General features: G+C 41.9%; 52 protein-coding genes, 2 pseudogenes and 1 riboswitch. Of the genes and pseudogenes, 19 read left to right on the top strand and 35 right to left on the bottom strand.

Translation table 11 applies throughout. The features are described 5' to 3' along the window. Positions 1 to 255: 255 nt before the first annotated feature. Positions 256 to 1482, top strand: a pseudogene (locus F8R90_RS06475) (histidine kinase dimerization/phospho-acceptor domain-containing protein); the annotation flags it as partial. Positions 1483 to 1752: 270 nt separating this feature from the next. Further along, on the top strand, positions 1753 to 3171 hold the full coding sequence (locus F8R90_RS06470; RefSeq protein WP_190893801.1) for an IctB family putative bicarbonate transporter: 1419 nt from the start codon (positions 1753 to 1755) through the stop codon (positions 3169 to 3171). 62 nt (positions 3172 to 3233) lie between these two features. Here F8R90_RS06470 and F8R90_RS06465 read toward each other — a convergent pair whose 3' ends face one another. Both F8R90_RS06465 and smpB read right to left on the bottom strand, forming a co-directional pair. Next, entirely contained in the window at positions 3234 to 3515 is a 282-nt protein-coding gene (locus F8R90_RS06465) for a WGxxGxxG family protein (protein WP_196510062.1), read from the bottom strand. A gap of 181 nt (positions 3516 to 3696) precedes the next feature. Next, entirely contained in the window at positions 3697 to 4164 is a 468-nt protein-coding gene (smpB, locus tag F8R90_RS06460; RefSeq protein ID WP_190893799.1) for an SsrA-binding protein SmpB, read from the bottom strand. Between the two features lie 646 nt (positions 4165 to 4810). Between smpB and F8R90_RS06455 the strand changes: the two genes are divergently transcribed. Continuing rightward, positions 4811 to 5494 (top strand): response regulator transcription factor, encoded by a 684-nt coding sequence (locus F8R90_RS06455; protein WP_190893798.1) that lies wholly within the window; start codon positions 4811 to 4813, stop codon positions 5492 to 5494. A 68-nt stretch (positions 5495 to 5562) separates the two neighbouring features. Here the strand turns inward: F8R90_RS06455 and F8R90_RS06450 are convergent, their stop codons facing one another. The 4 genes from F8R90_RS06450 to murC all read right to left on the bottom strand — a co-directional run bounded on the left by F8R90_RS06450 (position 5563) and on the right by murC (position 9238). Beyond that, entirely contained in the window at positions 5563 to 6048 is a 486-nt protein-coding gene (locus tag F8R90_RS06450) for a low molecular weight protein-tyrosine-phosphatase (protein ID WP_190893797.1), read from the bottom strand. Positions 6049 to 6110: 62 nt separating this feature from the next. Continuing rightward, on the bottom strand, positions 6111 to 6458 hold the full coding sequence (locus F8R90_RS06445; protein ID WP_069070420.1) for a YbaB/EbfC family nucleoid-associated protein: 348 nt from the start codon (positions 6456 to 6458) through the stop codon (positions 6111 to 6113). Positions 6459 to 6651: 193 nt separating this feature from the next. Further along, positions 6652 to 7650 carry a UDP-N-acetylmuramate dehydrogenase gene (gene murB / locus F8R90_RS06440; protein ID WP_196510061.1) on the bottom strand — a complete coding sequence of 333 codons (999 nt, stop codon included), beginning with the start codon at positions 7648 to 7650 and terminating at the stop codon, positions 6652 to 6654. 124 nt (positions 7651 to 7774) lie between these two features. Continuing rightward, positions 7775 to 9238, bottom strand: a complete 1464-nt coding sequence (gene murC / locus F8R90_RS06435; RefSeq protein WP_190893795.1) for a UDP-N-acetylmuramate--L-alanine ligase — start codon at positions 9236 to 9238, stop codon at positions 7775 to 7777. A 403-nt stretch (positions 9239 to 9641) separates the two neighbouring features. Here murC and nadD point away from each other — a divergent pair, with 403 nt between their 5' ends. Together nadD and F8R90_RS06425 are read left to right on the top strand one after the other, a co-directional pair. Further along, positions 9642 to 10268 (top strand): nicotinate (nicotinamide) nucleotide adenylyltransferase, encoded by a 627-nt coding sequence (gene nadD / locus F8R90_RS06430; RefSeq protein WP_196510060.1) that lies wholly within the window; start codon positions 9642 to 9644, stop codon positions 10266 to 10268. A 116-nt stretch (positions 10269 to 10384) separates the two neighbouring features. Then, positions 10385 to 11398, top strand: coding sequence for a type I glyceraldehyde-3-phosphate dehydrogenase (locus F8R90_RS06425; protein WP_190893793.1), 1014 nt, complete (start codon positions 10385 to 10387; stop codon positions 11396 to 11398). An 87-nt stretch (positions 11399 to 11485) separates the two neighbouring features. Here F8R90_RS06425 and thiL read toward each other — a convergent pair whose 3' ends face one another. Continuing rightward, on the bottom strand, positions 11486 to 12508 hold the full coding sequence (gene thiL, locus F8R90_RS06420) for a thiamine-phosphate kinase (RefSeq protein WP_196510059.1): 1023 nt from the start codon (positions 12506 to 12508) through the stop codon (positions 11486 to 11488). 89 nt (positions 12509 to 12597) lie between these two features. On the opposite strand from thiL, the gene F8R90_RS06415 reads away from it, so the two are divergent. Next, a complete protein-coding gene (locus tag F8R90_RS06415; RefSeq protein WP_196510058.1) occupies positions 12598 to 13185 on the top strand; it encodes a Uma2 family endonuclease in 588 nt (195 codons plus the stop codon). A gap of 45 nt (positions 13186 to 13230) precedes the next feature. Here the strand turns inward: F8R90_RS06415 and F8R90_RS06410 are convergent, their stop codons facing one another. Further along, positions 13231 to 14337, bottom strand: coding sequence for a peptidylprolyl isomerase (locus F8R90_RS06410; RefSeq protein WP_196510057.1), 1107 nt, complete (start codon positions 14335 to 14337; stop codon positions 13231 to 13233). 204 nt (positions 14338 to 14541) lie between these two features. Here F8R90_RS06410 and efp point away from each other — a divergent pair, with 204 nt between their 5' ends. The 3 genes from efp (at position 14542) to F8R90_RS06395 (ending at position 16189) form a co-directional block, all read left to right on the top strand. After that, positions 14542 to 15099, top strand: a complete 558-nt coding sequence (efp, locus tag F8R90_RS06405) for an elongation factor P (protein WP_114083704.1) — start codon at positions 14542 to 14544, stop codon at positions 15097 to 15099. A 108-nt stretch (positions 15100 to 15207) separates the two neighbouring features. Then, positions 15208 to 15765 carry an acetyl-CoA carboxylase biotin carboxyl carrier protein gene (gene accB / locus F8R90_RS06400; protein WP_190893789.1) on the top strand — a complete coding sequence of 186 codons (558 nt, stop codon included), beginning with the start codon at positions 15208 to 15210 and terminating at the stop codon, positions 15763 to 15765. A gap of 76 nt (positions 15766 to 15841) precedes the next feature. After that, positions 15842 to 16189 (top strand): ArsR/SmtB family transcription factor, encoded by a 348-nt coding sequence (locus F8R90_RS06395; protein ID WP_190893788.1) that lies wholly within the window; start codon positions 15842 to 15844, stop codon positions 16187 to 16189. Between the two features lie 78 nt (positions 16190 to 16267). Here the strand turns inward: F8R90_RS06395 and F8R90_RS06390 are convergent, their stop codons facing one another. Both F8R90_RS06390 and F8R90_RS06385 read right to left on the bottom strand, forming a co-directional pair. After that, a complete protein-coding gene (locus F8R90_RS06390; RefSeq protein WP_196510056.1) occupies positions 16268 to 16879 on the bottom strand; it encodes a GerMN domain-containing protein in 612 nt (203 codons plus the stop codon). A gap of 297 nt (positions 16880 to 17176) precedes the next feature. Beyond that, positions 17177 to 18991: a proline--tRNA ligase gene (locus F8R90_RS06385; RefSeq protein ID WP_196510055.1), complete on the bottom strand. Its 1815-nt coding sequence runs from the start codon at positions 18989 to 18991 to the stop codon at positions 17177 to 17179. 150 nt (positions 18992 to 19141) lie between these two features. On the opposite strand from F8R90_RS06385, the gene F8R90_RS06380 reads away from it, so the two are divergent. Next, positions 19142 to 20524 (top strand): 1-acyl-sn-glycerol-3-phosphate acyltransferase, encoded by a 1383-nt coding sequence (locus F8R90_RS06380; protein ID WP_196510054.1) that lies wholly within the window; start codon positions 19142 to 19144, stop codon positions 20522 to 20524. 49 nt (positions 20525 to 20573) lie between these two features. Here F8R90_RS06380 and F8R90_RS06375 read toward each other — a convergent pair whose 3' ends face one another. From F8R90_RS06375 to F8R90_RS06330, 10 genes are all read right to left on the bottom strand, one after another. Further along, positions 20574 to 21155, bottom strand: a complete 582-nt coding sequence (locus F8R90_RS06375; RefSeq protein WP_196510053.1) for a Uma2 family endonuclease — start codon at positions 21153 to 21155, stop codon at positions 20574 to 20576. Between the two features lie 51 nt (positions 21156 to 21206). Then, on the bottom strand, positions 21207 to 22370 hold the full coding sequence (locus F8R90_RS06370; RefSeq protein ID WP_230966151.1) for a PD-(D/E)XK nuclease family protein: 1164 nt from the start codon (positions 22368 to 22370) through the stop codon (positions 21207 to 21209). A gap of 248 nt (positions 22371 to 22618) precedes the next feature. Further along, positions 22619 to 23164, bottom strand: a complete 546-nt coding sequence (locus tag F8R90_RS06365) for a (2Fe-2S) ferredoxin domain-containing protein (protein WP_196510051.1) — start codon at positions 23162 to 23164, stop codon at positions 22619 to 22621. 116 nt (positions 23165 to 23280) lie between these two features. Further along, on the bottom strand, positions 23281 to 23484 hold the full coding sequence (gene nifT, locus F8R90_RS06360) for a putative nitrogen fixation protein NifT (RefSeq protein ID WP_114083693.1): 204 nt from the start codon (positions 23482 to 23484) through the stop codon (positions 23281 to 23283). Then, positions 23459 to 23746, bottom strand: coding sequence for a nitrogen fixation protein NifZ (locus tag F8R90_RS06355; RefSeq protein WP_012407236.1), 288 nt, complete (start codon positions 23744 to 23746; stop codon positions 23459 to 23461). Before F8R90_RS06355 ends, nifT begins: the two co-directional genes overlap by 26 nt. Beyond that, a complete protein-coding gene (gene nifV, locus F8R90_RS06350) occupies positions 23733 to 24866 on the bottom strand; it encodes a homocitrate synthase (RefSeq protein ID WP_196510050.1) in 1134 nt (377 codons plus the stop codon). The genes F8R90_RS06355 and nifV overlap by 14 nt, the downstream gene beginning before the upstream one ends. A 371-nt stretch (positions 24867 to 25237) precedes the next feature. Next, positions 25238 to 25435: a DUF2949 domain-containing protein gene (locus F8R90_RS06345; protein WP_190732974.1), complete on the bottom strand. Its 198-nt coding sequence runs from the start codon at positions 25433 to 25435 to the stop codon at positions 25238 to 25240. A gap of 306 nt (positions 25436 to 25741) precedes the next feature. Continuing rightward, complete coding sequence (locus F8R90_RS06340) at positions 25742 to 26011, bottom strand: Asr1405/Asl0597 family protein (RefSeq protein ID WP_196510049.1); 270 nt, start codon at positions 26009 to 26011, stop codon at positions 25742 to 25744. 60 nt (positions 26012 to 26071) lie between these two features. After that, positions 26072 to 26821 carry a serine O-acetyltransferase gene (cysE, locus tag F8R90_RS06335; RefSeq protein WP_196510048.1) on the bottom strand — a complete coding sequence of 250 codons (750 nt, stop codon included), beginning with the start codon at positions 26819 to 26821 and terminating at the stop codon, positions 26072 to 26074. A gap of 596 nt (positions 26822 to 27417) precedes the next feature. Beyond that, positions 27418 to 27789 (bottom strand): zinc ribbon domain-containing protein, encoded by a 372-nt coding sequence (locus tag F8R90_RS06330; protein ID WP_196510047.1) that lies wholly within the window; start codon positions 27787 to 27789, stop codon positions 27418 to 27420. Positions 27790 to 28017: 228 nt separating this feature from the next. Here F8R90_RS06330 and F8R90_RS06325 point away from each other — a divergent pair, with 228 nt between their 5' ends. Together F8R90_RS06325 and F8R90_RS06320 are read left to right on the top strand one after the other, a co-directional pair. Then, on the top strand, positions 28018 to 29388 hold the full coding sequence (locus tag F8R90_RS06325; RefSeq protein WP_196510046.1) for an AAA family ATPase: 1371 nt from the start codon (positions 28018 to 28020) through the stop codon (positions 29386 to 29388). Next, positions 29388 to 30116 carry a hypothetical protein gene (locus F8R90_RS06320; protein WP_196510045.1) on the top strand — a complete coding sequence of 243 codons (729 nt, stop codon included), beginning with the start codon at positions 29388 to 29390 and terminating at the stop codon, positions 30114 to 30116. The genes F8R90_RS06325 and F8R90_RS06320 overlap by 1 nt, the downstream gene beginning before the upstream one ends. Before the next feature lie 138 nt (positions 30117 to 30254). On the opposite strand, the gene F8R90_RS06315 is transcribed toward F8R90_RS06320, so the two are convergent. The 6 genes from F8R90_RS06315 to F8R90_RS06290 all read right to left on the bottom strand — a co-directional run bounded on the left by F8R90_RS06315 (position 30255) and on the right by F8R90_RS06290 (position 34862). Further along, complete coding sequence (locus F8R90_RS06315) at positions 30255 to 31202, bottom strand: glycosyltransferase family 2 protein (RefSeq protein ID WP_196510044.1); 948 nt, start codon at positions 31200 to 31202, stop codon at positions 30255 to 30257. 80 nt (positions 31203 to 31282) lie between these two features. Further along, entirely contained in the window at positions 31283 to 32302 is a 1020-nt protein-coding gene (locus F8R90_RS06310) for an Npun_R2821/Npun_R2822 family protein (RefSeq protein WP_196510043.1), read from the bottom strand. 186 nt (positions 32303 to 32488) lie between these two features. Further along, a complete protein-coding gene (locus F8R90_RS06305; RefSeq protein WP_196510042.1) occupies positions 32489 to 32938 on the bottom strand; it encodes a hypothetical protein in 450 nt (149 codons plus the stop codon). 336 nt (positions 32939 to 33274) lie between these two features. Next, complete coding sequence (locus F8R90_RS06300; protein ID WP_196510041.1) at positions 33275 to 33916, bottom strand: TetR/AcrR family transcriptional regulator; 642 nt, start codon at positions 33914 to 33916, stop codon at positions 33275 to 33277. A 121-nt stretch (positions 33917 to 34037) separates the two neighbouring features. Beyond that, the gene (locus tag F8R90_RS06295; RefSeq protein ID WP_230966150.1) at positions 34038 to 34649 is read right to left on the bottom strand and encodes a GNAT family N-acetyltransferase; all 612 of its coding nucleotides are present in this window, start codon (positions 34647 to 34649) and stop codon (positions 34038 to 34040) included. Positions 34650 to 34682: 33 nt separating this feature from the next. Beyond that, a complete protein-coding gene (locus tag F8R90_RS06290) occupies positions 34683 to 34862 on the bottom strand; it encodes a hypothetical protein (protein ID WP_196510039.1) in 180 nt (59 codons plus the stop codon). 474 nt (positions 34863 to 35336) lie between these two features. Between F8R90_RS06290 and F8R90_RS06285 the strand changes: the two genes are divergently transcribed. Next, positions 35337 to 35816 carry a beta-lactamase hydrolase domain-containing protein gene (locus tag F8R90_RS06285; RefSeq protein WP_196510038.1) on the top strand — a complete coding sequence of 160 codons (480 nt, stop codon included), beginning with the start codon at positions 35337 to 35339 and terminating at the stop codon, positions 35814 to 35816. Positions 35817 to 35823: 7 nt separating this feature from the next. Here F8R90_RS06285 and F8R90_RS06280 read toward each other — a convergent pair whose 3' ends face one another. Further along, on the bottom strand, positions 35824 to 36114 hold the full coding sequence (locus F8R90_RS06280) for a hypothetical protein (RefSeq protein WP_196510037.1): 291 nt from the start codon (positions 36112 to 36114) through the stop codon (positions 35824 to 35826). A 185-nt stretch (positions 36115 to 36299) separates the two neighbouring features. After that, positions 36300 to 36396: riboswitch (TPP riboswitch) on the top strand. A gap of 7 nt (positions 36397 to 36403) precedes the next feature. On the opposite strand from F8R90_RS06280, the gene thiC reads away from it, so the two are divergent. Next, the gene (gene thiC, locus F8R90_RS06275) at positions 36404 to 37777 is read left to right on the top strand and encodes a phosphomethylpyrimidine synthase (RefSeq protein ID WP_196510036.1); all 1374 of its coding nucleotides are present in this window, start codon (positions 36404 to 36406) and stop codon (positions 37775 to 37777) included. 95 nt (positions 37778 to 37872) lie between these two features. On the opposite strand, the gene F8R90_RS06270 is transcribed toward thiC, so the two are convergent. Continuing rightward, entirely contained in the window at positions 37873 to 39861 is a 1989-nt protein-coding gene (locus tag F8R90_RS06270) for a S8 family serine peptidase (RefSeq protein ID WP_196510035.1), read from the bottom strand. Positions 39862 to 40211: 350 nt separating this feature from the next. Here F8R90_RS06270 and F8R90_RS06265 point away from each other — a divergent pair, with 350 nt between their 5' ends. From F8R90_RS06265 to F8R90_RS06255, 3 genes are read left to right on the top strand one after another with little or no spacing between them, the layout of a single operon-like run. Beyond that, complete coding sequence (locus tag F8R90_RS06265) at positions 40212 to 40796, top strand: hypothetical protein (RefSeq protein WP_196510034.1); 585 nt, start codon at positions 40212 to 40214, stop codon at positions 40794 to 40796. 56 nt (positions 40797 to 40852) lie between these two features. Beyond that, entirely contained in the window at positions 40853 to 41194 is a 342-nt protein-coding gene (locus tag F8R90_RS06260) for a hypothetical protein (protein WP_196510033.1), read from the top strand. An 11-nt stretch (positions 41195 to 41205) separates the two neighbouring features. Then, a complete protein-coding gene (locus tag F8R90_RS06255; protein WP_230966149.1) occupies positions 41206 to 41892 on the top strand; it encodes a DUF6745 domain-containing protein in 687 nt (228 codons plus the stop codon). A 55-nt stretch (positions 41893 to 41947) separates the two neighbouring features. Here F8R90_RS06255 and F8R90_RS06250 read toward each other — a convergent pair whose 3' ends face one another. Continuing rightward, positions 41948 to 43795, bottom strand: a complete 1848-nt coding sequence (locus F8R90_RS06250; protein ID WP_196510031.1) for a vWA domain-containing protein — start codon at positions 43793 to 43795, stop codon at positions 41948 to 41950. A 300-nt stretch (positions 43796 to 44095) separates the two neighbouring features. Here F8R90_RS06250 and F8R90_RS06245 point away from each other — a divergent pair, with 300 nt between their 5' ends. After that, a complete protein-coding gene (locus F8R90_RS06245; RefSeq protein ID WP_190893762.1) occupies positions 44096 to 44455 on the top strand; it encodes a Rieske (2Fe-2S) protein in 360 nt (119 codons plus the stop codon). Between the two features lie 259 nt (positions 44456 to 44714). Here F8R90_RS06245 and F8R90_RS06240 read toward each other — a convergent pair whose 3' ends face one another. Continuing rightward, positions 44715 to 45260, bottom strand: a complete 546-nt coding sequence (locus F8R90_RS06240) for an Hsp20/alpha crystallin family protein (RefSeq protein ID WP_196510030.1) — start codon at positions 45258 to 45260, stop codon at positions 44715 to 44717. Positions 45261 to 46108: 848 nt separating this feature from the next. On the opposite strand from F8R90_RS06240, the gene F8R90_RS06235 reads away from it, so the two are divergent. Next, complete coding sequence (locus F8R90_RS06235; RefSeq protein WP_196510029.1) at positions 46109 to 51808, top strand: PAS domain S-box protein; 5700 nt, start codon at positions 46109 to 46111, stop codon at positions 51806 to 51808. A gap of 101 nt (positions 51809 to 51909) precedes the next feature. On the opposite strand, the gene F8R90_RS06230 is transcribed toward F8R90_RS06235, so the two are convergent. The 5 genes and pseudogenes from F8R90_RS06230 to F8R90_RS06210 all read right to left on the bottom strand — a co-directional run. Then, positions 51910 to 53217, bottom strand: coding sequence for a CO2 hydration protein (locus F8R90_RS06230; RefSeq protein ID WP_196510028.1), 1308 nt, complete (start codon positions 53215 to 53217; stop codon positions 51910 to 51912). Positions 53218 to 53315: 98 nt separating this feature from the next. Then, complete coding sequence (locus F8R90_RS06225) at positions 53316 to 54812, bottom strand: NADH-quinone oxidoreductase subunit M (RefSeq protein ID WP_196510027.1); 1497 nt, start codon at positions 54810 to 54812, stop codon at positions 53316 to 53318. A 113-nt stretch (positions 54813 to 54925) separates the two neighbouring features. Continuing rightward, entirely contained in the window at positions 54926 to 55639 is a 714-nt protein-coding gene (locus F8R90_RS06220; RefSeq protein WP_196510026.1) for a carbonic anhydrase, read from the bottom strand. 71 nt (positions 55640 to 55710) lie between these two features. Continuing rightward, on the bottom strand, positions 55711 to 57375 hold the full coding sequence (locus F8R90_RS06215; protein WP_230966148.1) for an NAD(P)H-quinone oxidoreductase subunit F: 1665 nt from the start codon (positions 57373 to 57375) through the stop codon (positions 55711 to 55713). A gap of 19 nt (positions 57376 to 57394) precedes the next feature. Next, positions 57395 to 57629 (bottom strand): annotated as a pseudogene (locus F8R90_RS06210) (ISKra4 family transposase); the annotation flags it as partial.

Raw genomic sequence — 57629 nt, 5'->3', positions numbered from 1 at the left:
TTTTTTTCTTGATCATTCCCCATCTAATCTCTATTTGATAATGATAATCGAATAGGGGGAGGTGGGAGAGAAACGAGCGACGCTCGTTTCTCTCCCACCCTTTTTATGATTATCATTATTGTATTGTTTTCTGAATAGGTATACTACACAATAATTGTTAAAGGTCAGGATGCTTTAAGGCTGACAAGATAATATTTTTAACCTCTAATTTCTTTTGATTTGCGTTCTCTCCTATCGCTTTTAGTCTAAACTCCAGTAATTAATGATACGCATAAACTTACAGACCCAGTACTTGCTAGTAGCAAATTGGTGCAGGATTATGGTATTCGTGCTTACTTAGGAGCGCCACTGATTGATGCTGAGGGACATTGTTTGGGTGCATTGGCGGTGATGGATTTAGTACCGCGCAATTTTACAAACCGAGACATTGAGTTTTTACAAATTATAGCTCGTTGGAGCATGAGTGAATTTGAGCGTAACCGACTCCTGCAAGGGAAACTCGAATCAAGCACTCCCAAGAGCGCTCCTATATTTTCACTCAATGACGAACGTAACACAGAGATTAAAATCACCCCAGCCACTAAAGATAGCGACTCTGTTTCTACCAAGCAACTGAAACTGGAACTTTTGGATCAGCTAACTCAGGAACTACGCACGCCCTTAACATCTGTACTCGGTATGGCTAGTGTTTTAGGACGTGAGATTTATGGGCCTTTGACGACTAAGCAGAGAGAATATTTGGAAATTATCCAACACAGTGGTCGGTACTTACTTTCCCTAGTAAACGAAATTACCGAACTAGGAGCTATGGATGAAAACTCAACTGTGCTGAATATAGCTCCTGTGGATATTGAAATGCTCTGTCAACAAGCCATCAATACCCTAGAAGAAGCGGCTAATCGCCGCGAGCAAGATATTCGCCTCTCTATTGAACCGGGACGCAATCGCATTTGGCCTTTAGATAAAGACAAGGTGCGGCAAATCCTCTATCACCTAGTTTTCAGTGTGATTCAACTGTCGGCTACAGGTAGCATTGTTCGTATTCATGTCTCTTACAAGGAAGATACGCTCAACATTACTATTTGGGTTTCCCATCCTTGGCTGGGGGACGGCATCACTGAGGTTGATCCCTACTTCCGTCTCAATTCTTTGTCGCTGCTGGAGCTGACAGGTGAGGTAGCAACTTATAATACTTACACAGAAAGCCAGGAGCAACGAGATATTTCATCAGTAGCAGTGGATAATTCCCAAAATTTGAGTGAGAATCACTCAAATTTCTTTGCTGCTAGTTCAGGTATAAATTTAGCTAAATCACATGGAAGTATTTCTCGTGAAAGCTTAGGTCTATTGCTAAGTTGCCAACTGGCAGAGTTGCATAGTGGACACATTTTAATTCAAGGTTCACCAGAATCAGGATATCGTTATGTGCTTTCTTTACCACTGCAACTGGCGACTCCCTCACAAGCAATTGGCGATGTCTGATTAGAGTTAGTAGGGAACAGATTACAGGTGATAGAGGATAGGGAAATACAGATTCATGCTTTGTTATGTACTAAGTACGTGAAGGGTTGATCAACGGCTGTCTTCACTTAGTATTAATTGAAGTGCTTTAGATTACAGGTGGTGGCTGATGGCTATGAGTAAGAGCATCATCACTAAATTGCAATCTACATTATTACCTTTTTATAGCCATACGCATTATGATCAATTCCAAGTTCTGCGTCGGCAGGCTAATTGATCGCAATGTTTTTTATGAATTTAGTCTGGCAACGATTTACTTTATCATCTTTATCTGTCAAAGAATATCTTGCTACCAGTTACGTACACCGTTTTCTGGTGGGATTGTTAAGTTCTTGGCGGCAAACCAGCGTCTTGATTCAGTGGGGAGATGCGATCGCAGCTGCTTTACTCAGCTTAGTATATGCGCTTGCACCTTTTGCTTCGAGTACATTGGTGGGCTTGTTGCTGGTGGCTTGTGTAGGATTTTGGCTGTTGTTGACTTTATCTGATGAAGCAACACCAACAAATGTCTCTTCAGTCACTCCCATTCACCTACTGGTATTGCTGTACTGGGGAATTGCCGCAGTAGCAACAGCATTATCACCAGTAAAAAAGGCGGCGCTTAACGACTTGGCAACGTTGACCTTGTATTTGCTACTATTTGCCCTTTGTGCCAGGGTACTAAGGTCGCCTCGCCTCCGGTCTTGGATTATCATCGTTTACCTGCACATATCGTTAATTGTCAGTGTATATGGGTTGCGGCAATGGTTTTTTGGAGCCACAGCCCTGGCAACTTGGGTTGACCCAGAATCTCCTCTGTCTAAAACTACCAGAGTCTACAGTTATTTAGGTAATCCCAACTTATTGGCTGGATATCTCCTACCAGCAGTAATTTTTAGCTTAGTGGCAATTTTTGCATGGCAAAGCTGGCTCAAAAAAGCTCTAGCATTAACAATGCTACTTGTCAATACTGCTTGCCTGATCCTCACTTTTAGCCGTGGCGGTTGGATTGGACTGGTGGTGGCAGTTTTGGCTGTGATGGCATTGCTCGTTTATTGGAAAAGCGTGGAAATGCCTCGTTTTTGGCGTACTTGGTCGCTACCGATTGTCTTGGGAGGTTTGATCGGGGTATTAGTGCTAGCGGTAATATTTATACCAGCATTCAACCAGCGAGTCTTCAGTATTTTTGCTGATCGTAAAGATAGCAGTAATAATTTTCGCCTAAATGTTTGGGATGCTGTCTTTGAGATGATTCGCGATCGCCCGATTTTCGGCATTGGTCCTGGTCACAACTCTTTTAATAAAGTTTATCCCCTCTACCAACGCCCTCGTTTCACTGCTTTGAGTGCTTATTCGATTTTCTTTGAAGTGACTGTAGAAACTGGCTTTGTTGGTTTAGCCTGCTTTCTCTGGTTAATAATTGTCACATTTAATACGGCATTTCTACAAGTGCGACGACTGCGACAATTCAGAAGTGTAGAGGGATTTTGGTTAATTGGAGCGATCGCTATTTTGTTGGGTATGCTAGCTCACGGCACTGTAGATACTGTCTGGTATCGTCCTGAGGTTAATACCCTCTGGTGGCTCATTGTTGCCTTAATTGCCAGCTACTGGACACCTTTAGCTCAAAACCAAACAAATTCATCTAACTCAGAACCAACAGTAAACTAACATGAGTAAATTGTCAGTTGTTTTTCTACTCAACAACTGACAACTTTTAAATATTGAATTGTCTAGTCCCTGTAGGTAGTGGCTCCTGGAGCATTAGGGTCACGATAACGGGTCGGTTCATCGTCACGCTTTTTGCCAGCCAAACCAGCTAGACCTAATAGACCAATTAATCCTAGCCAACCCCAATCAAAACCGTCGCGATTATCGTAAGTGGTCGTTCTTGGAGTAGTATTTACTCCGGGGTCAGTTGTCGTCTGAGCTTGTGCGGATAGAGTTAAGGGTAAAATTCCCATACTCAAGGTAAGAACGCCAGCACCAACAGCTGTAATGAAATTACTTTTCATAAGTTGTGACAATTCCTTATGCCATCCGAAGTTACTCACCACTGTATCGATTCCCAACCCTAACAAAATCAATCTGCGGCTATAAACTGGGCATTTTCATAACTCACGCTGTGGATATACAACATACTTTTTACCCCAATCCGTTTCTCACTCTGGTGTGGTAGTTCGGCGATACTGATGCTTAATAGTTTTTCATTGCCCGTTGAATGTCACGCTGGTCTTGGCGTCGTTTCAGGTCTTCTCGCTTATCGTGGAGCTTTTTACCTTTGCCAAGGGCTATACTCACTTTTACCCAACCTCGTTTGAGATACATTTTCAAAGGGATTAAAGTTAAACCCTGCTGTTCTACTGTGCCAATTAGCTTGCGGAGTTCTTTGCGATGCAACAGCAGCTTGCGTGTACGCCGTGGTTCATGATTAAAATATTGTCCACTAGCGTTGTAAGGTGAGATATGCACATTGATCAACCATGCTTCACCATTGCGAAGCAAAGCATAGCCATCTTGGAGATTGACTTTACCTGCACGAATCGACTTAACCTCGGTTCCTGTCAATTCAATTCCAGCTTCGTAAGTTTCCAGAATTTCATACAAATAACGGGCTTGACGATTGTCGCTAATAACTTTGTAACCTTCGTTCTTGTCGCTCATTGATAATTTTGTGTGCTTTAAATGTACCTAAAAAATTATTTGGATTGGCTTGTGAATTATAGGGTGGATCTTAGAACCGCTATAAATGCTGAACTGTATATCACTAATTTAGCTTTTCTAAGTTCATAATTAAGAGTTTTCTGGCAACTTTTAAGTTATCTGATACCGAGATTACCTGTGAGGTTCGATAGAACCAGTTGCTCAAGCACCAAGTCTGACTAAGCCTGATTTTGTGTAGTTTCACAAAGAATTGGTATGATACCAATAATCATTAGTGATTGGCTAAGGATTAATTACAAAGGATAAAAAACAAAAGATATTTATCCTTACTTAGCTTTTGGGAAATTATTGATTAATTTAATATTAATTTACACTATAATGAGTATTTACTCTGGCTTATTGATGAGTTGTTACAAATTACAAAGCTCTCTATGCCTCCCAAACAGAGCGACTCAAAGGAGAGTTAAACTTCGTTAACCCTTCCTAAAGTTTTAAGATTTTCTTTATAAATCAACCCTGTAGGCAGTCATTAGCTGGTAATCCTGTCATAGGATGAAACATAAGAACACTATTTTTGCCTGTGTTCACTGATGAAGCGCGTAGAAGCAAATTTCTGGGTAAAAAAAATGCTAGGGGTGTATTGTCCATGCCCTTGACGATCCTTGTAGTGGATGATGATTTGGGCACTCGTCTGTCTGTTAGTGACTATCTTGAACTGTCTGGCTACTCGGTGATCACGGCTAATGACGGTCAAGAGGCTTTGGTCATGGTGGATGAGTATCATCCGGATTTGATTGTTACGGATATCGTGATGCCGCAGATGAATGGCTACGAACTAGTGCGTCGGGTGCGTCAACAACCAGTGTTTCGGTTATTGCCTGTAATTTTATTAACCGCCCGAACTAAAACTCAGGAAAGAATTCTGGGCTACCAATCAGGGTGTGATTTATATTTACCCAAGCCTTTTGAACTGGAAGAGTTAGCAGCAGCAATCCGCAATCTTTTGGAGCGATCGCAAATTATTCAATCAGAATATCGCTTTTCTCATAAAGAGAGTTTGGGCATTTCCGCCTCGACAAAAGCGGGGGATGCCCATAATTCTCTGTCCACTCAAATTCAGAAATCCCATCTGCACTCATCGCTGACTCATAGAGAACAGGAAGTTCTAGAGTTATTAACTCATGGTCTGTCTAATGCTGAAATGGGTCATCAGCTACACCTGAGTCCTCGAACAGTGGAAAAGTACGTTAGTAGTTTATTGAGAAAAACTTCAACCAGCAACCGAGCGGAATTAGTGCGTTTTGCAATGAAGCATGGTTTGGTGGAATAAAAAAGTTATGAGTGAGGAGTTAACAAGAAAAGAGGTAACTCTTAACTTCTAACTCCTCACTCATAACTTTAAATTATCGATTGTTGGCTATTAACGTATGTAAGCAGACCTTCACAAGCATCGATCAGTAAATCAATAACCCGATTAAATCCCTCTTGACCACCGTAATAGGGATCTGGAACTTCCTTCAGCGTATGTCGAGAGCAAAACTCGCATATCAAACGCACTTTATGCTGATACTGCTTAGTTTGATCAAGAGTGAGGATGTTCTCATAATTTTCTTGATCCATCGCTAAGATCAAATCAAAGTCTTGAAAGTCTAACTTTTGAAACTGGCGTGCTCGACCACGCAGCTTAATTCCCAACTTTGTAGCAGCCGCAGCACTCATGCGTCTGTCAGGTGGGCTACCAACGTGATAACTAGATGTACCAGCAGAGTCACAGAGGATGCGATCGCTCAGACCAGCCTGCTCAATTAGATGATGCATGATGTTTTCTGCCGATGGCGATCGGCAGATATTACCTAAGCAGACAAACAGCAACTTGTAAGCCATAGATATTTTTTGTCCTTTGTCAAGAGTCATTTGTCATTTGACCAATGACCAATGACTCTTGACTAAAATCCAGGAAGTTCCAGTCCACTGGTCAATTCTTCCATACGTTCGCGCATTGTTGCTGTGGACTTGTTATAGGCTTCTTTCATTGCCACTGTCACGAGATCAGAAAGTACTTCCGCACCTTCCCCCAGAGCATCTGGAGAAATTTCTACCCGCTTGGGTTCTTGGTTACCACTGACAATTACCTTCACCAGACCACCGCCAGATTCTCCTAGAATCTCCATTTGCTCCAATTCTTCTTGGAGTCTCTTTGCGCCTTCTTGAACTTGCTGTGCTTTCTTAAAAGCTTCGGCCAGTTCCTTCATTTTTCCTAAGCCAAAGCCGAATCCCTGTCCTTTTCCTGTCATAATTATTTGTACGCTTGTGCGTTGAATAACAAATCAAATTCAATTATAGATGCGGTAAGTAATTTGCCTCTTTTTTTACCAATAATTAATGCATTCTTGAATACGGAATAGGGAATAAGGAGTAGGGAGTAGGGAATAAGGTATAAAGTTTCTTCCCCAATTCCCCATTTCCTCATTCCCTGAATTAAAAGTTTCAACAAGCACCTTGAAACTCTCCGAGCATTTTGACTTCTGGCTCTAAATTAATAGACCAACGTTCTTGTACTTGATGTTGGATGTGGCGAATGAGACAGAAGATATCACTAGCTTTTGCCCCACCACGGTTAACGATAAAATTAGCATGGAGCAGTGCTACTTGTGCTCCACCAATTTGGTAACCTTTCAGACCAGTTTGTTCAATTAACCAGCCAGCACTGTAAGGTTTGGGATTGCGGAATACACTGCCACAACTTGGGAAATTGTATGGTTGGGTGCTCAACCGATGCTTTTTGTGTTCTTTGGTGATTGCCACAACTTTTGCTGGGTCTGCACCTGGCGCAAGTTGTAAGGTGGCTTGGGTAACTATGCGATCGCCACCTTGCAATAATGAAGTCCGGTAACTATAACCTAACTGTTCAGGGGTAAGAGTTTCCAGTGTACCATCGGGTGAAAGTACCTGGGCGCTAACTAACATATCTGCAATACAGCTATTATGTGCCCCTGCATTCATCACCACGGCACCTCCGGCTGTTCCAGGGATACCAACAGCCCACTCCAATCCTTGCCACCCTAATTCTGCTGCTGCCCATGCCAAGCTAGGAATTGATTCTCCAGCAGCAACGGTTAATTGACCTGTATTTGGGTCAAAGTTGCTGAAGCGGAGATGACGAGTAGCAATGACTAAACCTGATATACCGCCATCGCTCACTAGCAAGTTAGAACCTGCTCCCAGTGTTGTCACCTTTAAATCACGTTCTTTCGCGTATTTAAGACTTGCTTGCAGTGCTTCTAAGTTTCGGGGGGCAACGTACAAATCAGCTGCTCCCCCAACTCTATAGGAAGTGAACGCTGACAAGGAAGCCTGGGACTTAATTGCACAATCAGTACTGGGTAAGTAAATTACTTCACTGTCCACCGAATTAGCCGTTTGGTGTTTCTTTGTATTCAAAGCAGAAACTGTGCAGACGTTTCCAGCTGCCTGGGAAATGGTCATTTTTACTTTGTTTAGGTAAAATTTTTACATTTATTTACCGAAAAGATACGGTAATAGAGTTAACCTATGGAACCTTTGTTAGACGAGCGCTTTGCTCAGAAATAAAACCTCGCAAAGCTTCTACTTAAGATGTGGCTTTAGCAGGCTCACAAAGTGCCGTAATTATTTCAGGAATTACCTGATTCAAGTTCCCAGCCCCTAAAAACAGCGCCAAGTCTCCTGGGCGTAGTGTTTGCAGCAAGAACTCACACACTGAGGGTAAAGTTGGTTGATAAACTACCTGCGAATGCTGTTTAGCAATTTCCGCCGCCAGATCTTCACCACTAATTTGCCCTAAATTGGGTTCACCAGCACTGTAAATATCAGTCAGCACAACCAAATCAGCATGGGTAAACGACTCGGCAAATTCTTCTAAAAAGGTCAGTGTACGGCTATAGCGATGGGGTTGGAAGATGGCAACAACTCTTTGCCCTGGTCTTGCTTGTAAACGTGCTGCGGCGAGAGTAGCCCGAATCTCGCTGGGATGATGAGCATAGTCATCTATGAAGGTAATACCATCGACTTCACCCCGGAACTCAAAGCGGCGTCTTGCTCCTTCAAAGGTGGCGATACCTTTGGCAATTTCTCCAAATTCTAAACCCAAGGCGCGACCAACAGCCACTGCTGCTAGAGCATTGCTGAGATTGTGCCGACTTAGCAGGCGCAACTTCAACACGCCCAAAGCTTTGCCTCTTTCCCAAACTAGAGCCGTAGTGCCATCAGCACGATAATCGATATTAGTAACGGTGTAGTCAGCGTCGGTATCTGAGTGTAAGCTGTAGCTGATTGTGGGTTTCAAGCGATCGCGCACTGTAGCACAGTCAATGCTACCTATTAACGTTTTACAACCCTTAGCAAATGTCTGGAAGATATCAATGACTTCTTCTAATGTATCGTAATGGTCAGGATGATCGAGTTCAATATTGGTGATGATGCCAATCTCTGGAGCGTGTTTTACCAAGGAACCATCAGATTCATCTGCTTCGGCTACCAAATATTGGCTTTGTCCCAATCGAGCATTACCTTCCCAAGCATTGACTTCGCCACCTACTAAAATAGTTGGGTCTAGACCTGCTTCCAGAAGCATATAGCCAATCATGCTACTGGTTGTAGTTTTGCCGTGTGTTCCTGCCACTGCAATACTGTGATAATCGGCAATTAAAGCTGCTAGTACATCTGAACGATGTAGAATTGGGCAACCTAATTCCAAGGCTGCTTTGTATTCTAAATTATTCGTGTTAATTGCTGTTGAACAAATGACTTGAGGCAGTTTTGAGTTAGTAACAGTAGATAATTCTTCTTGTGAATTTAATACTACTGCATTCGCCAATACCTGAGGGCGAAAGAATTCGAGATTGCTTGCCTCTTGTCTACCAAAAATATGAGCACCGATAGATTCCAACTTGTGCGTAATGTGGTTAGGACGAAGATCCGAACCTGATACTGGAAATTGACGCTTGGCGAGAACGTATGCCAGAGCAGACATACCTATACCACCGATGCCAATGAAATGAAATGGTCTACCACTAAAATCTACAGAATTACTCATTTATTGCTCCTCTTACACCACACCACACCATAATCACAAATGACACGCGTATCATAACAGGAATTTGATTTTTACCGTAACTGCTCCTATATCATGTTCATGTTTAATGCCCAAAAGATGTTTCTGCTCTGGTTTTCCTTGTTCAGAATGATTTTACCTTGGTTAGAGGTTTTTGCTATTTCTGAACTGTTGTTAAGATTATTCTGAAAATTTTTGCAACATCGGGAAAGAAATTCTTGTAATGTCAAATACATATTTTTGGCTACCTTACTGGAATTGGCTACATAATACATTGTTTAGTGAAACTGATTTTAAATTGCATCAAGTATAGGCATGAATTGACTACAATAGTACATTGGTAATGAAACTATTTTTCAATTGCATAAAACCCACGCACAACTGGATGCAGCAACTAGCAATTTTTGGTGGCACATTTGATCCAATTCATTTGGGACACCTGCTTGTAGCCGAGACAGCAATGCAAGAAGTATCTCTTGAAAAGGTAATTTGGGTGCCATCCCTAAATCTTCCTCACAAAGAAGCAACTTTGTTTGAGCATCGTGTGGGAATGCTGCAATTAGCCATAAAAGATAACCCAGGGTTTACTGTCTCACTAGTGGAGGCAAATCGCTCTGGGACTTCCTATGGCATTAACACCCTGATAGACTTATCTGCTTCTTACCCAAATACTCACTGGTACTGGATTGTGGGCTTGGATACTTTCCAAACCCTACCCCGTTGGTACCGTGGACACGAACTAGCACAAATGTGTGATTGGTTAATCGCACCCCGACTGCTAGGTGGTGAGACTATAACTCAAAGCAAATTAATCTGCAAGCAAGTGGAGCAACAACTTAAGGAGCAGTCACATACCATTCACTGGCAACTCTTGAATATACCTTTAGTAGGAGTTTCGTCAAGTCTAATTCGCAAATTTTGCCGTGAAGGCCAGTCAATTCGTTATTTAGTCCCGGAATCGGTTAGATCATATATCACTAACAACAATCTCTACTCCCACAAATCTGAATAAATTATGTGTTTTTTTATTGATCTAACACTTTATGGTTAAAAGTGCCCCCCCCCTTTGCGATATGATTGGGGTCAACGATATCAACATATAAGCATAAATACAGAGGGCAAGACACTGTGATTAGAGTTGCAATCAACGGTTTCGGGCGGATTGGACGTAACTTTGCGCGTTGCTGGGTGGGTAGAGAGAACAGTCAAATCGATCTTGTCGCTATTAATGACACTTCAGACCCTAGAACCAATGCTCACCTGCTCAAGTATGACTCAATGCTAGGGAAGATCAAGGGTGCTGAGATTAGTGCCGATGATAACTCTATCATCGTTAACGGTAAGACCATTAAGTGCGTATCCGATCGCAACCCAGAAAACTTGCCCTGGAAAGATTGGGGAATTGACCTAATTATCGAAGCAACCGGGGTATTTACTAGCAAAGAAGGAGCACTCAAGCACGTAAATGCTGGAGCCAAGAAAGTTCTGATTACCGCTCCTGGTAAAAACGAGGATGGTACTTTTGTGGTTGGTGTGAATCATCACGACTATGACCACAACAAACACCACATTATCAGTAACGCTAGCTGTACTACCAACTGCTTGGCACCAATCGCCAAGGTGTTGAATGATAAGTTCGGCATCATCAAAGGCACGATGACCACCACCCATAGCTATACAGGTGACCAGCGTTTGCTAGACGCTTCTCACCGGGATTTGCGACGGGCGAGGGCAGCAGCGATAAACATTGTACCCACCTCTACTGGTGCAGCAAAAGCAGTGGCGCTGGTTATCCCAGACCTCAGAGGCAAGCTAAATGGCGTTGCCTTACGCGTACCAACCCCGAACGTCTCAATGGTAGATTTCGTAGTTCAGGTTGAGAAGCGTACTATTACTGAAGAAGTTAACCAAGCTCTCAAAGATGCTGCCGAAGGCCCACTTAAAGGCATTTTGGACTATAGCGAACTAGAATTGGTATCTTCCGATTATCAAGGTAGTGATGCTTCTTCGATTGTCGATTCCAGTTTGACTTTGGTTATGGGTAATGACTTAGTAAAAGTTATGGCGTGGTATGACAATGAGTGGGGTTACAGCCAACGAGTCTTGGATTTAGCAGAATTAGTAGCTGCAAAGTGGGTTTAATTAAAAAGTTAGGAGTGAGGAGTGAAGAATTAGGAATAAGGAGTCAACACTGAGGAATTAAAACTCATAACTCCTAACTTCTAACTCCTAACTCTTGAAGTGTTGAAATCCCTGGCTAAGACTTAGAACTTGGTCAGGGAATTTTTTATGTTCGTCGTGCAATAGTACTGTTGATCCGGGTGTAATCTTGCCTACGATCGCAGCACCTTGACCAAGATGTTGTACTAAGGCTAACGCTGACTCTTGTGGCAAGCACAACACTAATTCAAAGTCTTCGCCACCATACAGAGCATATTGCAACGCTTGCTCTTGTGTCAGCCAATTGTCAAAAGCTGCTGGCAAGGAAATTTGTCTGCGTTCTAAGACAGCGCCAACACAACTGGCGCGGCAAATTTGGATAATCGCATCTGCCAATCCATCGCTGCTATCCATACCAGCAACGGGGAATTGGGAGTTAGGAGTTAAGATTTTCCAGAGGATTGGCAAAACATCTAATCGTGGTTGTGGGCGCTGGTGTGTGCGGATTAGAGCCGTCTTTTCTTTATCTTTGAGGCTTAGTTGTAATTCGGGATGCAAGAGCAGTTCTAAGCCAGCATGGGAGGCTCCATGAACGCCTGTAACGACGATTGCATCTCCTACAACAGCAGCAGAACGGCGGATAATTTGGTTAGGGTTAACTTGACCAAAAGCAGTAATTGCCAGAGTAGTTACAGGCGATCGCACAACGTCACCCCCGACAATTGAGGTATTGTATTTTTGCAGGCATTCTGTCATTCCTTGGTACAATCGCTCAACCCAACTTACTCTAACTTCACCGGGGAGTCCCAACCCAACGGTAATTCCCAATGGGGAAGCGCCCATTGCTGCTAAATCTGATAAATTGGCAGCAGCAGCTCGCCAACCAGCATCTTCTGGGGAAGTGGTGACATTGCTAAAATGTACGCCGTCAATCAGCACATCTGTAGTCACCACCAAAGATTGCTTTGGTGCTGTCACAATTACAGCTGCATCATCGCCGATAATTTCTGGAGGACAAAAGCGCTGTAATCTTTCTAAAAGACCTTGTTCACCAATGTCTTTTACTTGTTGAGAAGATAACTCACTGTTCACAATCGGTTTTCCGTGTTGCAAAATTACTAAGAAAACTGATGATTTACTCTACTGTTTAAGATAAGGGTATCGTTTAGGAGACAGTTGGGATGGTCAGTACACCAGTAACCAGCATCACCTTTGAAGAGTACTTAACCTATGATGATGGCAATGATTTCAATTATGAATTGGTGGATGGCAAGCTGGAGCTAATGAACCCGCCTACTATTGAACATTTCTTGATTGCCAAATTTCTTGAGCAATTACTAGATGCAGAAATCAAACGTTGTAGCTCACCTTTGCTGAGTTTTCGGGAAAGTGGGGTGAGGACTGGTAGAAATAAATCTAGGTTGACTGATTTGTGTGTAGTTACAGTGGAACAGGCCAGAGAATTGTTAAATGCCTCAGCAGTATTTGAGTCACCTCCGTTACTAATTGTGGAGGTAGTCAGTCTAGAGTCGGTGAAACGGGACTATCGGTATAAGCGATCTGAATATGCGGCGTTAGAGGTTCCTGAATATTGGGTTGTAGACCCACTTGAAACGAAAATTTCGATTTTATTATTGGAAGATGGATTTTACGAAGAAACAGTTTTTACAGATAGCCAGCAAATTGTATCACGGACTTTTCCAGAATTAGCGGTTGCAGTTGATCAAGTGTTCACCGCCGGGAATCTGAGTCAGGAGAGACGCGATTAATCGCGTCTGTTAGGAGTTAATAATTATTCTCCCCCTGCTCTCTTCTTATGCTGCTTGCGGCTCAATCAGATTTTCTATTCCCTGAACGACTGTTGCCGATTCTATTTTGTCACCCGCCTTCAGTTTATCTAAAACTTCTCTGCCTTCGGTGAGATAGCCAAAAACGGCATAACGACCATCCAATAAGTTGCGTCCGGCGGGAGTGAGTTCTGGTTCAAAGAGGAAGAAGAAGAATTGCGATGAACCTCCATTCACTTCACTTTCGGGACGAGCCATCACCACTGCTCCAAAAGCAGAGAAAGGCAAAACTGGCATATCGATGTAACGACCAGCTTCTTCTAGTGTAATGCCGTATGTCGGTGCTTTATCACCCTGAACTAAGACTTCTAAAGGAATAGCGCGATATTTACCCGTTTTTGGATCAATAAAACCCACGTCTTTGCCGACAGGATCTCCAGTTTGCAGAAAGTAAGATTCTTCAGAACGGGTAAATTCTAAGCCATTATAAAAACCCCGCTGCACCAAATCTACAAAATTACCAGCAGTGACAGGGGCACTATAACCATCTACTACGAGGGTCAAATCGCCTTTGTTGGTTTTGATTTCTACAGTGGCACGACCTTTAAGTTGTGGCAGGTTGCTGTACTCAGTAGGCACTTCAAAAGGAAATTCTTTCACCATTGACTCTTCTAACTGAGTTACGAGATTCAGAAGTTTGCCTCTCTCTTGCAGAATTTGTTCTTTATCTTTGCTGTTTGCCAATTCTTCCAATTTACCCACCCCAGATTTCAACTCATTAATCCAAGCTTCGGCTTGGGGTTGGCGTTCTGCGGGAACGCTTGTTAAGATTTGGGAAGGTTTATCGAGAATGCGGGATGCTTTGCTGATGTCTTTGGAAATAGCACCCCAGCGCCGATTTGCCCGAAGTTGGGCAGAGATGTCCTCTAAACTGGCTTGTAGTTGCCGCACAGGTTTGTTATCTATCGGGAGTGCATACCGCAACAAAGCTTTGCCATCGGTAATTGCATTGCCGGCTGGCAGTGCGGCGCTACTGGAGGGAGTCCACCCAGCTGTAGTTATGCCTAAAAATATTGTTACCAGCAGTATTGCCATTAGGCTGTTCTTCAGCCAGGATTTTAATAAGTTAAGCATGGGATAACTCAAATGCAGCATTAAATTGTTGACTGGACGTAACCCATAAATAATCTTCCCACGTTAGGTGATGAGTGGAGCAGAGGTCTAGTCCAGGTGAACAAATGACAAATGACAAATGACAACTAACTAATGACAAATGCCCAATGACGACCCTAGAAGGGTACAATAAATGCCGATTGTCTTCCAAAATTTGAAAGTTTCATGATCTCCAGTAACGACTTTCGACCCGGTGTTTCCATTGTATTAGATGGGTCTGTATGGCGAGTGCTCGAATTCTTGCACGTCAAGCCAGGCAAAGGTTCCGCCTTTGTACGAACTAAGTTAAAAAATGTCCAGAGTGGGAGCGTGATGGAAAAAACGTTCCGAGCAGGGGAAACAGTGCCGCAAGCCACGCTAGAAAAAAGCACGATGCAGCATACCTATAAAGAGGGCGATGAGTTCGTCTTTATGGATATGGAAACCTACGAAGAAGGCAGATTGACCCGCGCACAAATTGGCGATCGCGTCAAATACCTGAAGGAAGGTATGGAAGCTGAAGTTATTAAGTGGGGCGACCAAGTGCTGGGAGTAGAATTGCCTAAGTCTGTGGTTCTGGAAATTGTACAAACAGATCCAGGTTTAAAAGGTGACACTGCCACAGGTGGCTCAAAACCAGCAACTCTGGAAACTGGTGCAATTGTGATGGTTCCTTTGTTTATTTCCCAAGGAGAACGCATCAAAGTTGATACTCAGGAAGATAAGTATATCAGCAGGGAATAACTTTCATCTCTATGGAGATGCAAGTCCCGATTGAAATCCCTACATAGGGATTAAATCCCTGCCACACTTAAGATGCTAATTTACAGATAGGTCGAGGTAATAAAAACTGTGCCATTGGACTTTAATGAAATTCGCCAACTACTGGCAACTATCGCACAAACAGATATTGCAGAAGTCACGCTCAAAAGCGATGATTTTGAACTAACAGTCCGTAAGGCTGTGAGCGTCAGCAATCAGATGTTGTCGGTAGGTCAAGCGACCTTCGGCGGTGTGGTAGGTTCTGGCTTGACATCGGGTTCATCTGGGGGAAACCAGGTGAACGCGAGTCAGGTAACGGAGGTATCCACATCTCGGGTGTTTGAGAATACTGGAACTAGCACACAATTACAGTTGTCAGTAAATGCCCCCTTAACTATTGACCAGAGATTATTAGAAGTGCCTTCCCCAATGGTGGGAACATTTTATCGCGCTCCTGCACCGGGGGAAGCGGCATTTGTGGAAGTGGGCGATCGCGTCCGCAAGGGTCAAACAGTCTGTATTATTGAGGCCATGAAGCTGATGAATGAAATCGAAGCCGAAGTCTCTGGACAGGTGATGGAAATTCTCCTCCAAAATGGTGACCCAGTAGAATATGGTCAACCTTTGATGCGAATTAACCCTGATTAAGTATTAATCTATATATCAAATGAGTCATCCCAAATGAGTCATCGTTAAAATTTTCAGTCCTTGTGGGTCAATCCTGATGAAACAAACGTTGCCTTTACCACCAGAAGTGGTGCAACAAGTAGCTGAATACTTCAGCCTGTTAAGTGAGCCAATGCGCCTGCGGCTGCTACACTTATTACGGGATGAAGAGAAATGCGTGCAAGAGTTGGTAGAGGCAACACAGACTTCTCAGGCAAATGTATCGAAACACCTGAAGGTAATGTGGCAAGCGGGTATTCTTAGCCGCCGCAGTGAAGGAACTTGCGCCTATTACCGGGTGGAAGATCAAATGATTTTTGATTTATGTAATCGGGTTTGCGATCGCCTCGCCACAAGGTTAGAAGAACAAGCCCGTAATTTTCGTGTTTTAAATAGCAAACGGTAATTGTAAGAGAGTTATGAGTTATGAGTTATGAGTTATGAGTGAAAACTCCTCACTCCTAACTTGTAACTCCTAACTTTTTTAAAGCGGATAGTTTTTCTGAAAGCTTTCACGAGTTAGCGGTTGTTGTAACTCTACACCTTCACCGCCTAAAACATCTAACGGTTTGCCGTTCACATCAATGTACACTTTGGCTTTGGGATTTAAAGTTGTCGCAGTATAAACAACTTGTCCCACGCGGCCCATCATTGAGGTGCTACCACCACCGCTGGTAAAATCTTCGGATAAATTAACGTGAACTTCGTCATTTTCTGTCTTCAGTCCCAATAGCTTGGTTCCTTTGGGGATGGTTGTTGAATCTGTTCCTTCTGTTGGGCCTGCTAACAAACTTTGAAAAGCTGATTCTAAAGGCTGATTGGGTCTTATAGAAGCTACTTTCAGACGCTGGGGAACCAAAACAACACTTTTATCTTTTGGTCTTAGCCAATAAACGTTAGGGGTTTGCTCATTACTTGGCTGCCTAGTTGATGGCTGTGCTGGTTGAACGATTCGCCCAGAGGGGTTTGACGGTGTGGGAGTATTGCTGGATTGTGAAGTAAACCAAGCCACACCGCCACCCACCGCTACAACCGCCGCTGAGACGGCTGCAATTACGCCTGAAGAAATACGATTAGATCCTTGTTGGTCTTTCATGTTCAAAACCTTCCTGACTAGGGCTGATATGGTAGTTATGTGAGGAGCAGCCTGGTTAAGGACGATACTTATAACTGAAGAGTTTCCCACTACCTGGAGGAGACTTTATGCCTTTCAATTCTGCAAGTCCCTAATTCAATTTTAGGATTTCTATTTCTAATCCGTCACCTACCAAATTATGTAAATCTCATTCTTTTTGGAGATGATTGAAGATTAAATTTACAACGCAGAGGAACGCTGAGTAAAACGCAGAGGAACGCAAAGTAAAGTATTGAGTCCTCTGCGTAGGTTAAGCGTTTAATTTTTTACCTGACTGGCGGCAGTAATCCACTGTTTGAGTGTAGTTGTCACTTCTTCAATGACAATTTCTTGAGATTTGCGGGTCGCTCTTTCCACAACTTCGACTTTGCCATTAGCGATCGCCCGCCCGGTTACAATTCTGTAAGGGATGCCAATTAAGTCAGCATCTTTAAATTTCACTCCAGCTCGTTCATCGCGGTCATCGAGTAGGGTTTCAATTCCCGCTTGATTGAGTTCTGTGTAAAGTTTTTGGGCGATTTCGATTTGTTGAGCATCTTTAATGTTGGGAATTGTGACGATCGCGTGATAAGGTGCGATCGCAACTGGCCAAATAATCCCATCTTTATCGTAAGATTGCTCTACGGCAGCTTGGGCTAGTCGTGATACACCTACGCCAAAACAACCCATAAATAGTGGCTTTTCTTCACCCTGTTCATTGGTATAAGTTGCTCCCATCGCTTGGGAATATTTAGTGCCTAATTGGAAGATGTGACCTGCTTCAATTCCACGGGCGCTTTGTAAGGTTTGTTCTGGGTTATGGATGGCGCGATCGCCTGGTCTTGCCTTTCGTATATCTACTACACCGCTTGGTAGTGGAAATTGCTCACCCCAATTAGCACCAACTACGTGATAATCAGTTTCATTCGCGCCTGTAACAAAGTTTTTTAAATCAACCCCTGTTTGATCCACCAAGCGCAAAAACTTGGGATTGATCTGTTTGTTGGCGGTAATATACTCATCTGCGATGTCTGGCGCAATGTAGCCTAAAGGGAGAGATTTAGCTGTCCATGCTTGTTGGGCTTCTACATTTGGTACATTCAAACTAATAATAGTTTTAGCCCCATATTCAGAAGCTAATTTGGTCAATTCATTTTGCAATTTGACTTCATTAACTTCCTGATCGCCTCGGATGCTCACCAGAACTAACACCGTTATACCATTATCATAAACGGTTTGATAAAGGACGTTTTTCACCAATTGAGTGGGAGAACAGTTGAGGAGTTGACACACCTTTTCAATCGTTTCTGTTCCAGGTGTATCGCGTTTCTCGTAGGTTGTAAACCGTGAGGTTTCGGCATCAATTGGTAAAGAAACAGCCTTTTCTACGTTAGCGGCGTATTTACCATCCTCAGTGTAGAGAACTTCATCTTCACCAGCTTCCGCTAGTACCATAAATTCTGTGGAACCAGAACCACCAATTGCACCAGAATCAGCCTCTACTGCCCGAAAAGCTAAACCAGAACGTCGCAGCATATTGCTATACGCTTTATACATATCCTGGTAAGTTTCTTTGAGACTGGCTTCATCGGTATGGAAAGAGTAGCCGTCCTTCATGATAAATTCTCGTCCGCGCATCAAACCAAAGCGGGGACGAATTTCATCGCGGAATTTGGTTTGAATTTGGTAGAGATGCAGGGGTAGTTGGCGATAAGAGCGAATCATATCACGAGCGATCGCTGTGATTACTTCTTCATGAGTTGGGCCTAATCCTAATTGTTGCTCACGGCGGTCAATTAGGGAAAACATGATCCCCTCGGCTTTGGTGTAAGTGTCCCAGCGTCCCGATTCCTTCCATAAATCAGCCGGTTGTAATTGTGGCAAAAGACATTCTTGTGCGCCTGTAGCGTTCATTTCTTCCCGCACAATCTGGGAAACTTTTTGCAGTACTCGCCACATCAAAGGCAAATAAGCATAGATACCACTACCGATGCGACGAATGTAACCTGCACGGAGTAATAATTTATGACTAGGAATCTCAGCATCAGCTGGATCATCCCGGAGTGTAACGAATAACATTTGTGAAAGTCGCATCGTTTATAGCCTTTCCAGAATCACTAATTTCTATGTCAACTAAAGTATGAAGTATTAAGGATGAAGTACAAAGTACACAGCGTTATTTCTTTTTCATTTTTACTTATAGCCTTCCGCCTTTTTTGATCGCAACTTTAGGAGAAAACTACCTTGGCAGATGTAATTTATCAAGCACAGGCACCCTTAGAATTTATTCCTCCGGCGTTTAACCCCTTATTTCTACGATTCGTCCATCTGTTGCTACCCAGTTGGATAAACTGGCAAACATCTATTACCCAAATTGAAGCAGACAACGTAGAGGTTCTGGTGGATCTCTATCGCCAGTTTCAGGAGGGTAAGATCCGTTTTATGCTGGCATTTCGCCATCCGAAAACAGACGATCCGTTTTGTTTGGCCTATTTGTTGTCTCAACTTGTACCAAAGGTAGCGCGATCGCAAGGTACAACACTACAACATCCCATTCACGCTCATTTTATCTACGATCGCGGCATTCCTCTATGGGCAGGTTCCCATGTTGGCTGGATTGCTTCTCATTTAGGTGGTACTCCGATTCAGCGAGGTAAGGCTGACTGGACGGGGTTACGTTCGGCGCGTGACTTGTTCGCCAATGGGAAATTCCCGATGGCTGCTGCGCCAGAGGGTGCAACTAATGGTTTATCGGAGAATATTAGCCCCTTAGAACCCGGTATTGCCCAATTAGGGTTCTGGTGTGCTGAAGATTTGCACAAAGCTGAACGCCCCGAACAGGTTCTAATTGTACCAGTTGGGATTAAATATAGTTACGTTGATGCTCCTTGGGGTGTGATCGCTAATCTTTTAAGTGAATTGGAAGCGGCTAGTGGTTTACCTGTGAATCCATCAGAACATGCTTCTATAGAGTCGCTTTATCCCCGGTTATTAACCTTGGCAGAACATTTACTTTCGTTGATGGAAAAATTTTACACGCGATTTTATCATCTAAAGCTAGCAGATGCCAAAACAGCAGTAGAAGGAATTGAAGATAGAAATGAAGCATTAGCAGTTCGTTTACAAGCTTTGTTAAATGCTGCACTACAAATATCAGAACAGTATTTTAATTTGCAGTCAAAAGGTAGTTTAAGTGACCGTTGCCGGAGGGTAGAACAAGCGGGGTGGAATTATATATTTAGAGAAGAATTTAAGGATGTAAAAGGGGTATCTGCTGTTGAAAGAGCTTTAGGCGATCGCGTTGCAGAAGAAGCGAATGCCCGGATGTGGCACATGCGGTTAGTAGAAAGTTTTGTGGCAGTTTCTGGTAATTATATTCGGGAAAATCCAACGGTAGAAAGGTTTGCTGAGACAACTTTAATTTTATGGCAAATGATTGCTAAAATAAAAGGCGATAAACGTTTACAGCGTCCGCAATTGGGTAAGCAAAAAGTAAAAATTACTGTGGGTGAACCTATATCTATTTCTGAGCGTTACCCGGCGTATAAGGAAAATCGTTTGGGTGCTAGACAAGCTGTTGCTGATGTGACAAATGATTTGCAACACGCATTGGAAGGATTGATTTAAATTGGTGTCCAGCGTAGACGCACAGTGACTTGTCATTAGACATAGCCTTTTATACATTAACTGGAAACACCTTAGATAAATCCAGAACTAAATCAGAAAAATATGGCAAATTAACTGACTCATTAGGCAGAAAAATTAACTTACGACGATAACCAAATTTACCTTGCAAATCTTTATAAGGTTCACTGTAAGATTCTAGATAGTTATCTAGTAAATTAAATATCCAATAGTCGGGAATACCAGCTTCTGCATAAACAGATAATTTTACATCTTGGTGATATTTCAAAGTGGAATTAGAAATTTCAATTACCAATAATACATCAGAGGGGCTAGGATGAGCTTCTAAATAGTCATCAGGACGATTTCGCACAATGACTAGATCGGGTTCTGGTTCGCTGTCATCAGGTATAATAATTGGTTCTTGTCCTCGAAGAACCGCCTCTTCTAGAACCAGCTTGAACAACTCCCGATATAAGCGGGTGCTGCAAACAGAGTGCGGTGTACCTTTTGCTGCCATCTGGATTATTTCACCCTTAATTAGCTCAACTCGGTCATTCTCCTCAAAGAAGCCGAGTTCAGCTAGACGGTGATATTCAGCTATAGTAAAGCGTTTAGCAGTGGTAAGGCTCATAACAACTATGAGAATGCAGAGTTATTTTTATCTTAATATAACTGTAGGTGATTAAAGTGATGCGATAGAAGATAATGAAGTGTCTGGGTATTCTTCTTTATCACCTTCTGTAGTTGCTTCTATACTTACACCCTTCCAAGGAAAATCAAAATATTGTTCCTGAACCGTTTTTAATTCCTTTATTGACTCTTGGAAAAATAATTTAATAGCAGATAACTGGTCTTTTTCAGATAAAAACTCTTGTAAGCTTTTGCGATAAAATATACCTGACCATGCTGGTAAAACTTTTAAATTACTAGGAATCCATAGATTTGGTTTATCGTTAATTATTTTTTGCATAGATTCAATAATTTTTGGGCGTTGTCCAAACCTATGAGAAACCTGCAAAAATATACCTAAATATGGATAATCAGTTAAATTACTTGGATTTAAATCGAAGTATCCAACACCACACCAGAAGTCCCATTTTAAGGGAGAAAGGTGGGTGTAGATAATATATCTCTCGTCCCATTTCCATTGAGTCCTACTTGCTGCACCGTTGATAACACCTCCAAAAGCTAGCTTGAATTCCTGCTGTACTTCTTCACTGAGAGTTGATTCCATGAGATTGAGAGTTTTGTTGTAATTCACCATTGTCAATAAATCAACCGATGAAAATTGATTAGTGGTAGACATTCCATTTCTCCTCATAAAACTTAATATTTCTTGTGCTAAGATATCAGCCCCGTGTTGTTGTAAACTGGCATAAAATTGATGCCACCTCAATTGATAAAAACTTACTTTTGGCTCTAAATTAAATGCTGGAGTTTTAATTTCTTTTTTTGGATCATAATCACGAGTAATGTAGACTAAAATTCGATGTCTAACATTTGGTAAATTACTCAAAATTTCAGCATATTTTTCTAACACATTTTTATCATCACGAGAACCAACTTTTGATTCAATAAATATTACATCTGTATTTAAACCATCTGATAGTTCAACTACAATATCCAATCTACTATCTTCAGTATGCCTTTCAAGTTTTTTGTGTTCTTGTTGAGTTGAAATCTTGATGCTGGAATAATTATCATCATTAATAATTGAGTGATGTTTTAGCCAACCAAGTAGAATATCATTATTCAGGGACAGAAAATAAGCAACAATCTCAGTAAAAAAATCTTCAAGCGGCTTGCTTGCTGAATGTAGGTTCAGTAAGTTGCTAAACAAGGACATTGATTTTTAGCTATTTAAGGTATTTGCAGAAAATGTATATACAATAACTATAGTTTTAGTCCAGCTTGAACAAGACTACTGGAACTTTTTATAAGTTCTGTTTGTATTCGGTATTACTAATGTTGCAGCAGTTATAAGTTAGCCGATCGCAGTTTGACAAGGGTGCTATACTATACCAACAAAAACAGGGGTAAAATTTTTACCCCTACAAAGTTGTGTATTATTTTAAGAATAGCTAGAGAAGCTTATTACTCTGAAGTTAAGTGACTTTCTAGCAAAGTTGCGATCGCATCAGGATGAATATTCTTGTATTTCTTTTTCCCAAGGTGTAAAACACAGTTGGGGGCGCTGCCACAGCATTTTTGACAACCAGTATGTTCAATAGTAACTTTGTCTAGTAAACCGCGATCGCACAAAGTTTTTTCTAAATCTGATAATAACCCTTTACCACCACGTTTCAGGCAACCAGACTTTTGACATACCATAATCCTCGCTTTGATTTGAGGCGGTAATTCTTGATTTGGACACGCATCAATTGGTGTCACTCGATAGGCTTTAATTTTTATTTTACTTGTACGCGAGTCTAGCTTACTATGACCACAAACGCGAATTTTCTGGCCAGGAACTAAGGATGAACTTAGTAAACGGCGCAATTCTTTAGGCAGTTTAATTTCTACATTTCCAGATGGAACTGCTAATTGCAAGTATTTATATTTTCCTGGTTCACCACCAACAAAACCTAGTAACTGTCCCTCAAGATTCAATTCTGATAACGTCAAATACTTGTTACCCATGATTGATAAAAAGTTAGGAGTAGGGAGTGAGGAGTTAAAAGTGAGGAGTTAGGAGTGAGGAATTAGGAGTTAAAGCTTATAACTCATAACTCATAACTCTTAACTCCTAACTGTTTTTAAGCGAGGCGTTTAGCTTCTACTGTTTGGGGTAAATTTGCTGTGTCTGGCAAATCACGAAATTCCAATTCCCAACCATTTGCTAGGGTAAGAATCTTGCCATCATTTCCATCGGTTTGTTTGACTACTTCTTCTTCAAGGTCTTTTTTAGCAACGTAAACTACTAAAGTACCGGCATCATTCATGCGTAGCATTACTTTCATGAGATTCCTCAACAGATTCTAGTTCTTTTTTCTTACAGCCGACGACGAATCCTGTTTCCAAGAAATGCACAGCATAGATATAGGAAGTCTGCAAATATGTTCCTATACTGGCTATGTAGCCGATATCTCCTTTGTTCACTAAAACTTGCCCGACTTCTTTACCAGGAAAGGTACCATCGTTTTTGAGCAGTTTCCGAACTCTGACTTTTTCACCAATTTCAAAAGCAGGTGGCAAGTTTAGTTCTAATTCATCGCGTTGCATGAGAGTACCTCTGTTCTCTGACCAAATTCAATAGTTCTTCTGTCGTCAGGCTGCGTTTTTTCTGTACCGATTGATGGCGCACTGCGTCTAAAACAGATTGGGTTTCTTGGGAGTTCAAGAAAATTCCATGCTGTTCTAGCAAGTTTGAAACCAAATGCCGTCCAGAATGTTTGCCTAATACTAAACGCCGTTCCCAACCCACCTCTTCGGGAGCAAATGGTTCATAGGTAATAGGGTTTTGTAGTACCCCGTGAGCATGGATGCCAGATTCGTGAGCAAAGGTATTTTCGCCAACGATCGCTTTCCAAGGTGGTACGCTAGCTCCTGATGCGGCTGCAACTAGTTGAGACAGTTCCAGCAAACTGGGAGTGTCGATGCCTAAATCAACGCCGTAGATGCGTTTGATCGCCATGACAACTTCTTCTAAAGCTGCATTTCCCGCCCTTTCACCTAATCCGTTGACTGTGGTATTCACTGATAAGGCTCCGGCTTTGATACCCGCAAGAGCGTTGGCAGTTGCCAGACCAAAATCATTGTGGGTGTGGATTTCTAGGGGAATCATCAAAGCTGAAACCAGCCGTTTAACCTTGGTATAGGTGGTGAAAGGGTCGAGAACTCCTACGGTGTCGCAGAAGCGGAACCGGGATGCACCCCATTCTTGAGCATAAAGCGCTACATCTAAGAGGAAGTTTTCATCGGCTCTGGAAGAATCTTCTCCGCCGACTGCTACCCAAAGACCTTGATCGACAGCGAAGCTGATACAGTCTTTGAGTTTTTGCAAACTTACTCGCCATTGACCGTGGAATTTGGCGGCTATTTGGATACCAGAAACGGGAATGGCAATATGCACCCGGTTCAGACCGCAAGCGATAGAAGCCTTAATATCTGAGATGACAGCACGGTTCCAGCCCAGGAGTTTTGCTTGTAAACCTAAATCAGAAATTGCTGCGATCGCACGGGTTTCTTCTTCACCCATTGCCGGTATACCAACTTCTAATTCGGGAATACCAATGGCATCGAGAAATTTAGCGATCGCTACTTTTTCTTCTAGGTTAAAAGCAACACCTGCTGCTTGTTCACCATCACGTAATGTAGTGTCATTAATTATGATTTGATTCATTGCAAATATCCCTCTCTTGGAAGTATTCTTAATATCCTTTCTCTCTACAATTCCCCGCGATGGTAAATGCTAAAAATATCACAATTCATAATGTAGGATACATGATCCTTAATTATTGACCTATTAGCAGCATCACATCTGTATGGCAGGGAACTAAAACCATGTATAATTTACTAATCGTTTTTACCGATGTCAGGTGAAATTTGTTCGAGTAGCAATGAACTAATATAACTATTAGCGAACCCTGAACAAAGTAAAACACAGAATCCAGCAATTAATGATGTAATCATCTTAGTAACCTCAAATTTTCTAGAGCATTGGTGTGTAATTTAGGCAGGTAATGGTACTTCAAGTTAAAGGGTTCAAATTAGCTAACTTTGTTCTGCTAGCCAATCAAAAATCTTTCCTAGCTGCTCCAAGTCAACTAAACCATACTGCCAGAGGAGCATCGGTAACGGGCCATTTTCTAATTCACGGTGTCGCAGAGCTACAGCAATATCGGCATTTGAAAGTTCAAGTTCGTTGTGCAAAAAAGTGAGGAGTTTTATATCTCTGTTACGAGTCGCCATAATTGATTGAACTTTCAATTTCTTAATTTGGGAAAAAATTAAAAATCAGAAATCCCCAGTCTGGTTTGGTAATTTCGCCTTTTTAATTGTTGCTATATGTCAGGGAAATTTCAGATTTAGTAGACTGGATAAAATCTAAAACTCGGTTAATCTCCCTCAGTCTGCAACAAATTCTGCTAGCTTACAGTAACTTCAACTTCTAAACCTATTCGAGCTTTGTGCATCTATGAACAAAAAGGATGAAGTGCAGTCATTGCGTCATGAATTCAAGATTAATCGTGTCTGAATTAGATATTTTTGAAAGACTCATGACTCATCACTGTAATCCCAGCAACGCTCTAACCACTCTAATAATTCATGACGAGAAGCAAGAAATTGCATAACAGTACTGCGAATTAAAATCGCTTCTACCAAATTGTTCACTTGCACTCGTAAAGAACCATCGGGGGGACAGGAACTCTGAATTTTTAACTCTTGCAATCGGTGATGGATTCGCCAGCGATCGCTCAAAGGAATCTGCAAAACTTGATCGCCTAAAGGATCGGAATTAAGTTGTGAGGCGTTTAATTTTCTCATTTTGGCAGTGGGGGGAGTGAGGTAGATGAGGAGGATAAGGGAGATGAGGGAGAATAATTACTAACTCTTAACTCCTAACTCTTGTCTTAAAGTTTGCAGTTGTTTTTCGAGTTGCTCAATGCGCGAGAGCAAAGAACGAATCACGGTTGCTTCCACATCGGGTAGCTTTCCATGTTCTAAAGGAGAAAGGCTGGCGTTTTGATTCCGAGAAATAATTCGACCGGGAACTCCCACAACTGTGCAATCGTTGGGGATATCGCGCAAGACAATGGAACCTGCGCCAATACGGACGCGATCGCCAATTTGCAGATTACCCAAAACTTTCGCACCCGCCCCAATCACTGCATTTTTACCCACTGTGGGATGACGCTTACCAGTTTCTTTACCAGTTCCGCCAAGGGTAACGCCCTGGTAAATCAGTGTGTAGTCGCCGACGATCGCAGTTTCGCCAATGACAACACCCATTCCGTGGTCGATAAACACACCCTGACCAATCTCTGCACCTGGGTGAATTTCAATTCCCGTCAAAAATCGTCCCAAGTGGGAAATAAACCGGGGGATAAAACCGACTCCTCGACCATGTAACCAGTGAGCAAGACGATGCAAACAGAGTGCGTGCAATCCTGGATAGCAAAACACCACCTCTAGCCAATTCCGTGCTGCTGGATCGCGCTCAAAAATAATGCGAAAATCACTCAATAATGGCTCAAAAAAAACGCCAGAGAGTAAATTTTTCAGCATGGATGTATGTGCAGAATCCTGCGTTTTAGTAGTTGGGGGATCGCTAATACTGTCTAAAGACTGTTGCATCGGTAATGTCTATCTGGTAGAAAGAGCCATGTGCTATTTTTATGCTTATATCAGGCGACTTCCAACTGGATATAAAACCCAATGCTGATTGGATTTATTGGATTTATTAAGGTTGTACTCAAACGCCGAAACCCCCACTCAAGATAAACTTAAAATTTCTCTTGGGGTAGGGGCGCTAGTGTTTAAGGATAGGGGTGCTAGTATTTTGGGGGCAGGGGTTAAGAATTTCTGTGCTCGCTACAAGAAACTTTACCTGTAAGCTTTTACTTAAGATTTCGTCAAGATATTTTGCAATATATTAAGCTGTACTCAGATGCACTCAAATATGAGTTTTATGGGGCTACAAATTGATTTTCTGTATATGCTACTACTATTAGTATCTTATTATTTGGTGAGGCGAAAGACAGGTTTCTTTATTTTCTTTTATGATTTCCTGTCTGTATGTATATATACGTTTCAAAATATAGCGATCGCTCATAGTGACTATTTTACTATTATATAGATGTATTGGAGTTGCGAGGACTGGGGCTGGGGGTTAGGTCTGTATTGGACTCATCCGATAAGCGCTATATTCCCCAATTCCCAGTCAACACAAATCAAGACCTTAATACAACAAACAATAAACAAACCAATAATAAACCTAATATCAACAGTAAACTCTGATTGCGTTTTACCCAAGTTTTCACAGTTACCGCAAAACTGTTAGTGTAACGCTGCTGTTGCAAATCTAACTTTGTCTCTTCAATATTTTGGTAGAGGGTACAGTCTTTGGCATAGGGACGCTGGGGAAAATTGCAAGTATCATCAGCGTGATAAGTGCAGGTGTCGCACAGATACCCGTCCCCAGTGGCGCGGTGCAATGGAATACCGGGATGACCGTAAGCTTTGAGTGTCGTCCGGCAATAGGGACAACTAATAGCTTGTCTATCAACGAGTTGATGGCAGTGGGGACAAGATACAGTAGCCAAAACTTTTAGCGCAAATAGGTAAACACTTTGATTCTATCCATTTATAAAGGTAATGGGGAAATACATACGTAGCCTGTTTCTTTTGAATATGGCTAGCTCTCAGAATATGATAATTATTTATATCTTTCTAAGTGATTTATATCACTCAATACAATTAAGGCTATGTGATAATCTAGCAAATATCAGGTTTTATCCCAAGTCCAATAATTATTTTGAGGTAGAAAAATATTGCCTTTTAATCCTGAGCTATGCCGTAACGAAAGCGAAGTTGAAAGCAAACTCATAGTGCAATATTTGCTACCGCAGCTAGGTTATACTCCTGACACCTGGCATCAAGAAGTTGCCGTTGGTAGCATCCGCTTAGATTTCTTAGCATTTGCCGCACAAGTGATTCCCTTTGTCTTAGATGCTAACTCGCCGTTGAGTGTCGTTATGGAGGCAAAGCATCCCAAACAAAACTTAAATAATCATGTCCCCCGACTCAGGCATTATTTAACCAGCTTGAATGTCAGGTATGGATTATTGACCAATGGCAAAGAGATTAGAATTTATGAAAAATTACAGACTGATATTAAATTAGTATTTCAATGCTCTGGGAAAGAAGTCGAGCCGAAATTAGAAAAGATTAAAGGTGTAATTGGTAGAGAGAGTTTGAAAGAAGGACAGTTAATAGATAAACCAGAAGTTCAAATAACTGAAGAAAAATTGATTTTTGAAACTAAGAGGAAGAGGCAACATATAATGAAAACAATTGCGATTTACCATAATAAAGGCGGCGTAGGTAAGACAACTACTGTAGTTAATTTAGCTGCTGCTATTAGAAAAAAAGGTAAAAAAGTTTTGGTAATTGATCTTGACAGTCAAGCAAATACAACATTTGCTACAGGTTTAGTCAAATTTGATGATGAAGAATTCGATGATATCAAAGATTCTAATATTCGTCATATTTTGCAATCAGAAGATTTTTATCCTATAGAGGAAGTCGCTAGAAAATCTCAATTCACAAATCCAGAAATTAGTGTTGTTCCTTCTCATATTAGTTTAATGAATTATGAAAATGAGTTAATTCAGCAAGAAGACAGTAAGATGATGCTTGCTCAAAAACTCAGTGCAGTAGCAGAACAATATGATGTAGTATTGATTGATACCCCACCTTCATTAAATCTGTATGCTAGGATTGCTCTAATTACTGCTGACTACCTTATTATTCCTTCCGATCTAAAACCATTTGCTAATCAAGGACTAATAAATGTTAGGGAATTTATCAAAAAAATAAATGGATTTAGAAAACAAATAAGAAAGCCTCAACTTGAAATTTTAGGTGTACTTGCTTGTAAAATATCTACTAACAATCAATTTGTAAAACATACTTTACCTAAAAGATTAGAAGCTATTCCAAAACGATATGATTTCGAGGTCATGAATACAGTGATTTATGACAGAGATGACTTAGCAAAATGCGCTGAAAAGTTTCTGATTATAGGAGATATGGAAGTAGCTGATCCAATTTCTGTGCTTGATTTTAAGCCCGATTCAACTGCTGCACAAGAATTTGAATTATTGGCAATAGAAGTTTTACAAAAGATAGGGTTGACTTAATGAAATTATCTACATCACTAGTTGCTATTAAAAAAATTACTTCTACTGTAGCTCGATCAAGTTTTATAGATGATCAGCTAGAACAAGCAGCAAATCTTATTCTAGAAGCGGCGGGAGTTATTAACCCTATAATTATTCGTCGTTCAGGCATCGATTCCTTTGAGGTCGTTGATGGACATTTTGAGTATCACGCTGCTACTAGGGCAAGAGAAATAGATCCTCGTAAAGCTGAAATGATTGGGGTATTTATTATTGAGTCTGAAAATGAGGAGACTTTAAAAAAGCAAGTTGAATTATTTAGACAGTCAAAAGCTGATTTTTCAGAAAAAGTAGCATTGGAATCAAAAGATATTGAACAGTTTTTAATCAATTTGGAGTCACGTTTTGAAAAAATAACTAAGCAACTATTTGAGCAAGCAACTACTAATGCAAAGTTAGAAAATGAAGTCAAAGATATTAAAAAGCAAATGGCTGATAAGACTGAACTGATAGAAGTTTTTAAAACGTTTAGTCCAGTTGAAATTGCTTCCAAATTACGTAATGCTGGTTTTAATCAGAAAAAAGCTTCTCAGATAGCAGAAATAGTAGAAAATGAACGAAATGATCAACAGTTTAAATCCTTGAATGATATAGTAGAAAGGATTAAAATACCACATGGTAAAAAGATGATTAAAGCCATAAGTAGTGAAAAAATGCTTGAAATAGTTGATCAGTGGTCAGGAAAATAATTGACTGAGATTAATTTAGTAAAGTATGTTAACGCAGTGTAAAATAGATAATTTTCTTTGCGCTTTTGTGTGAGACATTATCTACTAGGATATAAAAAACGATGCCTGCGGTGGGCTGCACTAACACATTCCTATAGCTTAACCCCGCACCTGTCGCAGTGCATTAAACGCCTTACCTCGCCACCCAACTGGTAACAATGATAATCCTAAACCAGTCCAAGCTTTAATAGTTGAAAAAGACTGTCCTGCCAAAACTAGCTCTCTGCCTCTATGCGTTTCACCTTTTTCAATTAAACGTAAACCTAATAATAACTGCGTTTCAGTTAGACGATTTTTTCTGATTGTTTCTATTTTTTCAGATTCAAATTTATAACTTTCTAAATATCGGATTTTATCAAATAAATAAGGAATAGCTCGATTGATACCTTGCTGTTCTGCATGTGAGCGATATTCCATCAATAATTCTGGTAAGTAATAGCCATTTTTGCCAGCCAAGGCCAGACGCACAAATAAATCATTGTCCTCACAATTTTGCAGATTTGGCTGCATATATCCTAATTCTTGCAATGCTTTACGGCGAAATAATGTTGCTCCAATTTGAAAGCTTTGTTGAATAAATACAACTTCCAACAAATTATCTACAACACCTGCTGGTAAATTCTTCCTACCCCAGCGATGAGAATTTTCTTGAGTTTTTACCTCATCTCGCACATTGTTAATATCAATTATCCAATGGTCTGTGCCAACAAAATCAATGCTAGAGTCTTGAGTAAGAATAGCTGCGGTACTTGCGAGAAAATCTGGTGTTAACCGATCATCATCATCAAATTTAATAAAATATTTGCCACTGGCAGCATCAAAGCCAGAGCGCATATTATTACTTTTACCAATATTTTGCAAATGACGGATATATTTAATGCGTTGGTCTGTGTACTGTGACATCAACTCAGGTGTACCATCGCTAGAACCGTCATCACAAACAATTAGTTCAAAATCTTGCTCAGACTGATTGAGTACACTCTCTATGGCATAAGGAAGGAGATTAACACGATTAAAAGTAGGAACGCAAACAGTAATTTTAGGCATATTACATATTAATCTATAAAATATACAAAATAGAAAGTTTAATCAATTGTTAATTTAATCTATCGCCAATAAAGCTATATTTAGCGGATAGCTCTTTGAATTTTATTCATTGTTCTGTTGAGAAAATTATTAGTTTTTGCAATCATACTAAGTGGTCTTAGCTGTTTTGGCTTTTGTTCTGGCTGTTTGAGAAAGCGATAGTGTAAAAACTCATTTGCATAACAGATATTAATATCTTTTCCTTGGCATAAGTAAGCAAAATCACGAGAAGAATAACTCATATAATGGATGCGGTGAACTGGTTTTAAGCCATCTTGATTATAAAGAACATTATTAATATTGACGAAAGGATCTGCATTGGCACAGTTGCCTGTTCTATCTTTGCCATTGGGGCTAAGTGTAAAGTTAAAAAGCGGGCGATCGCAGCACAAAGTCATATAATTAAACAAAAAAGCATCATCCCACCATCCATGTCCATTAATCCATTCAACTTCCCTATGGGTAATTAATCGCTCCTTCATTATTTCAATTTCCTTAACAGTAAATAATCCCCGTTTAGATCCAAAAAAGCTAGAACAATGCAGCTTAGGACGTATATCTGCTTCTGTATATAGTCCAGTTTTTTCTATAACGGAAATATTCAACGCTGCAACAGGTCTATCCTTAAGGTGTTCCCAATCATCAAAAATAAAATCGTATGTTTCTAGCTTGTCAATTACATTATTGACTGGCTTCATTGCCAAACTATCACCGTCATAAAATACAAATTTATCAAAAATACCCTCAAAGGCAACAAACTTTCTTTGTAAATGACTTTTGTACCAACTAGGACGTGATAATTTTTTATCTTTTTCTCTGGGATGAGCAGCCCAAACCTGATGAGCAAATTCTTCCCAGCGTTGAATTACGTCCCAATTATCAAACAGGATTACATTCTTTCGAGCACTAACTTCTTGCCTAACTAGGTCTAACCGCTCATCATAGGGAATAATACAAATAGGAATATCTGCGCTAACATTTACCTCAATGCTGTTTAGCAAAGCTACTAGTTGGTCAAACACCACATCATTAGCAAGTGTGTAAATACCGAAAGAATCCATTTTGATCAAACCTTTTTATATTTAAGTTACAGAATAACTCAAATAATATTATCGTTATTTTCTGAGCTAAGTTAAGTTGGCATAATAAAACCAAACTATGTAAAGAAAGATAAACTAGGCTAAAACCCTCTTCCCTCCTGTCTCATCCCAACGATAAATTTTACGCGGGACTACTTGCTAATAAGTCTAGCTGTTGAATAATTGCCTTCTAGAGAATAATTTCAGCAACCCGGCGGTTCCAACACCCCAAGCACCATTAACCAATAAACCTGTGACTATTCCCACAAGTTTCCAGCCTCCAGCGATGGGCTGACCCTTGAGTGGTGCGACTACAAACCAAGCCACTACTGTCGGGAAAATTGCACCAAATACCAATGCAGCTAACCAATAGCTTTTATAATGTCGAAAACGAGGCGCGAATGCCACCCAAATCAGTCCCCAAACCCCTCCCCAGAATGCGCTTGACCAAATTTGCGGGATTCCGAATGGTGGTGTCGGTGCAGTTGGATAGGGGGCGCGAGGCGTGAAATTCACTGCATGTAGCAGCGCCAACATACCTTGGTGAAATAGCAAAACAGATACAAAGCCTGCAACAAATGCTAATGCAAATCGAGATAAGGCAGCTTTTTGAGTCATTGCTTATACGAAAACCTCTAGAGCTTGCTTCTTGGAGTTGTCTATGATAGTTTGCTAACTAGCATAAATACAGTAACTCCATCAATTTACCGGATTTTATTGAAAGCTATCGTTGATATAGTCGAAGGAGTCTGGAGTTAAGAGTATCTAGGTACTCTACCAAATATATGACAAGTAGAAAAGCCAGTCTTGCTGATTGAGAAGTCGATGTCTCTGAATTTTTCAATTCATCTAGAACATTTCTGATTAACGAAACACCTGCTGCGTAGGCGTAGCCCGTCGTAGACATCGTTTATGCCGTTACCCAGCCATCGCGCGTTAGTGTCAACGAAATCCTTATTCGACCGACGGGACAAGAACACTAAATTGAGAGCTGGGAGTAGCACTGATACCGCGCACAAAAATATCTACACAGGTTTCGATATAATCCTCACAGCTATAGCTGCCCTGATTGAATTTTGCACTGCGGCATAGCATTCCAGCTAACAGCATTCCTGTAAACATATCGACTGCTGGAAATGGATCAAGGTCTGCTCTGACAGTGCCTTGTCTCTGGCTCGATTGCAGGTAAGCTACTAGTTTTTCTCTTAAGGGTTTGGCAGCTTCTTGAATCACTTGTTTTGCTGCCTCAGGATGACGTTTTGCTTCTCCAATGAAGGTACGAATTAAGTCTTCCTGTGCCTCAAGCATAGTATTGTAAAGGTGGGCATACTGTATTAAATCAATTTTTAAATCCTGCGTCCACGCTTGGGTGTGTGCAAGGGCTTCTGTCTGGAGTGCCAAGGCATTTTTGATTACTGCTCCCAGAAGTTGTTCTTTGCTAGCAAAGTGGCGAAATAAAGTCACCTCATTCACACCAGCAATACGAGCTATTTCACGGGTAGTTGCTCCTTGAACACCTAAACTGGCAAATACCTGCGAGGCGGCTTCTATCAAACGTGTACGGGTTAGAGTTGATGAACGGATGGTTTTATTCATTTATGCTGGCAAGTACTTACTTACATCATAGGTTATGTGGAAAAAGCGGTTGTAACTTGAGGAAAATAATCTTGATACCAGAGTATTTTTAAATTTATTGAAAATCTTTACCCTGTCAAATTTATTTCGGTGCGTTAGTTAATGTTTTACTCATTTTAGTAACTGGAACAACTACCCCACTTCTTAAATAATGAGGTGCTCTTTGGATGGCAGTAAATCCCAGTCGTAAATAAAACCCTTCAGCATAAAGGCTAGCAGTTGTAATTACCTTATCTATACCTTGCTCAGTTGCTTCATTGCAAAAATGTTGAACTAAAGCACGCCCGATCCCTTTACCTTGATATTTAGGATGGACATACAGCCCGATGAGTTCATCAACAATAAAACGAGCAAAACCTATAACAATATCTCCTTCGATCGCAACCCAGAAAGTTTCCACTTTCATATTCTTTAAGATATTTGAACCATCAGGTTTGTCGCGGTTATTACGCCAAGCTAAAAGTTCTTTTCTGGTGTAAAAAGTTGCAGGCAGAGCTTTAATAGCAGCAATATGAATTGCACTCAGTACCCACGCATCTGTTTCCTGGGCAGGTCTAAGAGATATTTCGTTAGTGCTCATAGATTCAAAACTAGCATCCAGATTACATGCCTGTTTGAGTTTTTGGTATGTTATAAGAAATTTTAGTTGCGTGGCGTAGCCCGTCGTTCGCGTAGCGTCTCGTAGAGAAGACATCGCAACAGATCCACTAGCTAAATTCTCAATGCTTTACTGAATATTAGCAGTTTGTAATTGAGTTACAACTCGCTGGACAATTTGCCGTCTGATTTCCTGAACATTGTGACTCCCTGCGGTAACGCTAGCAATTACAGCCGCAGTGGCAGTTTGGGGAGAACCACTGTTAAAAGAGGGTTGAGGATTGTATTCAATATTTATGTCCTGGTTCACTCTAATAAATAAGAAAAATTACTGATGCTTAAAGCCTAAAATTTCTTGCATGGTTGATTAAGTATCATTAGTGCTTAATCTATGTGAACTTTCGCTAAAGTTGTTAGTACTGATTTACTACTATTGATAATAATTTGGGCAAATTTTATTGTATACAATTATACTATGTTGCGAAAATTTTGAGCCAATTGCTCACCCAACTTGCTTAATAGTATAACCCCCAAAGTATAAATTACTGTAAAAATATCGAGAAAACGTATAATATGTTTTAAACAGCACAAACTCTATCGACAAACCGGATATTATAAATAAAGCAATAAAATAACCAACTTCAAGAGTCATATTTTGAAGTAATCAAGCAATATCATTTGATATTTAGCTAATTTTGCCGTGTTTAATTGAATATCTTCCCAAAGCTTGCTGATTCAAGTATCTATCAAGCTGGAAGCCATTAGAAAGTCAAAAGGAGTGAATGTGATCAACGCCATACAGATTAACGAAAACCTGACAACAACAGGACAAGTTATCCCAAAGCAGCTTGAGCAAGCTATCCAAGAAGGTTTTAAGTCCGTTTTAAATCTGCGATCGCCTGATGAGTTAGGATTTTCCCAAAATGAACAAAAAGTAGCGGAATCATTGGGGTTGCATTATACGAATGTTCCACTCAAGGTGGATTTAAAAAATTTGAATGAAGAGGCCATTACCAAAATCCTCACGATACTAGAACAAATTCCTAAACCAGCAGTTGTGCATTGTGCAGCCGGGATGCGATCGACTGGAATTGCGCTTTTAAGTATCGCTATCCAGGAAGGATTAACACCAGAAGAAACCTTAGCAAAAGCTAGAAATCTGGGTTTTGGATTCTTTGAACACGCTGGCGTTAGTCCCCGACTGAAGCAATTATTTGTGGACTACGTTAACAAACACGCGAAAGTAGGTGTGCCTACTCGCTGAAACAGATTTACTCAGCTAACAGTAATGTGAGTTTGACAAACCAAACTTCTCCCTGCCTTGAACTTTCGTTCAAGTCTGTCCCTCTCGCCCGTCGCAGAGGGACGGTTTTGCGTAGTAAAACCAGGGAGAGGTTTCTTTTACTCAGGTACAATTCGCGCAACTCAGCAGTGGATGAGCCAACGCACAAAGTAAAGGCGATCGCTCCACAATACCCATAGTTAAAAGCTTTTGATTTAAGGGTGTGAGAGTGCGATCGCTGTTGTTGGATGAATGAACATTTGCTATAAAAGTTTCTCAATAATCCCTTTCATAGATAGTAAAGCAAAGGCAGATTGCGATGAAAGAATTTCACCAGTATATAGATTAGGCATTATTCAACAGAAACAGCGATGTCTACGACGGGCTGCGCCTACGCCAGACTCCGAAAAAACAGCATAAATTGTAAACACCCTTGCTCCCAGATATAACGAAGGTGATACACTACATCCATGCTAGGGGTGCCTACATAACCAGGCTGAGATCACACCCTTAACACCTGAGTCTGGGTAATACCAGCGGAGGGAAGCTGTTTATTGAGGAATTATAATATGCGGACAGAATGGGTTGCTAAACGGCGTGGGCAGGGTAATGTATCTCAAATGCATTACGCCCGCCAAGGTGTTATCACCGAAGAAATGCACTACGTCGCCCAACGGGAAAATCTCCCTGCTGATCTCATTCGTGATGAAGTAGCGCGGGGACGAATGATTATCCCGGCTAATATTAATCACACCAATCTAGAGCCGATGGCTATTGGCATCGCCTCTAAATGTAAAGTAAATGCTAATATCGGCGCTTCCCCCAACTCTTCTAATCTTCAAGAAGAAGTTGATAAGCTGAATCTGGCGGTGAAGTACGGTGCTGATACCGTGATGGATTTATCTACAGGTGGCGGTAACTTGGATGAGATTCGTACCGCAATCATCAAGGCTTCACCTGTTCCCATTGGTACAGTGCCGGTTTACCAAGCTTTAGAAAGTGTCCACGGCACAATCGAGAACCTGACTGCTGATGATTTTCTCCATATCATCGAAAAGCACGCCCAGCAAGGAGTAGACTATCAAACTATCCACGCTGGGATTTTGATTGAGCATTTGCCTTTGGTGAGAAACCGCATCACTGGTATTGTCTCTCGCGGCGGCGGTATTTTGGCGCGATGGATGCTACATCACCACAAACAAAACCCGCTTTATACCCACTTCCAAGACATTATTGAGATTTTCAAAAAGTACGATGTCTCCTTCAGTTTAGGAGATTCCCTGCGTCCTGGCTGTACCCATGATGCCTCAGATGAAGCACAATTAGCTGAATTGAAAACTCTTGGACAGCTAACTCGCAAAGCCTGGGAAGATGATATACAGGTGATGGTTGAAGGGCCTGGACATGTGCCAATGGATCAAATTGAGTTCAACGTCCGTAAGCAGATGGAAGAGTGTTCTGAAGCACCTTTCTATGTTTTGGGGCCATTGGTGACAGATATCGCTCCCGGTTATGACCACATCACTTCAGCCATTGGAGCAGCGATGGCTGGATGGTACGGAACTGCAATGCTGTGCTATGTAACACCAAAAGAACATTTGGGTCTACCAAATGCCGAAGATGTGCGGAATGGGTTGATTGCCTATAAAATTGCAGCTCATGCGGCTGATATTGCTAGACATCGCCCTGGTGCAAGGGATAGAGACGATGAACTTTCTAAGGCGCGTTACAACTTCGATTGGAACCGTCAGTTTGAGTTATCACTCGACCCAGAAAGAGCTAAGGAATATCACGATGAAACTTTGCCAGCAGATATCTATAAAACTGCTGAGTTTTGTTCGATGTGTGGGCCTAAGTTCTGTCCAATGCAAACTAAGGTTGATGCTGATGCGTTGACAGAATTAGAGAAGTTCTTGGCGAAAGAGCCTGTGGCTCAAAGCTAACAGACGCAGTAAGGGCAATTTATGAATTGCCCCTATATGGCGTGAAGAAGGCAGGAGACAGAGGACAATATACCTCCTGCCTCCTGCCTCTCTTGTTAAAATCCAATTTCAATGGTCAAGCTGCGAATTTTTCCTGTATCTGCGTTAGCTTTATCTGCAACTTCAAGTGTCCAGGTTCCTTGGGGACTTTTACCTTTAAAGGCAGCAAGTTTTGGGGTGTTTACCTCGTCATAAGTTGTTTTGATATTATCTGTAGCTCCGCCCTGGCGATCGTGCAGAATGATGGGAAGTATGCCTATTTGCACTGGGGGAAGGAGAGTAACTACAAGATCGCCAATATAAGTATGCTCGATGTCTACATTAACTTTGATGGATTTCATCAGGCTGGTATTAGCGATCGCCAACGACAATGTTGATACTTGCAAATCGCTAATTGGGATATCTTGGACTGCCTTGAATATACTGATGGGCGATGTTTGAGGTGGCTTGGCCAATTCTACAGCTTTGAGAGCATTGATTCGACCGTAACCGTAGAAGGGGCTACGACCACTGGCATCATATTTACCTCCAGCTTGATCAATGCGATCGCACGAGCGTTTAATAATGTCTCGCACTTCGTCCCAACGCAGATTTGGGTTTCTGGCAATAATCAGGGCTGCTACACCAGCCACACCTGGACAAGCACTGGAAGTTCCGCCGAATTCGTTCGTGTAGTTGCCTCCGGTGTCACCCAGATTCAGATTACCCGAATTATAACCAAGTACACCAGAGCGATCGGTTGTCCAAATTCCAGGGGTTTGAGAACTATCACCATTGTTACTGGGGAAGGCGCACCAGACCGCCTGACCAAAGTCACTATAAGCGCTTCTCGTACCGAAGTCGTTACAAGCTGCCACAGCAATCACCTTTTGATAGCTGGCGTAGCCGTCGTTATCCACGCTTTCGTTACCATTGCCAGCCGCGAATAAAATTACACATCCCTTGCCGTTGCGCCCTTTATTGATTGCAAAGTCCATAGCAAGTCGTGTGGAGTCAGGCAAAGGTACTTTCTGGTTGTGTACAGGATCGTTTGGCTCAAACCAAACACCATCTGTTGGCCCCCAGCTGCAAGAGATGACATCAGCTCCATTTTGAGCCGCCCAAATAAAAGCATCTGCTTCATCCTGTGACCCCAGCGCCGAAGCTAAACGAATCGGCATGAGCTTTGCACCAGGTGCCACACCAGATGCACCAAAGTTACCGTTTCCACAAGCTACTCCGGCACAAGCTGTCCCGTGGTTATTGTCGTTTCCCGGTCTGGGATTGTCAGTTTTACGTGTGACATCACGCGGGGCAACAATTTTTCCAGAGGAACGGAACTCTTCATGATCGAGATCCACACCGTCGTCGATAATTGCAATAATCGTCCCTGTGCCATCGCTCAACTTCCAAGCGGCCTCAACGTTGGCATGGGCGTTAATTACCTTACCATTAATTGTTGTTTGCTTTAAGTGCCACTGCTGTGGGAAAACCTGACGTTGGCGTAATTCACGCACTAGTTCAGGATGGCACAGTTCAACTGATTCTTCATTCAGAAGTCTCTCGGCGATCTCAAAGACGGCTATACCAGTATTTGCAGGTGTACTGACAAAGTAAGCATTTCGTGCATATTCAAGTTGGCGTTTAATTGTTAAGCCGTAACGTCCTAAGACCTCTTGGCAGACCCTTGACTCTTCTTCGTTATCGAATTTAACGAAGAGGTTTTCTGTATAAATTACAGGTTGTTTGGATACTGGATCTACAAGGACACGTCCGGCAAATTGGACTTCAGACTCTTGGTTGAGAATTTCCCGGGCGCGATCGCGCAAAGCGACTCCCTGAGCCGGAACTTTCACTCGCAAAATTTCTACACCCGCTTGCCGAAACCGCGTTGCTAACTCGAATTGATTGAGAATGCTACGAGCTGTAGTTGATACAGGTGCGACTTCAAACGGTCTTACACCGAGAAGAGCACTGCGGCTTGCGGTACGCACTACAACATGTTCCTCACTAATAGCAAGTTCATACTGTTTACCGTTCTGTCCACCATAACGAACCTGAACCATAATTTAATCTCCTGGGATATTTGTTTTGAAAATTGAGTATTGGAAAACCGTATTATGCACTACTTTTAAAGCTTGCTATACGCAGCGTGCGCTTACATTTAGTTTATGGATGCTTTTTATTTCATGTGTTATATGTGTATTACGGCATCAAAAATATACAGCTTAAACAAAATTTAATCTCTCTAAGTTCATACAAGCCTTTGATTCGTCTTTCCAGAAAAGAGGGGATTCAAAATCAGCTTGCTTTAAGAATCTTCACTATCAATAGAGCCGTATAGCTTGCATCCCGATGAAAGATTTGTAATCAATACCACTAAAAAACGCTATAACATCATTAGAACTTGAGAAAAATGTTTTATTTTCCGGCTGAGTATTTTCTACAGGCGTATTCTTTACCCCTGATTGCTGAAGTGAAATTTCAAAACGATTATTTTTCTGAGTATCCTGAACAAATTCGGGTTGGCAGCGATCGCACTGCTGTATCTTATACTCGTAAGCCTGGGTACTATGCAATACATTACAATCAACCCAGCACCGTGGCATCAGGAGCAATTTTACAACTTAACGACGGTGCAATGTCTACGACGGGCTACACCTACGCAGTTTATCCAGGCGAACCCAATCAATCAGAACAGGGCACACTAAGCCCAATTTATACACTACAACCCAATGGTTCCCTAGCAGTACCAACTGGACTGGTTTTCATCCGTTTTGCTGAAGGCGTTGATGTAGAGTCTCAGCGTGAGGTAATTAATCGAGCGGGTTACGAAATAGCACAAAGCCTTGACTATGCACCTCACACAGCTTGGTTGCGTGCCCAATCAGGTAAAATTGCTGATGCGATCGCTGGAATTCCTCGGTTAGAAGCAATACCTAAAGTTGAGAATATTGAACCTCAGATGCTTATGGAAAGAGGTTTGAGGCTAGGACGTTAATAATTCGTAATTCGTAATTCGTAATTCGTAATTATTTGATGAGCCGATAAATAAAGATGTTTAACAACAGCAATAACTCCCAAGCTAACCAAGCTAATGTTCTCTACAGACATGGCGACATTCTGATCAGACGTATTTCTAGCTTACCTGTTGGTGTTCAGAGGCGTGTAGGTGCTACTCTCGCTCATGGTGAAATCACAGGACATAGCCATCGCATTCAGCAATCCAATGCTGTTCAGTTGTGGGCACATGGTAGTGACCTTTTTCTTGAGGTTAAAGAACCAAGTGCCACTTTAGTTCATGAGGAACATCGGGCGATTGAATTACCCCAAGGGCTTTACCGCGTCTGGAGACAACGTGAATATCGCCCTGATGCTTACGTCGAGGTGATGGACTAATGCTCAAAATCATGTCGAATGGACGTGTGCCGAATAAACCAGTTCAGCAACGCCCAAACCAAAGCCACGAGCCTGTATCGGCTGAACATGCTCGAAAACTCATCCTTGAGCATCGCGCTTGGGATGGAATGCGCGTTTTGGGTCATCTGGATTTAAGCGGTGCATTGGATCTTTACAATCTACCTGAAAATCTCACTTGTGAAAGTCTTGATATCAGCGACTGTGTAAACCTCACTACCCTTCCCACAGGACTCCACGTCACTTATTGGATTGAGTTGGCCGGAAGTGGGATTAGCAGTGTATCTGCGGGGCATGGTTTTGTCTGGCGCTGGCGAGGCGTGCAGGTGACAGATAAAATTGCCTTTGAATCTCAGTCTATAACGGGGCAGGATATCCTCAATATAGAGAATGTTGAGTTGCGCCGCGTACTGATTGAGCGTCTGGGATACGAGACATTTTTGCAGCAAGTGGGAGGATTGATCCGCGATCGCGATCAAGACGCTGGTGGAGAACGTCAACTAGTCTACATTCCTTTTGAGGATGACGAGCCGTTGATGGTCTTGAAAGTCACCTGTCCATCCACAGGACATATTCATATTTTGCGCGTTCCCCCTCACATGCGAAGTTGCCATCAGGCAGCCGCCTGGATTGCAGGGTTTAATAACCCAGATGATTATAACCCTGCGATCGAGGCGTAATGTCAAGGAGGCAGGAGGCAGTTGGTCAGTTTAATACGGTTCGGTTAACTTCAACTTAATTAGTAGTGTTGGGTTGGACAAATCGCTTAATTTCACCACACGCAATATAAGATTTGCCATCAGGTGCTGTTTTGACTTCATCAACGACATAAAGCATCCCTTCCTCACGAACCGATCGCGGAAAACGCATGTTCCAATCTGGTTCATATCCATCGGAAACCACCCTAGCGCGTAGCTTGCTGCCATCTTTGACACACTGAACTAAAATGCTCTCCCCGACAATATCAGTTGTGGGAAGATCGGCGGCACTCGCTGGGCCTTTAGAAGCTTTGCCTGTGTTAGTTAGATTCGATTGTCTAGGCGCAACAAAAATATCTGCTTCACCGGGTTGAGCAAAACGGTTAATATTACCACATACACGGTAGAAAGTGCCTTCGCTTGAGAGTTCCAGCCCTTCAACTACATAGCGTGCTCCCTCGGCACGAATGGCGCGGGGAAACTGGACATTCTTTGTTGAATCGTAGCCTTCGGAAATGACTTTGACCCGGAGTTTACCTCCTTCACGAGTGCAGTATAATTCAACACCTGAACCAACTTCATTAACAATCGGCATCGCGTACACTTCATCGCCAGCCGTGACACCGCGACCTACCAGATCGCTACGATTGCGGTTCATCGTTTGGTAACTCTGATCTCGCAGTTCTTTACGTCCGGCATTACCTAGAGCTTTTTGGGCGATTCGACCCGCAAAATACTCAAGCTGATCGATCTCCTCAGCAATTTCAAAATTCTCGTTTAACCCTTTATCCCGAAGCTCATTCACAAGAGTACGGAGGGTTTCTTCCGCTTCCTGATGCCTGCCATGTTCAGCTAAATTTAGGGCAGTCTCTTTAGCTTTAGCGATCGTGAGGCGACTCAGTTCAAGAATGATATGGCTTGTAGAGGCAAAAGCTGCTTCCTCGACGGTGCCAACTTTAGCGATGATATCTGCTGTGCCTGACACACTTTGAATGAGGTCATCTTGCACAACATCGGCGCTGTAATGCAGTTTCATCAGAGGTAACTCACCAACTTGAGCGCTTGATATCTCCAAACTCAAACCGAGAAGTTTGTCTTCGCCCTCGTAAAGCTCCCCCAAGGTGATGACAGCTTGACCAGCGTCATTTTGGCTAACTTTAGCAAGACTTAAGGTATCAACAAGGCTGACACCATCAGCCAACTCAATTGTTACCAATAGGTTCTGTCCTACTACTGCTCTGAGACTGTCTAGTTCAATACTAAAAACTTCAGTTGCTTCGTCGATGCTCTGAATGAAGTAGAAGTTGCCCGTAGCAGCTCTTGCCATACCAATCAGCAAGTCTTCATTGAAACCCTGAGCAAAACCTAACGTAGTTGTGGTAATGCCTTCCTCAGCTTTTTGCCCTGATGTCGCCGTCAGTACCTTGGGGTCTTGAATGCCCATATTGGCGTGACCATCGGTAAGCAGGAGAACACGGTTTATTTTTTGCGGATCAAGTCGCGTCTTCACATGTTCACAGCCTTTGAGCCATCCCCCCGATAAATTGGTAATACCGCCTGCTCTCACCTTGCGAATAGAATTTTTCAGTGCAGCCTTGTTAGTCACAGCCTGGGGTGGTACAACGCTATCCACTTCATCGTCGTAAACAACTACTGATAGAATGTCATCTGGCTCAAGTTGATCCACCACAGACTCAGCAGCTTTGAGTGCATGATGCAAGGGAGCGCCTGCCATCGAGCCAGAACGGTCAATTACAAGAGAAAGGTTAAGGTTACGTCGGGGAGATTCAGCTATGTCAGCACGAAAACGTAGCAGAATATTAGTCTTTAATGAAGAGCCTGCGGGGAGGATAGACTGGTCAAATTCGTAACTTGTCTTAATCATTTTTTATATCTCTCAAAATTGTCTGTTATAAACTACAAACCTTATGATGCAAGGATAGGAAGTGCTCCCTTTAGTTTACCCAGAAATCGCTTTCTTAAGTGTCAAAATGAAATTTTGTGTAAGATTTTATAGTTATGCTCTTTCACCACCGTAAGCAAACCCCATCGTAAACATCGCTCTTTTGGGAAAAGTTTGTGATCTTGTGATTTTATCCTTCCCCACTCCCCAGTACTGAAAGGCGATCGCAGTGGTCACAATTGCGAGAAACTGAAAGCAGATCAATTAGGAAAGGAGAACCTAATGAGTTGGACTAAAGTTCTTGCAGTCGAAGCACTTTCCCCAGGTACGCGACAAGTAGTGAAAGTTGGCAACCGGAAAATTCTGGTTTTGAATCACGAAAATCAGCTTTATGCTGTAGATAACAACTGTCCCCACTTAAAATTACCGTTGAAAAGTGGGAAAATTAATGAAAGTGGAGCAATAGTTTGTTCCTTCCATCGCAGCGCTTTTGATCTGCGGACTGGTGAGGTACAAGACTGGTGTTCCTGGCCACCTGGTGTAGGTAAGGTACTCTCGTTGGTTTCGCCACAAAAAGCATTGCCAGTATTTCCTATTCGTGTAGAAGAAGGCAGTATCTGGGTTGATGTGCAAGAGGAATAGCTCCTTCTCACTCAATTTACTAGCATTGAGCAAATATCTGAAGTTGCGAGTAGGCTCAAAAATTTTACGAGTCGTGATGCGTAAAGCCCCCGGTTAGATACCGGGGGATATAAGCGAAAAAGCTGAATTTATTCAGCAATAAAATGGTTTAAGAGTTAAGCGACAAAAACCCCAGCCGATGAGTTTAGCTGGGGTTTCTATCAAAATTTAGCTATTTCAGAGATATAGAAACTATTGATTGAGAAAATCGAACATCTTCTCAAACAGTTTGAACGCTTGGCTGTGATGTAGTGTTGTTGGGTTGTGTATTTCTATTGCCACCTTCTATAGAAGCTGTAGCACTTTGAGATTGACCTAAATTAACTTTGAATACCTTGTTCTGCTCTTGCTCCAGTTTGGGTAAATTCAAAATTAAAATCCCATCTTTCAGGTCTGCCTTAACTTGTTGATTCTGAACTTTGCTTGGTAGAGGTATTATTCTAGTGAACTTGCCATACCGGAATTCAGAATGAACTTTAGCGTTAGATTCGGAATGTTTTTCGTAACGATGCTCACCAGTAATCGAAACTGCATCTTGAGTAACTTGAACATCCAAGTCTTTAGCTTCCACGCCTGGAATCTCAACTCTTAATAGGAACTCTGAACCATTGTCAGATAATTCAACAGCAGGAACCCACGCTGTTCTCGGTGATGCAGAAATATCGGAACTGCTGCGCTCGGCTGCTGTGATATCAGAGAAAAGTTGATCCATTTGACGACGCAGAATCTCCATTTCACGGAATGGTTCCCAACGGATGAGTGCCATATCTCAATCTCTCCTTAACTTTCTAATTTACTTTTGAGTAATCAAACAAAGTTTTAGAGGTATTTAGAGGTCTTTCAGTAAATATCAAACCTCTAATTTTTTTAGAGAGAAGCTTTATTTGCTTTGTTTTTTCTCTCTAGTAACTAATTTAATAAAATAAAAATCTAAAAACAGTTGGGTAAACCGTACAGACATAAGTTGGATTTACCGTATCAAACAAAAAAAGGGTGAAAAGCTTGAGAATAGTTAATATGGACGAGAACGAACACTGAATTCTCTATTCATGAGCAATGCCACATCGTAGAAACGTATGTATAGTTTATGACAGTTTTATTGAGGACGTGTTCTGGTCACAGACGGAGCTATTGTAAAAGCTGTAAGTAAGCTGGTATAAATAATTGACGCTGGGTAAGGCAAGAGGCAAGAGTTACAAGGGTTTTAACTTAGTTCATTTTTATCTACATAGTTTGATTTTATTGTGCCAACTTACTTAGTTGAACTCGAACCGAGAATTTTCTTGGACATCGTTTATGGTAAAGGGTGGTTGTACCGTGTACTCTGGTGTCGTGGGTTGGCTGGAGAGTTACCAATTTGATTGAATCAGCACAGTGTATGGCCGATGTCCGCTTTGTTGTATATTCGCACTTCGATATTCGGTAACAGAGATTTGGCAGTATTCATCGGTTCTCCTGCTTTATCTGCAACTTTTACCTATACCTTACGCCAAAGTATGATATTAAGCGATAATAATTCTATTTACAATCTTTTAACAAAGTTTTGCTTTCTGATTTGATGTTCAGTTTGATTCAAGAAATTATTCCTGATTTAAAATTAACTCGGTAATTTATATGGAAGCTCAACAAATAACAATTTTATTAGTTGATGATCAGCTAGAGAATTTAAATTTTTTATCAGACATCCTTCAACATCAAGATTATCAGGTGCAAACTTCCCTTTCTGGGCAATTGGCAATCAAAAGAGCGCTGGCTTTTCCCCCTGATTTGATTTTGCTAGATATTCTTATGTCAGATATGGATGGTTATGAAGTTTATCAACATTTGAAAGCTCACCAGGAAACTCAATATATTCCGATAATTTTCTTCGGTATTTTAGATGAATTGTCTGAAAAAATAAACATCTTTGATTTAGAACATGTTGACTATATTACTCAACCATTCCAACCTAAAGAAATTTTATTTCGTATACAAAATCAACTTACTCTGCAAAAGCTGAAAAAACAGTTAAAAGAAAAAAATGCTCAACTACAACCGGAGATTAAAGAGGATCAAAGGAATGCAGTTGAGTTAAATATTCTGAACAAAGAAATAGAAGATATTTTAAAAGAAATTCCTGTTGGCATTGCTGAAGCTTTTTGTAAAGAAGTTTACCAAAGCGATGGCTGCGCCAACGCCGAGAGCGAACGCCTTTTAGTTGAAGCCGCCCTAAAGAAGAGTGAAAGTCAGTATCGCCACCTAGTAGAGACATCCCAGGACATGATCTGGTCAGTGGATATTGATGGACTACTTACCTTTGTCAACCCGGCAGTCAAGCAGATTTATGGCTACGAACCCCAGGAAATGATCGGGCGTGCCTTGACTGATTTCATCTCGCCTACACAAGTTGCTCAAGATAAAGCAGCCTTTGAGGGTGTTTTTCAGGGAAAGTCGATCTTCCAACATGAAACTACCTGTGTAGCCAAAGATGGTACTTTACTTTATCTAATGTTTAATGCGATCGCTTTACGCAATGAAGAAAATCTAGTTCTAGGTATGACAGGTACTGCTAGTAATATTACACAGCGTCGAGGAATCGAAAAATTACTCCAAGAAAGTGCGATTAAGCTCCGCAATCATAACCTAGTGCTAACTCAACTGGCACAAAATCAGACGCTTTATCAGGGCGACTTGAAGGCAGCCTTGTGTAAAATCACAGAAACAGCTGTCAAAAATATTGGAGTAGAACGAACTAGTGTCTGGCTATATGACGAAACAGGCATGAAACTCCAGTGTTTTGACCTATTTGAAGCTAGCCGCAATCAACATAGCGAAGGACTTTCCTTGGCAACGGCAGACTATCCAGCTTATTTTGCAGCTTTGCAGCAAGACCAACTAATCGCCGCAGATAATGCCCATACCGATCCCAGGACTAAAGAATTTTCTGCGTCTTACTCAAGATTAAACATCACATCTATACTCGATACACCCATTAGGCTGGAGGGAAAAACCGTAGGAGCTTTATGTCTAGAGGCGGTGGGAGTTACTCATCATTGGACGCTAGAAGACCAAAATTTCGCTCGTTCTCTGGGCAATTTAGTATCCTTGGTGTTGGAGGCAAAAGAACGCCAACGCGCAGAAGCAGCGCGACGGGCTTCTGAAGAAAAGTTAGCATCAGCTTTTCGGTCATCTCCTGATCCTATTGCCTTAATTACTCTTCCCAATAACCGCTATGTCGAAGTTAACGACAGCTTTTGTCGGTTTTTTGGTTATTCTCGTTCTCAAGTCCTTGATCGCACCGATCAAGAATTGAATATTTGGGCGAATCCAGAAGAATATAATTTCCTCGCCCACACGTTGCTACAAACCAAAGCCATCCGCAACTATGAGATTGATGTCTGCACTTCAACAGGAGAAATCAGGACAACACTGTTTAGTGCGGAAATGATCGAGATTGATGGGCAATTCTATGTGCTAGGCACAGCGAAAGACATTACTGAACGCAAGCAGGCAGAAAATGAAAGCCGTTTGCTACTGTTGACAACCCAAGCTATCACTCGCGCCAATGATGTCAACAGCGCTTTAGTCGTAGTCTTGCGCTTAATTTGTCACACCATTGGTTGGGATTTTGGTGAAGCATGGATACCTAATGAAGATGGTACTTTAGAACACAGTCTGGGCTGGTACGGTGAGCAGAGCAGTTTAGAAGAATTCTGCCGCCAAAGTCAAACTGTGAAATTTGCTCTGGGAGTGGGACTACCAGGAAGGGTTTGGCAAAGCCAGGAACCAGAATGGATCGAAGATGTTTCGGAAGTTACACAGCCAGTTTTTTTGCGATCGCAATATGCCGCAAAAGTAGGATTAAAAGCTGGTTTTGGTGTTCCCATACTAGCTGGAAAGGAAGTCTTAGCTGTTTTAGTGTTTTTTAAACGTAGCTCAGTATTGGTAGATCGGCGTTTGCTCTTGTTAGTAACTGCTGTTGCTGCTCAGTTAGGTGGGTTGATTGAGCGCAAAACCCTAGAACAAGAACTAGCACTCAGAGAAGCTCGCCTCAATGCCTTTTTTAGCAGTGCTCCTGTTGGCATGAACATTGTAGATAACCAGCTGCGGTTTGTGCAAATCAATCAACTGCTGGCGGAAATTAATGGACTACCCCAGCAAGATCATATTGGCAAGACAATCTATGAAGTCTTACCCCACATCGCCCCCTTACTGGAACCAATTTACCAACAGGTTCTGTTGACTGGTCAACCCATTCTCAATCAAGAATTAAGCGGCGCATCAATTAAACAACCAGATATTATCCGCCACTTCTTAGCTTCTTATTTTCCAATTCCTGGTGAGGACGATCGCCCCTCTGGTGTCGGTACAGTTTTAGTAGAAATTAGCGAACTGGAAGCAGCGCTACGCGAACGCAAACATGTTGAACAAGAACTGCGTTTAGCCAACGAACGCCTACAATATCTACTCACTTCTAGCCCTGTAGTCATTTATAGCAGCAAAAAAAACTCAGGAGATTTTAGCACTACTTTTATTAGTAAGAATGTTAAAGCAATGGTTGGGTACGAAGCGCAAGAATTTATCGAGAATTCAAGTTTTTGGCTCCATCACGTCCACCCACAAGATATTGAACTCATATCGGGGAAATTTTCCCAGCTTGTTGAACGAGAGTACAGCTCCTACGAATACCGCTGGTTACACGCTGACGGAACTTATCACTGGTTTTACGAAAAGATGAGGTTAATTCGTGACGAAGTTGGTAACCCTATAGAATGCGTTGGTTATTGGGCAGACATTAATGATCGCAAATTAGCAGAATTAGCTTTGCAGTCAGGTCGGCAAAGATATAAACTTCTAGCGGAAGCTTCACCAGCTGGTATATTTCACACTGATGTAGATGGCAATGTTTTATATTTTAATCAACGCTGGAGTGAGATTACTGGATGCAGTTTAGAAGAGTCTTTGGGAACAGGTTGGGCAAAAGCAGTACATCCAGACGACCGCGAGCAGCTATTTTTGGTATGGAATCAAGCAATAGTTGCCAAAAAACTGTATAAGTACGAACATCGATTCTTGCGTGAAGATAACACAGTCGTCTGGGTAATTTGTCAAGCTTTGCCAGAATTTGGAGATGATGGAGAAATTAAAGGTTACATCGGCACAATTACAGATATTACCGAGAGAAAATTGGCAGAAGAAGCCTTGCGTGAGAGTGTAGAACGAGAAAAAGCGATCGCCCAAGTGATTCAAAGGATGCGCCAAACACTGGATTTAGAGACTATATTTGCGGCTACAACTCAAGAATTACGGCAAGTGCTCAACTGCGATCGGGTTGTTGTCTATCGTTTCAATCCCCACTGGAGTGGCGAATTTGTCTCCGAATCGGTGAGTAACGGTTGGATTTCTCTAATAGAAGAACACAACAATGACCCTTATCTCACACAGGGTGTGTTACAAAATGGTCATTGCCTAGCAAAAATTTTGGATAACGCGGATAACCAGGTGGAAGATCCTTGTCTGCAAGCCACCCAAGGTGGAAGTTTCCGTTGTGTCCCAGATATTTACAACGCTGGGTTTCATAGTTCTTATATCAACCTCTTAGAGCGCTTTCAGGCAAAAGCTTACATTATTGTGCCCATTCTATATGGTAGTCAGCTTTGGGGATTACTAGCGAGTTATCAAAATTCCGATCCCCGCCAATGGAAACCAGGAGAAATCAACATCGTAGTTCAAATTGGTAATCAATTGGGTGTTGCTTTACAGCAGGCACAATTGCTGGCGCAAACTCAAAGGCAGTCACAAGCATTGCAAGAAGCTGTGATTACGGCTGATGCTGCCAACCGTGCCAAAAGTGAATTCCTCGCCAACATGAGCCACGAACTACGAACTCCACTCAACGCCATTCTCGGTTTTACCCAAATCATGAGCCACGATCATGCTTTATCTACTGAACATCAGCAAAACCTAGCAATCATCAATCGTGCTGGCGAACATCTCCTCAACTTAATCAATGACATTTTGGAAATGTCTAAAATCGAAGCCGGTAGAATAACATTAAATCTCAACAGTTTTGACTTAATTCGCCTCTTGGAAAACCTCGAAGAGATGTTGCGGTTCCGCGCCACCTCCAAAGGATTAGAATTGGTATTTGAATATACATCTCAACTCCCGCAGTATGTTCAAGCTGACGAAAGTAAACTGCGTCAAGTGTTGCTTAACCTCTTGGGAAATGCAATCAAATTTACCGATACTGGGAGAGTGATACTGCGGGTGTGTCTAGGGGCTGAAGAATCGGGAATGGGGACTAGGGGCTGGGAAGTAGGAGAACAAGGGGAGATAAAGGAGCAAAATTTTCCTTATCTCCCTCATCTCTTCTTCGAGGTACAAGACACCGGTCGTGGTATTGCCCCACAAGAAATTGACTTACTGTTTGAAGCTTTTGGGCAAACTGAAACCGGAAGAAAATCGCAACAGGGAACGGGACTAGGTTTAGCAATTAGCCGCAAATATGTACAACTAATGGGGGGAGATATTAGTGTCACCAGCACCATTGGCGAGGGAAGTAAATTTGCTTTTGATATTCAAATTGGTTTAGCCACAGCTAGCGAAATCCAGATAAAGCAAAATAGACGTCAAGTCATTAGTTTAGCGCCCGATCAAACCGAATACCGGATCTTGGTGGTTGATGACTCCACAGACAGCCGTTTAGTACCAGTAAAAATTTTGGCATCTATCGGCTTTACAGTCCAGGAAGCGGCAAATGGCACTGAAGCGATCGCAATTTGGCAGACATGGCAACCACACCTAATCTTAATGGATATGTGGATGCCAATTATGGACGGCTATGAAGCCACAAAAATTATTAAAGCTAGAGAAGAAGCTTCAAATCAAAATCGCAAAACCATTATCATCGCCTTAACCGCTAACGCATTTGAGGAACAACGAGAGGCAATGATTAAAGCGGGTTGTGATGATTATATTAACAAGCCCTTCCGCGAGGAACAATTACTAGAAAAATTGAGTGAATATTTAAAAGTTCAATATATTTTTCAAGAAGAAAGCTATCAGATAGCAGATGCAAGACACCAGGAAACAGAACCAATTTTGACGCTTACAGATTTAGTGACTCTATTATCTGAAATGCCGCCGGAATGGGTGAAACAGGTGTACACTGCCGCAGCTCAATGTAGTGATGACTTAATTTTAGAATTGATTGAGCAAATCCCTTCAAAAAATGCAGGGCTACGAAATTTTATCAAGAATTTTGCTCAGAATTTTCAGTTTGAAAAAATTATGGAATTGACGAGTCTTACAGGAGTATTATCCAGTTCATAAAAATTAAAGCTACGGTATACACACAAGTCTTTTAGAGTTTTACTACAGTGTTTAGATTCCCCCTACTAACCCCCTTTTTTAAGGGGGATTGGGGGGATATCTTATCGATAATCTTGCTTTTGAATACTCCCCAAACGAGCAGCATCACGAATATTGTAGTCACTTCGGGTAAAGCGATTTAGCTGCATCTCAAAGAAATCACGATTGGCTTGTAAATGCTTGGGATTTGGGTCATCTAAAGGATATAAAAGAGCAGTTCGCAAAGCTTGAATTACCGCAGAAGTGACACAGTACATTGACCGTTGAAAACTAACTCCCAACTGAATCAACATATCTTCTTCACCCCGGCAATGTTGGCTATAGTAATCAACAAGATATGGGGGCAAAAAATGCAGCATATCTTGCATTAATAATGTGGGGGGAATGCCAGCAGTACCTACTGGAAATACATCAGCGTAAAGAATACCATAGTGAAAGTCTTTCTGGTCTTCTGGTACTTGACGCGCTTGAGCATTATAAGATTTTGTCCCCCGAAAGGGTGCAGTGCGGTAGAAAACAGCTTCTACATAGGGCAATGCAGCTTCATATAACCACATGAAACCCTTTGATTTGGGCACAATTTCGTAGCATTCGCCACGAATATAAACGTGATGGTAAATCGGACGACCTGCGATCGCAAATATACCATTAACTAAGAAACTCATTGCCTCTGGGACGCTGCTAATGCTACCTTCGTCATAGCGATCGGACATTTCAAAGAATACCGGGGCCATGATTTCCCAGAATAAGCCCAGGTTGGCGTAGTATGACATCTGGCGGCACTGTTCCAAAAACATATCGGGGAACAGCTGGTAAAGCCCCAGCATGACGGGGTTCCCTTGGAAGTAAGCTTTAATTGCCCTGTCGGCGTTGGCTTTGTATTCGTCTGAATCTAGGTAAGGGTCAAATTGCCCACCCATCCCTCTGTGCCACAACATCGCCCGCATACAAGCTTCAGCAAATTCCATGTTAATGCGATCGTGAAACAAGTGATGCAACAACTTTGGCATTTTGAAAGTTTCACCTTTCTCAATAAATGCTAAAAGTTCTGGATGTGCAGTAGCTTCGCCGCGCCAAATTCGCAAATCGGCATCATCGCCAGCATAATGATTATGCAGTTCTAAATACTCTTTGGGTAAGAAGTATTTAAAGAAGGGAAGCGGGTTTAAAAATTCGCGTTCGGCAATATAAAGTAGGTCACGCCAGTAGAAATCCATCGGTACAGCATAAGCTTTGTATAAACCGATGATTTGCATCAAATTTTCTGGAGTATCGGGTAACATTGCACCGCCTGCTTCTAGGCGATGAATTACTTCAGCAAATTCGTGTTTAGAAGGAGGTAATTTAATTGCTGTTTTAATTGCTGTCATGTTAATCAGAAATTGGTAGAGACGCGATTTATCGCGTCTGGGGGATAGGTTTTGAGACGCGATAAATCGCCGTCTCTACAAGTGTTTTGATCTATTTATTATTTCAGCGCTACTTCAGAGATTACGGTTTTTTCTAAGGAGGGAATTGCAGCCACCATTGTTGTAGTTGTGGATTCACTCCAACGCACTAACCAAGTAGGTTGTACTCCCAAAAAGATGATGAAAGCTGCCAAAATTAAAGCTGGTATTTTCTCAGACCAAAGAACTTTAGGATAGTAAGCGAAGTTATCCAGTCTGCCAAAACAAGTGCGGTTGAGGAGGATGACAAAATAAACTGCGGTTAATCCACTAGCCACTACACACAAAATTGTTGGAATGGGGAAGGCAGAGAAACTACCTTGAAAGACGATAAATTCGGCGATGAATCCTGTTAAACCGGGAATACCTGCGCTAGCCATTCCACTTAAAACTAATAAAGCGCTTATTAAGGGTAAACCGCGTATGGGACTCATTAAACCATTGAGTTTATCTAATTCGCGGGTGCCGACTTTGGCTTCTACGACTCCCACCAAGTGGAAGAGAATCGCCAGGATGATACCGTGGCTAAACATTTGGGCGACTGCACCCACCAATGCTAAGGGAGTACTAGCGGCACCAGCTAGCAAGATATAGCCCATGTGACCGACAGAACTGTATGCTACCATGCGCTTGATATCTTTTTGAGCGATCGCAATTACTGCCCCATAGATAGCGCTGACTGCTCCCCAAATTGCTAAAGTCGGTGCAATAATACTCCAAGCATGGGGAAACATACCCAACCCAAACCGCAGTAATCCATAGGTTCCCAGCTTTGCTAACACACCACCGAGAAGAATGGCAATTGGTGCTGAAGCCTCAACATAAGCATCTGGTAGCCAAGTATGGAAGGGAACTAAAGGAATTTTAATGCCAAAACCCAATACTATCCCTGCTAGTAAAAGGATTTGTTTTGCTGTTGACAGGTTTTCTGTTGAGACTGCATCGAAAGCAAAATTGGTAGAACCACTCAGCCACACCATACCCAAGAATGTCGCCAGAATGAATGCTCCTGAAACAGCAGTATAAATCAGGAATTTAATTCCAGCATAACCCCGTTTTTCCCCTCCCCAAATGGAAATTAGTAAGTAGAAGGGGATTAATTCTAGTTCGTAGAATAGGAAGAATAGTAGTAAATTCTCTGCTAGAAAAGCGCCTGCAACTCCTCCACTAACTAATAAAATCATGGAGTAGAACAACCGAGGACGTTCAGTTTCTTTACTACTGCTGTAAATAGAAATCCAGGTGAGCAGGCTATTTAACACCAACATTAATATAGAAAGCCCATCAACACCTAATTGGTAGCTTAATCCCAGAGTTTCATTCCAGGGCAAATACTCTTTAAATTGCATCCCTGGATTGCTGATATCAAATTTTAGCAGGATAAAAAGGTTCCAGAAGAGAACTATCCCAGAAAAAATTAATGCTGTTACACGAATGCGATAACTAGGAAAACTTACAGGTAATATTGCTATGAGAGCAGCGGCTAAAATTGGCAGCCAAATCAAAACACTTAACATGGCAATTTGGGATTTTAGAAAAATTGGTAATTGTTATAAATGTCTATGAATTCACGGTAGCAGCTTAATGAAATACGTTTCCAGGTGCAACCTGGAAACGATATTTAAAAAATCTAACTAACTAGACTGATCCTGCCAGTATCTAAATCGTAATAACCACCGACTATTTTCAGCTTTTCTGCCTTGATCAACTCAGATAAAACTGACGAGGATTTTAATTTTTCAACTTGTGCCAAAATATTGGCTTTACAAGCGTTTTCTAACTTATCTCCTGGCTCTCCTTTTGAGCTTTCCACACTTGGTTTAATTGCTTGAAGCAAAGTTCCAATTTGCCCTGGCACTTGAGCGCCTTTGATTGCAGCATCTACCGCACCACATTTTTCATGCCCCACTACCATGATGACTTTAGCACCTAATACTAAGCTGCCAAATTCTAAGCTACCAATTTCTTCTGGTGTGGCAATATTACCAGCTACACGGCAGACAAATAAATCTCCAAGTCCTTGGTCAAAAACAATCTCTGAAGGCACTCGTGAATCTGCACAACCGAGAACAGAAGCAAATGGCTTTTGACCTTTGGCAACTTCGACTAAACGTGAACGTGTTTGGTTAGGATTGCGCCGTTTTGCTTTGACAAATCTGTCATTTCCATCTAATAACTCTTGCAGTGCCTTATCGGGGGTAATATCATCTTTTGCTGGTGTTTTTTCGGCTGCAAGTAAGTTTGAGCTAAGTCCGGCTGTCAATACACCTGTACCGATCGCACCTGCACCAAACTTGAATAAACTTCTTCTGGAAAGATTGAACTGGGGATGTAGTCTGCTCATGGAATTCTCCTCACAATATTAAACTGTCTGTTTGTAATAAAACGGTGATTGAATTAACTGGGTGTAGTGATTTAGAAAATCAAATTTAAAAACTGCACTCCCCACAATGGCCAAGCAACCCACATTCCTAAAACGCCTACTCCTAAAAGAACGGTGAAGGCATAAAACTGTGTTTGTCCAGAGGTGCTGTATTTGAGACTTTCGCCACCCAATAGCGAAAATAAACCAACCAAATTAACGATACCATCAACGACAAAGCGGTCAATCATATCGGCAAGTTGGGAAATTTTGGCAACTCCAAAAATAATGGTCATTTTATAGAGTTTGGGAGTGTAAAAGTCGTATGCAAACAAGTCCTGTAAACCTTGCCAAGGAAGGCGAATTGGTTTAGGAATGTTGCCTAAATAAATCACGCCAGTGATGCTGCAACCGAAAATACTCGACCAAATTAAAAGTAGTGCGACATCTTTATTTAGAGTTGCCCAATCAGGTAAAAGTGATAAGCTTTGCAACACTAAAGGAAGATGTAGACTGACACCAAGTAAAATCATCATTGGCACAATCATTGGCCAGTGAGCTTCAGGCGATCGCTGACTCATTTGTGTAGCTTTACCGCCAAAAATTAAAGCGAATTCTCTGGTTAAACTCACGGCTGTCAAAGCATTTACCGCTATCACTACTCCCACTAACCAAGGTTGCGTTTCCCACAACCCATCTGCTAGTTTCACCAGTGCCCAAAAGCTACCCAAGGGCGGAAAACCAATTAATCCCAAAGTCCCGATGATAAAGGCTATTGCTGAAATCGGGCGGCGTGTCCACAATCCGCCTAATTGGGTTACGTCTTGGGTAATGCTATTCCAAATAATTCCGCCAGTACTCATCACCAGCAGGGCTGCGGATATGGCATGGGTGAGTACTAATAACAACGCCGCTTCGTATTGTTGCACTCCCACGGCGATGAATACTAAACCCATGTATGCGCTGACAGAATAGGATTGGCAGCGTTTAAGATCAATTTGAGCGATCGCAATTAAAGAAGCACCCACCGCTGTCACTACCCCAATGGCCACCATTGCCGAGGAAACTATGGGCGAGATGGTTAACACAGGTTGCAGTTTAATCAGCACCCATGCACCACTAGCAACTACTACCGAGTTCCGCAAAATCGTACTGGGAACTGGGCCTTCCATTGCTTCATCTAACCACAGATGCAGGGGGAACTGAGCACATTTACCCATCGGCCCGGCAATTAAGGCTAAACCTACCAGTGTCATTGTTGTCGGGTTGACGTTAGCAGTAGCCGCCCACTTGGCTAGTTCTGGATAACTCCAAGTTCCGGCTAGGGGCCATAGTGCCAATACGCCCATCAGCAAGAATAAATCTCCCACCCGCTTGGTTAAGAAAGCATCTCTCGCACCTGAGACTACTAACGGCTGGCTAAACCATAAGCCGACTAGTAGGTAGGTTCCCAGCGTCAGGACTTCCAATATTACATAGCTGAAGAACAAGTTATTACATAGAACAAGGGCACATAGTCCCGCTTCAAATAATCCTAATAAGGAATAAAAGCGTCCCCAACCCCAATCCATTTCCATGTAGCCGATTGCATAAATCTGTGCCAGCAAATTCAAGCCAGTAATTACAACTAAAGCGCCGACACTCACCGAGGATATTTCTAAAGCAATGGTTAGGTCTAAACCAGCCGTAGATAACCAAGGAATAAATACTGGGAGCATCCACTTTTGGCAGAAAGACTTAAATAGTTAACAAACCATTGAGATAAGCACAACGAATAGAGAGGATGTGATTAACACTATCAACATTCCACTGTGCGCCAGAAATTTTAATTCTCGCACCAATTTGTTTAATAGCAGATTCAACTGCTCCAGAACCAATAGAACAAAGTTGTTCAGCCTGGTAATAGGCATAGTTGACAATACGAGAGCGATGTTTTTCAAGATAAGCAATGAAGTTCTTCGCCTGTTTACCT

Source organism: Nostoc sp. NZL (assembly GCF_015714705.1).
GTDB lineage: Bacteria > Cyanobacteriota > Cyanobacteriia > Cyanobacteriales > Nostocaceae > Nostoc > Nostoc foliaceum_A.
The sequence above is the reverse complement of the archived record's forward strand: the minus strand, read 5'-3'. Positions and strand labels throughout refer to the sequence as shown.

Coding starts and splice junctions, on each gene's coding strand:
- F8R90_RS06470 (WP_190893801.1), top strand. CDS start 1,753: ATGAATTTAGTCTGGCAACGATTTACTTTATCATCTTTATCTGTCAAA.
- F8R90_RS06465 (WP_196510062.1), bottom strand. CDS start 3,515: ATGAAAAGTAATTTCATTACAGCTGTTGGTGCTGGCGTTCTTACCTTG.
- smpB (WP_190893799.1), bottom strand. CDS start 4,164: ATGAGCGACAAGAACGAAGGTTACAAAGTTATTAGCGACAATCGTCAA.
- F8R90_RS06455 (WP_190893798.1), top strand. CDS start 4,811: ATGCCCTTGACGATCCTTGTAGTGGATGATGATTTGGGCACTCGTCTG.
- F8R90_RS06450 (WP_190893797.1), bottom strand. CDS start 6,048: ATGGCTTACAAGTTGCTGTTTGTCTGCTTAGGTAATATCTGCCGATCG.
- F8R90_RS06445 (WP_069070420.1), bottom strand. CDS start 6,458: ATGACAGGAAAAGGACAGGGATTCGGCTTTGGCTTAGGAAAAATGAAG.
- murB (WP_196510061.1), bottom strand. CDS start 7,650: ATGACCATTTCCCAGGCAGCTGGAAACGTCTGCACAGTTTCTGCTTTG.
- murC (WP_190893795.1), bottom strand. CDS start 9,238: ATGAGTAATTCTGTAGATTTTAGTGGTAGACCATTTCATTTCATTGGC.
- nadD (WP_196510060.1), top strand. CDS start 9,642: ATGCAGCAACTAGCAATTTTTGGTGGCACATTTGATCCAATTCATTTG.
- F8R90_RS06415 (WP_196510058.1), top strand. CDS start 12,598: ATGGTCAGTACACCAGTAACCAGCATCACCTTTGAAGAGTACTTAACC.
- F8R90_RS06410 (WP_196510057.1), bottom strand. CDS start 14,337: ATGCTTAACTTATTAAAATCCTGGCTGAAGAACAGCCTAATGGCAATA.
- efp (WP_114083704.1), top strand. CDS start 14,542: ATGATCTCCAGTAACGACTTTCGACCCGGTGTTTCCATTGTATTAGAT.
- F8R90_RS06395 (WP_190893788.1), top strand. CDS start 15,842: ATGAAACAAACGTTGCCTTTACCACCAGAAGTGGTGCAACAAGTAGCT.
- F8R90_RS06390 (WP_196510056.1), bottom strand. CDS start 16,879: ATGAAAGACCAACAAGGATCTAATCGTATTTCTTCAGGCGTAATTGCA.
- F8R90_RS06385 (WP_196510055.1), bottom strand. CDS start 18,991: ATGCGACTTTCACAAATGTTATTCGTTACACTCCGGGATGATCCAGCT.
- F8R90_RS06375 (WP_196510053.1), bottom strand. CDS start 21,155: ATGAGCCTTACCACTGCTAAACGCTTTACTATAGCTGAATATCACCGT.
- F8R90_RS06370 (WP_230966151.1), bottom strand. CDS start 22,370: ATGTCCTTGTTTAGCAACTTACTGAACCTACATTCAGCAAGCAAGCCG.
- F8R90_RS06365 (WP_196510051.1), bottom strand. CDS start 23,164: ATGGGTAACAAGTATTTGACGTTATCAGAATTGAATCTTGAGGGACAG.
- nifT (WP_114083693.1), bottom strand. CDS start 23,484: ATGAAAGTAATGCTACGCATGAATGATGCCGGTACTTTAGTAGTTTAC.
- F8R90_RS06355 (WP_012407236.1), bottom strand. CDS start 23,746: ATGCAACGCGATGAATTAGAACTAAACTTGCCACCTGCTTTTGAAATT.
- nifV (WP_196510050.1), bottom strand. CDS start 24,866: ATGAATCAAATCATAATTAATGACACTACATTACGTGATGGTGAACAA.
- F8R90_RS06345 (WP_190732974.1), bottom strand. CDS start 25,435: ATGGCGACTCGTAACAGAGATATAAAACTCCTCACTTTTTTGCACAAC.
- F8R90_RS06340 (WP_196510049.1), bottom strand. CDS start 26,011: ATGAGAAAATTAAACGCCTCACAACTTAATTCCGATCCTTTAGGCGAT.
- cysE (WP_196510048.1), bottom strand. CDS start 26,821: ATGCAACAGTCTTTAGACAGTATTAGCGATCCCCCAACTACTAAAACG.
- F8R90_RS06320 (WP_196510045.1), top strand. CDS start 29,388: ATGAAATTATCTACATCACTAGTTGCTATTAAAAAAATTACTTCTACT.
- F8R90_RS06315 (WP_196510044.1), bottom strand. CDS start 31,202: ATGCCTAAAATTACTGTTTGCGTTCCTACTTTTAATCGTGTTAATCTC.
- F8R90_RS06310 (WP_196510043.1), bottom strand. CDS start 32,302: ATGGATTCTTTCGGTATTTACACACTTGCTAATGATGTGGTGTTTGAC.
- F8R90_RS06305 (WP_196510042.1), bottom strand. CDS start 32,938: ATGACTCAAAAAGCTGCCTTATCTCGATTTGCATTAGCATTTGTTGCA.
- F8R90_RS06300 (WP_196510041.1), bottom strand. CDS start 33,916: ATGAATAAAACCATCCGTTCATCAACTCTAACCCGTACACGTTTGATA.
- F8R90_RS06295 (WP_230966150.1), bottom strand. CDS start 34,649: ATGTCTTCTCTACGAGACGCTACGCGAACGACGGGCTACGCCACGCAA.
- thiC (WP_196510036.1), top strand. CDS start 36,404: ATGCGGACAGAATGGGTTGCTAAACGGCGTGGGCAGGGTAATGTATCT.
- F8R90_RS06270 (WP_196510035.1), bottom strand. CDS start 39,861: ATGGTTCAGGTTCGTTATGGTGGACAGAACGGTAAACAGTATGAACTT.
- F8R90_RS06265 (WP_196510034.1), top strand. CDS start 40,212: ATGTTTTATTTTCCGGCTGAGTATTTTCTACAGGCGTATTCTTTACCC.
- F8R90_RS06260 (WP_196510033.1), top strand. CDS start 40,853: ATGTTTAACAACAGCAATAACTCCCAAGCTAACCAAGCTAATGTTCTC.
- F8R90_RS06255 (WP_230966149.1), top strand. CDS start 41,206: ATGTCGAATGGACGTGTGCCGAATAAACCAGTTCAGCAACGCCCAAAC.
- F8R90_RS06250 (WP_196510031.1), bottom strand. CDS start 43,795: ATGATTAAGACAAGTTACGAATTTGACCAGTCTATCCTCCCCGCAGGC.
- F8R90_RS06245 (WP_190893762.1), top strand. CDS start 44,096: ATGAGTTGGACTAAAGTTCTTGCAGTCGAAGCACTTTCCCCAGGTACG.
- F8R90_RS06240 (WP_196510030.1), bottom strand. CDS start 45,260: ATGGCACTCATCCGTTGGGAACCATTCCGTGAAATGGAGATTCTGCGT.
- F8R90_RS06235 (WP_196510029.1), top strand. CDS start 46,109: ATGGAAGCTCAACAAATAACAATTTTATTAGTTGATGATCAGCTAGAG.
- F8R90_RS06230 (WP_196510028.1), bottom strand. CDS start 53,217: ATGACAGCAATTAAAACAGCAATTAAATTACCTCCTTCTAAACACGAA.
- F8R90_RS06225 (WP_196510027.1), bottom strand. CDS start 54,812: ATGTTAAGTGTTTTGATTTGGCTGCCAATTTTAGCCGCTGCTCTCATA.
- F8R90_RS06220 (WP_196510026.1), bottom strand. CDS start 55,639: ATGAGCAGACTACATCCCCAGTTCAATCTTTCCAGAAGAAGTTTATTC.
- F8R90_RS06215 (WP_230966148.1), bottom strand. CDS start 57,375: ATGCTCCCAGTATTTATTCCTTGGTTATCTACGGCTGGTTTAGACCTA.